52 protein-coding genes and 1 pseudogene (2 of these 53 only partly in view) are annotated in these 56,105 nt (G+C 62.7%); 20 read left to right on the top strand and 33 right to left on the bottom strand.

Annotated features, from left to right (window positions below):
• The 9 genes from bamA to rpsB form a co-directional block, all read right to left on the bottom strand.
• On the bottom strand, positions 1–2,107 hold the 5' portion of the coding sequence (gene bamA / locus LOY54_RS05945; RefSeq protein ID WP_045193621.1) for an outer membrane protein assembly factor BamA. Its footprint begins 254 nt before the window's first position; 2,107 of the gene's 2,361 nt are visible here — the first part of the coding sequence; its start codon is at positions 2,105–2,107; its stop codon lies beyond the left edge, outside the window.
• A gap of 74 nt (positions 2,108–2,181) precedes the next feature.
• On the bottom strand, positions 2,182–3,534 hold the full coding sequence (gene rseP / locus LOY54_RS05940; protein WP_258609808.1) for an RIP metalloprotease RseP: 1,353 nt from the start codon (positions 3,532–3,534) through the stop codon (positions 2,182–2,184).
• Positions 3,535–3,591: 57 nt separating this feature from the next.
• Complete coding sequence (ispC, locus tag LOY54_RS05935) at positions 3,592–4,782, bottom strand: 1-deoxy-D-xylulose-5-phosphate reductoisomerase (protein ID WP_258609806.1); 1,191 nt, start codon at positions 4,780–4,782, stop codon at positions 3,592–3,594.
• Complete coding sequence (locus tag LOY54_RS05930) at positions 4,779–5,594, bottom strand: phosphatidate cytidylyltransferase (RefSeq protein WP_045193625.1); 816 nt, start codon at positions 5,592–5,594, stop codon at positions 4,779–4,781. The genes ispC and LOY54_RS05930 overlap by 4 nt, the downstream gene beginning before the upstream one ends.
• Positions 5,594–6,349: a polyprenyl diphosphate synthase gene (gene uppS / locus LOY54_RS05925; RefSeq protein ID WP_010224846.1), complete on the bottom strand. Its 756-nt coding sequence runs from the start codon at positions 6,347–6,349 to the stop codon at positions 5,594–5,596. Before uppS ends, LOY54_RS05930 begins: the two co-directional genes overlap by 1 nt.
• Before the next feature lie 18 nt (positions 6,350–6,367).
• Entirely contained in the window at positions 6,368–6,925 is a 558-nt protein-coding gene (gene frr, locus LOY54_RS05920) for a ribosome recycling factor (protein ID WP_045193626.1), read from the bottom strand.
• On the bottom strand, positions 6,922–7,665 hold the full coding sequence (gene pyrH / locus LOY54_RS05915; RefSeq protein WP_010224848.1) for a UMP kinase: 744 nt from the start codon (positions 7,663–7,665) through the stop codon (positions 6,922–6,924). Before pyrH ends, frr begins: the two co-directional genes overlap by 4 nt.
• 182 nt (positions 7,666–7,847) lie before the next feature.
• Entirely contained in the window at positions 7,848–8,711 is an 864-nt protein-coding gene (tsf, locus tag LOY54_RS05910) for a translation elongation factor Ts (RefSeq protein ID WP_045193627.1), read from the bottom strand.
• Positions 8,712–8,903: 192 nt separating this feature from the next.
• Entirely contained in the window at positions 8,904–9,644 is a 741-nt protein-coding gene (rpsB, locus tag LOY54_RS05905) for a 30S ribosomal protein S2 (protein ID WP_045193628.1), read from the bottom strand.
• Positions 9,645–9,989: 345 nt separating this feature from the next.
• On the opposite strand from rpsB, the gene map reads away from it, so the two are divergent.
• Genes map through dapC form a run of 3 tightly spaced genes read left to right on the top strand, consistent with a single transcriptional unit; the run spans position 9,990 to position 14,710 of the window.
• Positions 9,990–10,772 carry a type I methionyl aminopeptidase gene (gene map, locus LOY54_RS05900; protein WP_093386675.1) on the top strand — a complete coding sequence of 261 codons (783 nt, stop codon included), beginning with the start codon at positions 9,990–9,992 and terminating at the stop codon, positions 10,770–10,772.
• A 21-nt stretch (positions 10,773–10,793) separates the two neighbouring features.
• Entirely contained in the window at positions 10,794–13,493 is a 2,700-nt protein-coding gene (locus LOY54_RS05895) for a [protein-PII] uridylyltransferase (RefSeq protein WP_258609804.1), read from the top strand.
• A 23-nt stretch (positions 13,494–13,516) separates the two neighbouring features.
• Positions 13,517–14,710, top strand: a complete 1,194-nt coding sequence (dapC, locus tag LOY54_RS05890; protein WP_258609802.1) for a succinyldiaminopimelate transaminase — start codon at positions 13,517–13,519, stop codon at positions 14,708–14,710.
• 66 nt (positions 14,711–14,776) lie between these two features.
• Here dapC and LOY54_RS05885 read toward each other — a convergent pair whose 3' ends face one another.
• A complete protein-coding gene (locus LOY54_RS05885; protein WP_258609800.1) occupies positions 14,777–16,423 on the bottom strand; it encodes a Na+/H+ antiporter in 1,647 nt (548 codons plus the stop codon).
• Positions 16,424–16,653: 230 nt separating this feature from the next.
• Between LOY54_RS05885 and LOY54_RS05880 the strand changes: the two genes are divergently transcribed.
• From LOY54_RS05880 to LOY54_RS05865, 4 genes are read left to right on the top strand one after another with little or no spacing between them, the layout of a single operon-like run.
• Positions 16,654–17,016, top strand: a complete 363-nt coding sequence (locus LOY54_RS05880; RefSeq protein ID WP_258609798.1) for an ArsC family reductase — start codon at positions 16,654–16,656, stop codon at positions 17,014–17,016.
• Between the two features lie 42 nt (positions 17,017–17,058).
• Complete coding sequence (gene dapD, locus LOY54_RS05875) at positions 17,059–18,093, top strand: 2,3,4,5-tetrahydropyridine-2,6-dicarboxylate N-succinyltransferase (protein ID WP_045193637.1); 1,035 nt, start codon at positions 17,059–17,061, stop codon at positions 18,091–18,093.
• A gap of 54 nt (positions 18,094–18,147) precedes the next feature.
• Positions 18,148–19,353 carry an aminotransferase class V-fold PLP-dependent enzyme gene (locus LOY54_RS05870; protein WP_258609795.1) on the top strand — a complete coding sequence of 402 codons (1,206 nt, stop codon included), beginning with the start codon at positions 18,148–18,150 and terminating at the stop codon, positions 19,351–19,353.
• A complete protein-coding gene (locus tag LOY54_RS05865) occupies positions 19,350–19,760 on the top strand; it encodes a SufE family protein (protein ID WP_258609793.1) in 411 nt (136 codons plus the stop codon). The genes LOY54_RS05870 and LOY54_RS05865 overlap by 4 nt, the downstream gene beginning before the upstream one ends.
• On the opposite strand, the gene tcdA is transcribed toward LOY54_RS05865, so the two are convergent.
• Positions 19,739–20,560, bottom strand: coding sequence for a tRNA cyclic N6-threonylcarbamoyladenosine(37) synthase TcdA (gene tcdA / locus LOY54_RS05860; protein WP_045193641.1), 822 nt, complete (start codon positions 20,558–20,560; stop codon positions 19,739–19,741). The genes LOY54_RS05865 and tcdA overlap by 22 nt on opposite strands.
• Positions 20,561–20,849: 289 nt before the next feature.
• Between tcdA and LOY54_RS05855 the strand changes: the two genes are divergently transcribed.
• Positions 20,850–23,441, top strand: coding sequence for a glycosyltransferase (locus LOY54_RS05855; RefSeq protein ID WP_258609791.1), 2,592 nt, complete (start codon positions 20,850–20,852; stop codon positions 23,439–23,441).
• Positions 23,442–23,515: 74 nt separating this feature from the next.
• Here the strand turns inward: LOY54_RS05855 and LOY54_RS05850 are convergent, their stop codons facing one another.
• The 7 genes from LOY54_RS05850 to LOY54_RS05820 all read right to left on the bottom strand — a co-directional run bounded on the left by LOY54_RS05850 (position 23,516) and on the right by LOY54_RS05820 (position 30,829).
• A complete protein-coding gene (locus LOY54_RS05850; protein WP_258610694.1) occupies positions 23,516–24,667 on the bottom strand; it encodes a DUF1120 domain-containing protein in 1,152 nt (383 codons plus the stop codon).
• Positions 24,668–24,678: 11 nt separating this feature from the next.
• On the bottom strand, positions 24,679–27,117 hold the full coding sequence (locus LOY54_RS05845; protein WP_258609789.1) for a fimbria/pilus outer membrane usher protein: 2,439 nt from the start codon (positions 27,115–27,117) through the stop codon (positions 24,679–24,681).
• Positions 27,118–27,125: 8 nt separating this feature from the next.
• The gene (locus LOY54_RS05840; protein WP_258609782.1) at positions 27,126–27,866 is read right to left on the bottom strand and encodes a fimbria/pilus chaperone family protein; all 741 of its coding nucleotides are present in this window, start codon (positions 27,864–27,866) and stop codon (positions 27,126–27,128) included.
• Positions 27,867–27,997: 131 nt separating this feature from the next.
• Entirely contained in the window at positions 27,998–28,645 is a 648-nt protein-coding gene (locus LOY54_RS05835) for a DUF1120 domain-containing protein (RefSeq protein ID WP_258609780.1), read from the bottom strand.
• Positions 28,646–28,695: 50 nt separating this feature from the next.
• Positions 28,696–29,355, bottom strand: a complete 660-nt coding sequence (locus LOY54_RS05830) for a DUF1120 domain-containing protein (protein WP_258609778.1) — start codon at positions 29,353–29,355, stop codon at positions 28,696–28,698.
• Positions 29,356–29,403: 48 nt separating this feature from the next.
• Positions 29,404–30,042: a DUF1120 domain-containing protein gene (locus LOY54_RS05825; protein ID WP_258609776.1), complete on the bottom strand. Its 639-nt coding sequence runs from the start codon at positions 30,040–30,042 to the stop codon at positions 29,404–29,406.
• 121 nt (positions 30,043–30,163) lie between these two features.
• Positions 30,164–30,829: a DUF1120 domain-containing protein gene (locus tag LOY54_RS05820; protein WP_258609774.1), complete on the bottom strand. Its 666-nt coding sequence runs from the start codon at positions 30,827–30,829 to the stop codon at positions 30,164–30,166.
• A gap of 246 nt (positions 30,830–31,075) precedes the next feature.
• Here LOY54_RS05820 and dapE point away from each other — a divergent pair, with 246 nt between their 5' ends.
• Genes dapE through LOY54_RS05805 form a run of 3 tightly spaced genes read left to right on the top strand, consistent with a single transcriptional unit; the run spans position 31,076 to position 33,434 of the window.
• Complete coding sequence (dapE, locus tag LOY54_RS05815; protein ID WP_010224867.1) at positions 31,076–32,227, top strand: succinyl-diaminopimelate desuccinylase; 1,152 nt, start codon at positions 31,076–31,078, stop codon at positions 32,225–32,227.
• Positions 32,227–33,039 carry a putative RNA methyltransferase gene (locus LOY54_RS05810; RefSeq protein ID WP_258609772.1) on the top strand — a complete coding sequence of 271 codons (813 nt, stop codon included), beginning with the start codon at positions 32,227–32,229 and terminating at the stop codon, positions 33,037–33,039. Before dapE ends, LOY54_RS05810 begins: the two co-directional genes overlap by 1 nt.
• Before the next feature lie 17 nt (positions 33,040–33,056).
• A complete protein-coding gene (locus LOY54_RS05805; RefSeq protein WP_258609770.1) occupies positions 33,057–33,434 on the top strand; it encodes a hypothetical protein in 378 nt (125 codons plus the stop codon).
• An 87-nt stretch (positions 33,435–33,521) separates the two neighbouring features.
• Here the strand turns inward: LOY54_RS05805 and LOY54_RS05800 are convergent, their stop codons facing one another.
• Positions 33,522–33,731, bottom strand: a complete 210-nt coding sequence (locus tag LOY54_RS05800; RefSeq protein WP_038996759.1) for a cold-shock protein — start codon at positions 33,729–33,731, stop codon at positions 33,522–33,524.
• A 222-nt stretch (positions 33,732–33,953) separates the two neighbouring features.
• Here LOY54_RS05800 and plsB point away from each other — a divergent pair, with 222 nt between their 5' ends.
• From plsB to LOY54_RS05780, 4 genes and pseudogenes are all read left to right on the top strand, one after another.
• Complete coding sequence (gene plsB, locus LOY54_RS05795) at positions 33,954–36,440, top strand: glycerol-3-phosphate 1-O-acyltransferase PlsB (RefSeq protein WP_258609768.1); 2,487 nt, start codon at positions 33,954–33,956, stop codon at positions 36,438–36,440.
• A gap of 63 nt (positions 36,441–36,503) precedes the next feature.
• Complete coding sequence (locus LOY54_RS05790) at positions 36,504–36,854, top strand: YbaY family lipoprotein (protein ID WP_258609766.1); 351 nt, start codon at positions 36,504–36,506, stop codon at positions 36,852–36,854.
• 106 nt (positions 36,855–36,960) lie between these two features.
• A pseudogene (locus LOY54_RS05785) lies at positions 36,961–37,358 on the top strand (YbaY family lipoprotein).
• A 33-nt stretch (positions 37,359–37,391) separates the two neighbouring features.
• The gene (locus LOY54_RS05780) at positions 37,392–38,081 is read left to right on the top strand and encodes a DUF4197 domain-containing protein (RefSeq protein WP_195885816.1); all 690 of its coding nucleotides are present in this window, start codon (positions 37,392–37,394) and stop codon (positions 38,079–38,081) included.
• 76 nt (positions 38,082–38,157) lie between these two features.
• On the opposite strand, the gene LOY54_RS05775 is transcribed toward LOY54_RS05780, so the two are convergent.
• Both LOY54_RS05775 and LOY54_RS05770 read right to left on the bottom strand, forming a co-directional pair.
• A complete protein-coding gene (locus LOY54_RS05775) occupies positions 38,158–41,226 on the bottom strand; it encodes an efflux RND transporter permease subunit (RefSeq protein WP_045193649.1) in 3,069 nt (1,022 codons plus the stop codon).
• A 6-nt stretch (positions 41,227–41,232) separates the two neighbouring features.
• Positions 41,233–42,333 carry an efflux RND transporter periplasmic adaptor subunit gene (locus LOY54_RS05770; protein ID WP_045193650.1) on the bottom strand — a complete coding sequence of 367 codons (1,101 nt, stop codon included), beginning with the start codon at positions 42,331–42,333 and terminating at the stop codon, positions 41,233–41,235.
• Positions 42,334–42,528: 195 nt separating this feature from the next.
• On the opposite strand from LOY54_RS05770, the gene LOY54_RS05765 reads away from it, so the two are divergent.
• A complete protein-coding gene (locus LOY54_RS05765) occupies positions 42,529–43,161 on the top strand; it encodes a TetR/AcrR family transcriptional regulator (protein ID WP_045193651.1) in 633 nt (210 codons plus the stop codon).
• Here LOY54_RS05765 and LOY54_RS05760 read toward each other — a convergent pair.
• On the bottom strand, positions 43,158–43,940 hold the full coding sequence (locus tag LOY54_RS05760) for a class I SAM-dependent methyltransferase (RefSeq protein WP_258609763.1): 783 nt from the start codon (positions 43,938–43,940) through the stop codon (positions 43,158–43,160). The genes LOY54_RS05765 and LOY54_RS05760 overlap by 4 nt on opposite strands.
• A 95-nt stretch (positions 43,941–44,035) precedes the next feature.
• Here LOY54_RS05760 and LOY54_RS05755 point away from each other — a divergent pair, with 95 nt between their 5' ends.
• Positions 44,036–44,656: an energy transducer TonB gene (locus tag LOY54_RS05755; RefSeq protein WP_195885814.1), complete on the top strand. Its 621-nt coding sequence runs from the start codon at positions 44,036–44,038 to the stop codon at positions 44,654–44,656.
• A gap of 4 nt (positions 44,657–44,660) precedes the next feature.
• On the opposite strand, the gene LOY54_RS05750 is transcribed toward LOY54_RS05755, so the two are convergent.
• From LOY54_RS05750 to ppc, 8 genes are all read right to left on the bottom strand, one after another.
• Complete coding sequence (locus LOY54_RS05750; RefSeq protein WP_093386713.1) at positions 44,661–45,356, bottom strand: extensin family protein; 696 nt, start codon at positions 45,354–45,356, stop codon at positions 44,661–44,663.
• Between the two features lie 6 nt (positions 45,357–45,362).
• Positions 45,363–46,193 carry an oxaloacetate decarboxylase gene (locus tag LOY54_RS05745; RefSeq protein ID WP_258609761.1) on the bottom strand — a complete coding sequence of 277 codons (831 nt, stop codon included), beginning with the start codon at positions 46,191–46,193 and terminating at the stop codon, positions 45,363–45,365.
• A gap of 33 nt (positions 46,194–46,226) precedes the next feature.
• Positions 46,227–47,096, bottom strand: a complete 870-nt coding sequence (locus LOY54_RS05740) for a DUF72 domain-containing protein (RefSeq protein ID WP_123565747.1) — start codon at positions 47,094–47,096, stop codon at positions 46,227–46,229.
• Between the two features lie 3 nt (positions 47,097–47,099).
• The gene (locus LOY54_RS05735) at positions 47,100–47,396 is read right to left on the bottom strand and encodes a hypothetical protein (RefSeq protein ID WP_258609759.1); all 297 of its coding nucleotides are present in this window, start codon (positions 47,394–47,396) and stop codon (positions 47,100–47,102) included.
• Positions 47,397–47,525: 129 nt separating this feature from the next.
• On the bottom strand, positions 47,526–48,200 hold the full coding sequence (tsaB, locus tag LOY54_RS05730) for a tRNA (adenosine(37)-N6)-threonylcarbamoyltransferase complex dimerization subunit type 1 TsaB (RefSeq protein WP_045193657.1): 675 nt from the start codon (positions 48,198–48,200) through the stop codon (positions 47,526–47,528).
• A gap of 87 nt (positions 48,201–48,287) precedes the next feature.
• Positions 48,288–48,938 carry an adenylate kinase gene (gene adk, locus LOY54_RS05725; RefSeq protein WP_045193658.1) on the bottom strand — a complete coding sequence of 217 codons (651 nt, stop codon included), beginning with the start codon at positions 48,936–48,938 and terminating at the stop codon, positions 48,288–48,290.
• Between the two features lie 10 nt (positions 48,939–48,948).
• On the bottom strand, positions 48,949–49,152 hold the full coding sequence (locus tag LOY54_RS05720; RefSeq protein WP_093386719.1) for a hypothetical protein: 204 nt from the start codon (positions 49,150–49,152) through the stop codon (positions 48,949–48,951).
• Between the two features lie 43 nt (positions 49,153–49,195).
• Complete coding sequence (gene ppc, locus LOY54_RS05715) at positions 49,196–51,823, bottom strand: phosphoenolpyruvate carboxylase (protein WP_258609757.1); 2,628 nt, start codon at positions 51,821–51,823, stop codon at positions 49,196–49,198.
• A 157-nt stretch (positions 51,824–51,980) separates the two neighbouring features.
• Here ppc and LOY54_RS05710 point away from each other — a divergent pair, with 157 nt between their 5' ends.
• From LOY54_RS05710 to LOY54_RS05700, 3 genes are all read left to right on the top strand, one after another.
• Complete coding sequence (locus tag LOY54_RS05710) at positions 51,981–52,325, top strand: pilin assembly protein (RefSeq protein WP_258609748.1); 345 nt, start codon at positions 51,981–51,983, stop codon at positions 52,323–52,325.
• 271 nt (positions 52,326–52,596) lie between these two features.
• Positions 52,597–53,010, top strand: coding sequence for a DUF4398 domain-containing protein (locus LOY54_RS05705; RefSeq protein WP_045193662.1), 414 nt, complete (start codon positions 52,597–52,599; stop codon positions 53,008–53,010).
• 50 nt (positions 53,011–53,060) lie between these two features.
• Positions 53,061–53,849, top strand: a complete 789-nt coding sequence (locus tag LOY54_RS05700; RefSeq protein ID WP_045193663.1) for an OmpA family protein — start codon at positions 53,061–53,063, stop codon at positions 53,847–53,849.
• A gap of 108 nt (positions 53,850–53,957) precedes the next feature.
• On the opposite strand, the gene LOY54_RS05695 is transcribed toward LOY54_RS05700, so the two are convergent.
• The 3 genes in view from LOY54_RS05695 to LOY54_RS05685 are tightly spaced (each overlapping or abutting the next) and all read right to left on the bottom strand, a layout consistent with a single transcriptional unit that may run on beyond the window.
• Complete coding sequence (locus tag LOY54_RS05695; protein WP_093386728.1) at positions 53,958–54,287, bottom strand: hypothetical protein; 330 nt, start codon at positions 54,285–54,287, stop codon at positions 53,958–53,960.
• Complete coding sequence (locus tag LOY54_RS05690) at positions 54,284–55,207, bottom strand: alpha/beta hydrolase (RefSeq protein WP_258609746.1); 924 nt, start codon at positions 55,205–55,207, stop codon at positions 54,284–54,286. Before LOY54_RS05690 ends, LOY54_RS05695 begins: the two co-directional genes overlap by 4 nt.
• Positions 55,179–56,105: the 3' portion of a flavohemoglobin expression-modulating QEGLA motif protein gene (locus LOY54_RS05685; RefSeq protein ID WP_045193667.1), read on the bottom strand. 351 nt of this gene lie beyond the right edge of the window; the window shows 927 of its 1,278 coding nt (coding positions 352–1,278); its start codon lies off the right edge, out of view — the gene reads right to left on this strand; its stop codon occupies positions 55,179–55,181. Before LOY54_RS05685 ends, LOY54_RS05690 begins: the two co-directional genes overlap by 29 nt.

Here is a 56,105-nt window from a genome sequence, read left to right as displayed (position 1 = left end):
GCGGGAACAGCAGCTCTACACCACCCTGGACGAGAACGTTACCACCAAATGGCAGCGGGTCCTGATCCGGGTCGGCGATGGTGCCCTGGTTACCGGTGACATCCGCGCCACGGCTCGGGGTACTGCGTGGACCGAGACTGCTGTCCTTGAAGCCACGAACCGAGTTGAAACCACCGGCGTAGTAGTTCTCGTAGAACGGCAGGCCTGAAGTGCCGCCAAAACCGTCACCATAGCCCAGTTCGGTGTGCAGGCGCAGGGTGTAGTCGTTATTGATTGGCTTGAACAGCTGGCCACGATAATCCAGTTTGAAGAACGACAGGTCGCTACCCGGGGTAGTGGCTTCCAGCACCAGGCTTTGCGAGTGACCGCGAGTAGCCAGTACGCCCTTGTTCAGGGTCGACTCGGACCAACCGGCCGAGGCCTTGAAGTTCAGGTACTTGTCGCCTTCTTCGTTAACGAACTTGAAGATCTCGTCAACAGTGTACTTACCGGTCTTGATCTCGTCCTGCTGTACGGTCAGGCCGAAGGTCAGGCGCGAGGTTTCGCTGATCGGGTAACCGACGCTGACACCGGCACCCAGGCTGTCGACCGCATAGCTTGCCACGTCGACGTCGAGGTCATCGTAGTCGGTGGTGCGATAGAAGGCGTTGTAGCCCAGGCTGACGCCGTCGGCAGTCCAGTAGGGGTCGACATAGCCGAAGTTGTAACGGCTCTGGTATTCACTGCGGGTCAGGCCCAGGGAAACCTTGTTACCGGTACCGAGGAAGTTGTTCTGGCTGATCGAACCACCGAGGATCAGACCTGCGCTCTGGGCGAAACCGACGCTGGCGGTGATCGAACCGGAGGCTTGCTCTTCAACGCTGTAGTTGACGTCGACCTGGTCGTCGGTGCCCGGAACGGCCGGGGTCTCGACGTTGACTTCCTTGAAGAAGCCCAGGCGCTCCAGACGGGTCTTGGACTGGTCGATCAGGTAGGTCGACGCCCAGCCGCCTTCCATCTGGCGCATTTCACGACGCAGCACTTCGTCCTCGGACTTGGTGTTGCCACGGAAGTTGATGCGGTTGACGTAGGCACGCTTGCCCGGGTCGACCACGAACATGATGTCGACGGTGTGGTCTTCGTCGTGCGGCTGCGGCACGCCGTTGACGTTGGCGAAGGTGTAGCCCTCGTTACCCAGGCGACGGGTGATCAGCTCGGAGGTGGTGGTCATCACCTTGCGCGAGAATACCTGGCCAGGCTGTACCAGCAGCAGCGACTTGACCTGGTCTTCAGGCACCTTGAGGTCGCCGGAAAGCTTGACGTCACGAACGGTGTACTTCTCGCCTTCGTTGACGTTGACGGTGATGTAGACGTGCTTCTTGTCCGGGGTGATCGACACCTGGGTGGAAGCGATGTCCATGTTGATGTAGCCGCGGTCCAGGTAGTAGGAACGCAGGCGTTCCAGGTCACCGGAGAGTTTTTCGCGGGCGTACTTGTCATCGTTCTTGAAGAACGACAGCCAGTTGGTGGTCTTGAGCTCGAACAGGCCGATCAGGTCTTCATCGGCGAAGACGGTGTTGCCGACCACGTTGATGTGCTGGATGGCAGCAACGGTGCCTTCGTTGATCTTGATCTTCAGGCCCACGCGGTTGCGCGGCTGCGGCACCACTTCGGTGTCGACCTCGGCCGAGTAGCGGCCCTGGGCAACGTACTGGCGCTGCAGTTCGTTGCGCACGCCTTCAAGGGTGGCACGCTGGAAGATCTCGCCTTCGGACAGACCGGACTGCTTCAGACCCTTCATCAGGTCTTCGGTGCTGATCGCCTTGTTGCCTTCGATCTCGATGCTCGACACCGAAGGACGCTCGACCACGGTAATGATCAGGACGTTGCCGTCCCGGCTCAGTTGGATGTCCTGGAAGAATCCGGTCTTGAACAGGGACCGGGTGGATTCCACCAGGCGCCGGTCATCGGCCTCATCGCCGACGTTCAATGGCAAGGCACCAAAAACGCTGCCCGCGGAAACCCGCTGCAGACCATTGACACGAATATCGGAGATGGTGAAGGACTCGGCGTGAACTTCAGCGATCATCAGTACGGCGAGAACCGCAGTTAGCAGCAGACGTTTCATGAAGTCCTTTCTTATTCCAACTGGCAATAAACGACCCGCCGCGGGACGCGGCAGGTTCGCAATTGAGCGAAGCTTTACAGTCGACCCAAATCGTTGATCAGGGCAAGCAACATCACCCCGACTACCAAACTGATACCGATCTGGATCCCCCAACCTTGCACCCGATCCGAGAGCGGACGACCACGCGCCCACTCGATCAGGTAGAACAGCAAATGCCCCCCATCCAGTACAGGAATGGGCAGCAAATTAAGAACCCCCAGGCTAATGCTCAGGTAGGCGAGGAAATTCAGGAAATCTCCAACGCCGGACTGGGCCGAAGCGCCCGCCACTTTAGCAATGGTTATCGGTCCGCTCAAGTTTTTTACCGAGAGCTCGCCGAACAGCATTTTCTTCAGCGATTCGAGGGTCAGCACGCTCATGTTCCAGGTGCGTGAAAGCCCCTCCGCCACAGCCTCGAGCGGCCCATAGCTGACCTCGCGAAGCATGGCATCCGGCCATTTCACCGCCTTGACCCCGGCCCCGAGGTAACCCGTGGCCGATTGGCCTTCGCCGCGGCTGGCCAGGGTTACCGGCAGTTCCAGCGGCGCGCCGTCACGCTCGATGCGCAGGACAATCTTGCTGCCAGCGCGGCCACGCACGGTATCAACCACTTGTTGCCAGTCGTTCAGCACCTGGCCATCGAGGGCCAGCAGACGGTCGCCGGTTTTCAGCCCCGCGGCCTGCGCCGGGCCCTTGGGGTCGAGTTCAGCCAGCACCGGCGGCAACGCCGGGCGCCACAGGCGCAGGCCCAGGGAGCGGATCGGGTCGGGCTCGTCGGCGCCCTTGAGCCAGTTGTTCAGGGTCAGCACGTGGGGGCTGTCGACGCTCGCACCCTCTTCCCGCACGCTGATGTGCAACTGGCCACTCTCGCCCAGTCGACGGATCAGTTGCAGGTTGACCGCAGCCCAGCCACTGGTCGGTTTGCCATCAATGGAAACAATTTCCTGGCCTGCCTTGAGCCCGGCCACCTCGGCAATACTCCCGGCCTCGACCGCACCAATGACCGGGCGCTCCTGCTGGGTGCCGACCATGGCCAGAATCCAGAAGAAAAAAATCGCCAACAGAAAGTTGGCCACCGGGCCCGCCGCCACAATTGCGATTCGCTGACGCACCGACTTGCGGTTGAACGACTGCTCGACCTGGTCGCGTGGCACTTCGCCTTCGCGCTCATCGAGCATTTTCACGTAGCCGCCCAGCGGGATCGCCGCAACCACGAACTCGGTGCCATGGCGGTCGTGCCAGCGCAACAGCGGCATGCCAAAACCCACGGAGAAACGCAAAACCTTGACGCCGCAACGCCGGGCCACCCAGAAGTGACCAAATTCGTGAAAGGTGACCAGCACACCCAATGCCACCAGGGTGCCGATAATCATGTAGAGCGCACTCATGTCTCTCTCCGAATGACGTTCAGCGGCACCGGGCCTGACGCATTACTGCGCCAGACCTCAGCGGCCGTGATGAGCCAACCATTGTCCGGCCAGTTGCCGCGCGCGCTGATCGGCGGCAAACACCGCATCAAGCGACTCGACCGCAACCACCGGCTCCTGATCGAGCACTTGTTCGATCATACTCGCGATCTCGGGGAAGCGGATGCGCCGCTGGAGAAATGCCTCCACCGCCACTTCATTGGCCGCGTTGAGCATCGCCGGCGCACTGTTGCCTGCCTCCGCCGCCTCGCGGGCCAGGCGCAAGCACGGGAAACGCTGCTCGTCCGGGGCCTTGAAGTCCAGGCGGGCAACCGCGAACAGGTCCAGTGGTGCCACCCCCGAATCGATCCGCTCCGGCCAGGCCAGGGCATTGGCGATCGGCGTGCGCATGTCCGGGTTGCCCAACTGGGCCAGCACCGACCCATCGACATAATCGACCAGCGAGTGGATCACACTTTGCGGGTGCACCACCACCTCGACCTGGCTGGGCCGGGCATCGAACAGCCAGCAGGCCTCGATCAACTCCAGGCCCTTGTTCATCATGCTTGCCGAGTCGACGGAAATCTTGCGGCCCATCGACCAGTTCGGGTGGGCACAGGCCTGCTCGGGGCTGACATCCATGAGCTCGGCCATCGGCGTTTCACGAAACGGCCCGCCGGAGGCGGTCAACAGGATGCGGCGCACGCCTACCTGGGCCAGGCCGCGGGAATAATCACCCGGCAGGCACTGGAAGATCGCATTGTGCTCACTGTCGATCGGCAGCAGTACAGCGCCACTGCGCCGCACTGCCTGCATGAACAAGGCGCCAGACATCACCAGCGCTTCCTTGTTGGCCAGCAGCACCTTCTTGCCCGCCTCGACCGCCGCCAGGGTCGGACGCAGGCCGGCGGCGCCGACAATCGCCGCCATCACGGCATCGACCTCGGCAGCCGCAGCCACCTGGCACAAGCCCTGCTCACCGACCAGCACCTCGGTGCTCGAACCTGCAGTTGCCAGACCTTCACGCAGTTGCTGTGCAGCCTCGGCCGAAGGCACCACGGCAAATACCGGGGTGTGACGCAGACACAGTGCCAGCAACTCCTGCAAGCGCGAATAGCCGCTCAGGGCAAACACCTGGTAACGATCCGGGTGACGGGCAATTACATCGAGGGTGCTAAGACCAATGGAACCGGTCGCACCCAGTACGGTAATACGCTGCACGCCGCTCACATCACGCCCCAATTGGCTGCCCAGAGCAGCACCGCAAACACCGGGATCGCCGCAGTGAGGCTGTCGATACGGTCCAGCACGCCGCCGTGACCGGGCAGCAGGTTGCTGCTGTCCTTGATCCCGGAGCGGCGCTTGAACATGCTTTCGGTCAGGTCACCCACCACCGATACCAGCACCACCACGCCTGCGCCCAACAAGCCCAGCAACAGCTCGCCGATGCTCCAGTCACGGTAGATACCCACCGCCGCGGTAATCACCAGGCTCAGGGCCAGGCCGCCATAGACGCCTTCCCAGCTCTTGCCCGGGCTGACCTGCGGGGCCAGCTTGCGCTTGCCGAAGGCACGGCCGGAGAAATACGCACCGATATCCGCCCCCCAGACCAGCACCATGACCGCCATGATCAGCCAGTTGCCCAGCGGCCATTGCTTGAGCAACACCAGGCCTTGCCAGGCCGGCAGCAGGATAAGCAAACCGATCAGCAAGCGGCAGGCCACGCTGGCCCACAGCTCGCTGCTGCGCGGGTAGGTCAATACCAGCCAGGTCGCCAGCCCCCACCACAACACCGACGCGCCCAATACCCACGGCGCCAGTTCCGGCATCAGGTAGAGCAGCATCAGCAGCCCTGCAACTACAGCCGCGTACGCCACCCGCAGGGCCTGGCCGACCAGGCCGGCCAGGCGTGCCCATTCCCAGGCGCCAAGGGTCACCACCACGCCGATGAACAGGGCAAAGTCGCCGCCGTTCAGCAGGAAGAAGCCACACAGGGCGATCGGCAACAGGATCAGCGCAGTAATGATGCGTTGTTTAAGCATTAAGCACGGGCTCCAGCTTCGACCTGCTCGCTGGTTTTACCGAAGCGGCGCTGGCGCGAAGCGAAATCGGCCAGCGCAGTACGCATGGCCTCGTGTTTGAAGTCCGGCCAGAACAGGTCGGAAAAGTACAACTCGGCGTAGGCCAGCTGCCACAGCAAGAAATTGCTGATGCGGTGCTCACCACCGGTACGGATGCACAGATCGGGCAGCGGCAGGTCGCCTGTCGCCAGGCAGGTCTGCAGCAGCTCGGGGGTGATGTCGTCCGGGCGCAGGTGACCGGCCTGGACTTCCCGCGCCAGGCGCTGGGCGGCCTGGGCGATATCCCACTGACCACCGTAGTTGGCGGCGATCTGCAGGATGAATCGATTGGCGCCGGCGGTCGCCGCTTCGGCCTCACGCATGGCAGCCTGCAGCTCAGGGTGAAAGCGCGAGCGGTCACCGATGATGCGCAGGCTGATATTGTTGTCGTTGAGGCGCTTGGCTTCCCGGCGCAAGGCCGAGAAGAACAACTCCATCAACGCTCCGACCTCTTCGGCCGGGCGCTGCCAGTTCTCGCTGGAAAAGGCGAACAGGGTCAGCACCTCGACCTTGGCCTCGGCGCACACTTCGATGACCGCGCGCACCGCATCGACACCGGCCTTGTGCCCGGCGACACCGGGCAACAGGCGCTTCTTCGCCCAGCGATTATTCCCATCCATGATGATCGCGACATGGCGCGGCACCGATGGGGACACACCTTGCTTGGTCTTTTCCATTAAAAAAAGTCCCGACCCTTAAACGGCCATCAGGTCCTTTTCTTTCTCTTCGGTGGCCTTGGTGATCTGGGCCTCGGTATCTTTCGTCAGCTTGTCGATATCAGCGATGGCGCGACGTTCTTCGTCTTCGCTGATTTCCTTGTCTTTGACCAGCTTCTTCAGTTCACCCAGAGCATCGCGGCGAATGTTGCGCACAGCCACGCGAGCGTCTTCGGCCGCACTGCGCGCCTGCTTGGTGAAGCCCTTGCGGGTTTCTTCAGTCAGGGCTGGCATGGTGATCAGCAGCAACTCACCCAGGTTGGTCGGGTTGAGGTTCAAACCGGCGCTCTGGATGGCCTTGTCAACGGCAGCGAGCATGTTGCGCTCGAAAGCCACGACCTGCAGGGTGCGCGAATCTTTAACGGTGACGTTGGCGACGCCGCTGATCGGGGTGTCGGTACCGTAGTAAGGCACCATCACGCTTGCCAGGATGCTTGGGTGTGCCTTGCCGGTGCGAATCTGGCCGAACGCATAAGCCAGAGACTCCAGGGATTTCTGCATACGCGCTTGAGCGTCTTTCTTGATTTCGTTGATCATTTTTGAACTTCCTCGATCAGAGTTCCTTCAGCGCCGCCATGCACGATGTTCAGCAGGGCGCCGGGCTTGTTCATGTTGAAGACGCGCAGCGGCATCTTGTGATCGCGGCAAAGGCAGATTGCCGTCAGGTCCATCACGCCCAGCTTGCGATCCAGCACTTCATCGTAGGTCAGATGATCGAACTTCTCGGCATGCGGGTCTTTGAATGGATCTGCAGTGTATACACCATCGACCTTGGTTGCCTTCAATACCACGTCGGCATCGATTTCGATGGCGCGCAGGCAAGCGGCGGAGTCGGTGGTGAAGAACGGGTTGCCGGTACCGGCAGCGAAGATGACCACTTCTTTGGAGTTCAAGTGGCGCATGGCTTTGCGACGATCATAGTGATCGGTAACGCCAACCATGGAGATGGCCGACATGACGATCGCGGTAATGTTGGCGCGCTCAAGCGCATCGCGCATGGCCAAGCCATTCATCACGGTCGCCAGCATGCCCATGTGGTCGCCAGTGACGCGGTCCATGCCGGCTGCACTGAGCGCCGCACCACGGAACAGGTTGCCACCACCGATCACCAAACCTACCTGAACACCGATGCCGACCAGCTGGCCGACTTCCAGCGCCATGCGATCCAGGACCTTGGGGTCGATCCCGAACTCTTCCGAGCCCATCAGGGCCTCGCCGCTAAGCTTGAGTAGAATGCGTTTATAGCGAGCTTGATAACCACTGCCCTGCTGAGCCATTGCGAATCTCTCCTGCGGCGTTTGTAAAAAAATCTGGCGGGCTGTTTTCAGCCTGCGCGTAACTCTAGCGTGGCGCAGCTACTGCGCCAGCGAAAGGCGGTCTCGTAAACCGCTCTCGCTTTGACAAAGAGGCTGCGCGCGTGAGCGGGCAGCCTCTTCGGGGCGACAGAGGTGAATCTGTCTTATTGCTTGGCAGCAGCCAGCTGGGCAGCAACTTCTTCAGCGAAGTTGTCGACCGGCTTCTCGATGCCTTCGCCTACTTTGAAGTAGGTGAACGAAACGATTTCAGCACCGGCTTTCTTGGCCAGCTCGCCAACCTTGACTTCCGGGTTCATGACGAAGGCTTGCTCGACCAGCGAAGCTTCGGCCAGGAACTTCTTGATGCGACCGTCGATCATGTTGGCGACGATGTTCTCAGGCTTGCCCTTCATCTTCTCTTCGTTCAGCTGCATGAATACAGCCTTCTCGCGCTCGATTGCTTCAGCGGAGACTTCCGAAGGGTTGAGGAACTCTGGGTTGCTGGCAGCCACGTGCATGGCGATTTCTTTGGCCAGCTGGACGTCGCCGCCCTTCAGGACAACAGCAACACCGATCTTGTTACCGTGCAGGTAGGTACCGACAACGTCACCTTCAACGCGCACCAGGCGACGGATGTTGACGTTCTCACCAACCTTGGCAACCAGCGCTTCACGAGCAGCTTCACGCGAAGCGATCAGCGGAGCGGCGTCGGTCAGTTTTTCAGCGAAAGCCTGTTCAACGCTTTCAGCGACGAAGTTTTTGAAGTCGTCTTGCAGGGCCAGGAAGTCGGTCTGCGAGTTCACTTCCAGCAGGACGGCGGACTTGTCGTCGGCCTTGATGGCGATAGCGCCTTCAGCAGCAACGTTGCCAGCCTTTTTGGCGGCCTTGATGGCGCCCGAAGCACGCATGTCGTCGATGGCTTTTTCGATGTCGCCGCCGGCCTTGGTCAGGGCCTTCTTGCAGTCCATCATGCCTTCGCCGGTACGCTCGCGCAGTTCTTTGACCAGCGCTGCAGTAATCTCTGCCATTTCAAAATCCTCTTGGATAGGTTTTCAACCATTCCACCCGATACTGACGGGCGTTCAATTCTGTAAATCCACTTGCCAGCACTCATGCAGTAACAAGGTTGCAACGGCGATGCTGACAGGAGGATTTCAAGGTGGCAAAAAGGGGGCAAAGCCCCCTTTTCGCGTGCCGAGTAGACGCTAAGCGTCAGTTACTCAGGCTTCGGCAGCCGGTGCTGCTGCTTCTTCGGCGTACACTTCGGTACCGCCAGCAACGTTGTTGCGGCCACGGATCACGGCGTCAGCCATCGAACCCATGTACAGCTGGATAGCGCGGATGGCGTCATCGTTACCTGGGATGATGTAGTCAACGCCTTCTGGGCTGGAGTTGGTATCGACAACGCCGATGACCGGGATGCCCAGCTTGTTGGCTTCGGTGATAGCGATGCGCTCGTGGTCAACGTCGATCACGAACAGGGCATCAGGCAGGCCGCCCATGTCCTTGATACCGCCCAGGCTGCGATCCAGTTTTTCCAGATCACGGGAGCGCATCAGGGCTTCTTTCTTGGTCAGCTTGGCGAAAGTGCCGTCTTCGGCCTGGGTTTCCAGGTCGCGCAGACGCTTGATCGAAGCGCGGATGGTCTTGTAGTTGGTCAGCATGCCGCCCAACCAGCGGTGATCGACGTACGGCGAACCGCAACGTGCTGCTTCTTCAGCAACGATCTTGCCAGCGGAACGCTTGGTGCCGACGAACAGAATCTTGTTTTTGCCCTGGGCCAGACGCTCGACGAAAGTCAGTGCGTCGTTGAACATTGGCAGGGTTTTTTCAAGGTTGATGATGTGGATCTTGTTGCGCGCGCCGAAAATGTACTTGCCCATTTTCGGGTTCCAGTAACGGGTTTGGTGACCGAAGTGCACACCGGCCTTCAGCATATCGCGCATGTTGACTTGGGACATGATAGTTCCTTGATAAGTCGGGTTGGGCCTCCACGTATCCCAATGACCAACCCGTGATCCGCAGATCAAAGGCACCCAGGTCATCGTGTCGACACGTGTGTGGGTTTAGTGCTTGCGGAGCTATCCCCGGAAAGCGGCGCATTTTATACCACACAAGCTCGCCGAGCGAAACCCGAATTACCATAGAACGTCACCGGCTTTTGCACACACCGCCCATTAGCGCCAGAATGGCCCCTATTATAAAGGCTGTATCAGCGCCATAGCCGCCTGAATCGGGCTTCGCTCTGTTAGAATCCGGCCTTTCCCCAGATTATTCGCGCCTTGCTGCGCCGTAGAGAGCCTGTAATGACCGTTACCATCAAAACCGCCGAAGACATCGAAAAGATGCGCATCGCCGGCCGCCTGGCCGCCGAAGTCCTGGAGATGATCGAAGAGCACGTCAAGCCCGGTGTCACCACCGAGGAGCTCGACCGCCTGTGCCACGACTACATCGTCAACGTCCAGCAGGCTATCCCGGCGCCGCTCAACTACAAAGGCTTCCCCAAGTCGATCTGCACCTCGGTCAACCACGTGGTCTGCCACGGCATCCCCGGTGACAAGCCGCTCAAGGATGGCGACACCCTGAACATCGACGTCACGGTGATCAAGGACGGCTACCACGGCGACACCAGCCGCATGTTCCACGTCGGCAACGTGCCCGTCTGGGCCGAACGCCTGTCGCAGATCACCCAGGAATGCATGTACAAGGCCATCGAGCTGGTCAAGCCGGGCTGCCGCCTGGGCGACATCGGCGAAGTAATCCAGAAGCACGCTGAAAAGAACGGTTTCTCGGTGGTCCGCGAATTCTGCGGCCACGGCATCGGCAAGGTGTTCCACGAAGAGCCGCAGATCCTGCACTACGGCCGCGCCGGCACCGGCATGGAACTGAAAGAAGGCATGACTTTCACCATCGAGCCGATGATCAACCAGGGCAAGGCCGACACCAAGGTGCTGGGCGACGGCTGGACCGCCATCACCAAGGACCGCAAGCTCTCGGCCCAATGGGAACACACCCTGGTGGTGACCGCGACCGGTTACGAGATCTTCACCCTGCGCAAAGACGACACCATTCCTCGCACATCGGCCTGATTCTTACAGGAAAGCCTCTCGATGCCCCAGGTGGATCCCGAGCTGTTCGATCGCGGCCAGTTCCAGGCGGAACTGGCCCTCAAGGCAAGCCCCATCGCTGCCTTCAAGAAAGCCATCCGCCAGGCCGGCGAGGTGCTCGACAACCGTTTTCGCAGCGGTCGCGAGATCCGCCGGCTGATCGAGGACCGCGCCTGGTTCGTCGACAACATCCTGCAACAGGCGTGGAACCAGTTTACCTGGAGCGAAGATGCCGATATCGCCCTGATCGCCACCGGCGGTTATGGGCGCGGCGAGCTGCACCCCTATTCCGACATCGACCTGTTGATTCTGCTCGACAGCGCCGATCATGAAGTCTTTCGCGACTCGATCGAACGCTTTCTGACCCTGCTGTGGGACATCGGCCTGGAAGTGGGCCAGAGCGTGCGCTCGGTCGATGAATGCGCAGAACAGGCCCGTGCCGACCTGACGGTTGTCACCAACCTCATGGAAAGCCGCACCATTGCTGGCCCGGAGCACCTGCGCCAGCGCATGCTCGAAGTGACCAGCACCGCGCACATGTGGCCAAGCAAGGAATTCTTCCTGGCCAAGCGGGCCGAGCAAAAGGCCCGGCACCACAAGTACAACGACACCGAGTACAACCTCGAGCCCAACGTCAAGGGCTCGCCGGGTGGGCTGCGCGACATCCAGACGGTGCTGTGGATCGCCCGCCGCCAGTACGGCACCCTCAACCTGCACGCCCTGGCCGGCGAAGGTTTCCTGCTGGAAAGCGAGAACAACCTGCTGGCCTCGTCCCAGGAGTTTCTCTGGAAAGTGCGTTACGCCCTGCACATGCTGGCCGGGCGCGCTGAAGACCGCCTGCTGTTCGACCACCAGCGCAGCATCGCCGCGCTGCTGGGGTTTGACGACGAGAACCCCAAGCGTGCCATCGAGCAGTTCATGCAGCAGTATTACCGGGTGGTGATGAGCATCGCCGAGCTCAGCGACCTGATCATCCAGCACTTCGAAGAGGTCATCCTCGACGACGACAGTGGCAACGCCCAGCCACTCAATGCCCGCTTCCAGCTGCATGACGGCTATATCGAGGCCGTGCGCACCAACGTGTTCAAACGCACGCCGTTCGCCATGCTGGAAATCTTCGTGCTGATGGCCCAGCACCCGGAAATCAAGGGCGTGCGCGCCGACACCATCCGCCTGCTGCGCGAACACCGACACCTGATCGACGACGAGTTTCGTAACGATATCCGCAATACCAGCCTGTTCATCGAGCTGTTCAAGTGCGAGATCGGCATCCACCGCAACCTGCGGCGGATGAACCGCTACGGCATTCTCGGGCGTTACTTGCCGGAGTTCGGTCTGATCGTCGGGCAGATGCAGCACGACCTGTTCCACATCTACACGGTCGATGCGCACACCCTGAACCTGATCAAGCACCTGCGCAAACTGCAGTACACCCCGGTTTCGGAGAAATTCCCGCTGGCCAGCAAGCTCATGGGCCGCCTGCCCAAGCCGGAGCTGATTTACCTCGCCGGGCTCTATCACGACATCGGCAAGGGCCGCCAGGGCGATCATTCCGAGCTCGGCGCGGTAGACGCCCAGGCCTTCTGCGCGCGTCATCAGTTGCCAAGCTGGGACAGCCGCCTGATCGTCTGGCTGGTACAGCATCACCTGGTGATGTCCACCACCGCCCAGCGCAAGGACCTCTCCGACCCGCAGGTGATCTACGATTTTGCCCTGCTGGTGGGCGATGAAACCCGCCTGGACTACCTCTACGTGCTGACCGTGGCCGACATCAACGCCACCAACCCCAGCCTGTGGAACTCCTGGCGCGCCAGCCTGCTGCGCCAGCTCTACACCGAGACCAAGCGCGCCCTGCGCCGCGGCCTGGAGAACCCGCTGGACCGCGAAGAGCAGATCCGCCAGACCCAGAGCGCGGCGCTGGACATCCTCATTCGCGAAGGCACCGACCCGGACGACGTCGAGCAACTGTGGTCGCAACTGGGCGATGACTACTTCCTGCGCCATACCGCCGCCGACGTCGCCTGGCACAGCGATGCCATCCTCCAGCAGCCGGCCGACGGCGGGCCGCTGGTGCTGATCAAGGAAACCACCCAGCGCGAGTTCGAGGGCGGTACCCAGATCTTCATCTATGCCCCCGACCAGCACGACTTTTTCGCCGTGACCGTGGCGGCCATGGACCAACTCAACCTGAACATCCATGACGCCCGCATCATTACCTCGAGCAGCCAGTTCACCCTCGACACCTATATCGTGCTCGACAACGATGGCGGCTCGATCGGCGACAATCCCGTACGGGTCAAACAGATTCGCGACGGTCTGACCGACGCCCTGCGTAACCCCGACGACTACCCGACCATCATCCAGCGCCGGGTACCGCGCCAGCTCAAGCACTTCACCTTTGCCCCACAGGTGACCATCCACAACGATGCCCAGCGCCCGGTGACCATCCTCGAACTCAGCGCCCCCGACCGCCCCGGCCTGCTGGCGCGGATCGGCAAGATCTTCCTGGAGTTCGACCTGTCGCTGCAAAATGCCAAGATTGCCACCCTCGGCGAACGGGTCGAAGACGTGTTCTTCATTACCGACGCCGACAACCAGCCCCTGTCCGACCCGCAACTGTGCAGCCGCCTGCAGGATGCGATCGTCGAGCAACTGCGCGTCGACCAGGCGACCGGGGTGCCTTTGACCCGCCTGACCATTTGACCGTTTGACGAGACCTTGCGCCGATGAACAACGCTTTGAACCAGCTTCAGCCCTACCCGTTCGAGAAACTCCGCGCGCTGCTCGGCAGCGTGACGCCGGCGGCGGACAAACGCGCCATTGCCCTGTCGATCGGTGAACCGAAGCATGAGTCGCCGGCGTTCGTCGCCCAGGCCCTGGCCGACAGCCTCAAGCAAATGGCCGTGTACCCCACCACCGCCGGCCTGCCCGCCCTGCGTCAGGCCATCGTGCGCTGGTGCGAACAGCGCTTTGGCGTACCGGCCGGCTGGCTGGATGCCGACAAACACGTATTGCCGGTCAATGGCACCCGGGAAGCGCTGTTCGCCTTCACCCAGGCGGTGGTCAATCGCGCCGATGACGGCCTGGTGATCAGCCCCAACCCGTTCTACCAGATCTACGAAGGCGCAGCCTTGCTGGCCGGCGCCACCCCGCACTACCTGCCATGCCTGGACAGCAACGGCTTCAACCCGGACTTCGATGCGGTGTCGGCCGAGACCTGGCAGCGCTGCCAGATCCTCTTCCTCTGCTCCCCGGGCAACCCCACCGGCGCCCTGGTGCCGATGGACACCCTGAAAAAACTGATCGCCCTGGCCGACCAGTACGATTTCGTGATTGCCGCCGACGAGTGCTACAGCGAGCTGTACTTCGACGAACAAAGCCCGCCGCCAGGCCTGCTCAGCGCCTGCGTCGAGCTTGGCCGCAGCGACTTCAAGCGTTGCGTGGTGTTCCACAGCCTGTCCAAGCGCTCCAACCTGCCGGGCCTGCGTTCGGGCTTCGTCGCAGGTGATGCCGAGATCATCAAGCCGTTCCTGCTCTATCGCACCTACCACGGCTGCGCCATGCCGGTGCAAACCCAACTGGCGAGCATCGCCGCCTGGAACGACGAACAACACGTACTGGCCAACCGCGACCTGTACCGCGAGAAGTTCGACGCAGTACTCGAAATCCTCGCCCCGGTGCTGGACGTGCAGCGCCCGGACGGCGGTTTCTACCTGTGGGCCAAGGTGCCAGGTGATGACGCTGCGTTCACCCGCGACCTGTTCGAAGCCCAGCACGTGACCGTGGTACCGGGTTCGTACCTGTCGCGCGAAGTGGATGGCGTCAATCCGGGCGCCGGTCGGGTGCGCATGGCATTGGTAGCGCCATTGGCCGAATGCGTGGAAGCCGCCGAACGGATTCGCGCGTTCTTGCAGAAGTAAACAATCCATCAGAGGTAAGCCCGTCCCCACTGGTGAGTGGCAGGAGCGGGCTTGCCGCATGGTGCCCTACTTCACCGGCCCCAGGTTCGCCTCACTCATATCCAGCTCCCCCAGCACCTGGCGCACCACATCATCACCTATCTGGTGCTGGCGGTGCAGGTTGTACAGCTCCAGGCGCTGGGCCCGCAGCGCCCGCAATCGCAAGCGCCGCTCCAGCTGGTCCATCTGTTCGGCCAAGGCCTGGGCTTCGGCGCTGTCGTTGAAGGTATCAAGCTGATGCCGGTATTCAGCCATCAAGCGCGCCTTGAGCTCGGCCGCCAGCGCGGCCTGCGAAGCGTCCAGCGGGCTGCCGGCCTCACTCAGGTCCTCTGCCTCAAGGGCATGAATCGCCGCTTCGGCCGTGCGGCGCCAGGCCTCCTGGGCTTCCTGACGCAGGGCGTCATCCGGGCTCTTGGTCACCCCGCGCAACAACAGCGGCAGGGCAATACAGGCTGACACCAGCGACAGCAGAATCACCCCGGCGGCGATGAAAATCAGCAAGTCGCGCTCCGGGAAGTCCTTGCCGGCGCTGATCAGCAGCGGCACCGACATGACACCGGCCAGGGTCACCGCCCCGCGCACACCGCCGACCGTCAACAGCCAGCAGGAACGCGCGTTGGGCATCAGCACCAGGTCCTCTTTACCACGCCAGCGGCGGATCACCCCGATCAGGCGCCAGATGCTCTGCACCCAGATAAAGCGCAAGGCCAGCAGTACCGCGAAGATCGCCACCACATCCAGGCAGCGCCACAGCAAGGTCGGCCACAGCGAGGCTTCGTGGCTGGTCACCGCCTTGATGATGTCGGGCAACTGCAGGCCCAACAACAGGAAGATCAAACCATTGAAGGCGAACTCCAGCAGCGACCAGACGCTGCGATTGAGCAGGCGCGTGCTGGTCTGCCGGGGCAGCAGGTCAAGCCAGCTTTGCATCATCCCAGCCGCTACCGCCGAGAGAATGCCGGAGGCGCCCAGGCGCTCGGCCAGCACGTAGGCGGCAAACGGCAGCAGCAACATGAACACCACGTGGGTGGCCGGGTCATCCCAGCCACGGGCGATCATCCAGGCACGCAGGCGCCCGACCAGCCAGCTCAGGGCGACACCGATGGCCAGGCCGCCGACAGCCACCAGCACGAAGGTCAGGCTGGCCTCGGCCAGCGAGAACACGCCGGTGATTGCCGCGGCCAGGGCAAATTTGAAGGTCACCAGGCCCGAGGCGTCGTTCATCAGCGCCTCGCCCTGGAGCATGTGCATCAACGGCGTCGGCAGCCGGTCCTGGGAAATGGCCGACACCGCCACGGCGTCGGTGGGCGACAGTACCGCAGCCAGGGCGAAGGCCACCGGCAAGGGAATGCTCGGCAAAATCCAGTGAATGAAATAACCGGCACCCACCACGGTAAACAGCACCAGGCCAACGGCCAGGGTCAGGATCGGCCCGCGCAACTTCCACAGATCGCGCTTGGGCATCCGCCAGCCATCGGAAAACAGCAGCGGCGGCAAAAACAAGAACAGAAACAATTCTGGGTCCAGGGCCACGTGCAGGCCCAGGGTAGGCCACGCCAGCAAGGCGCCAGCGCCGATCTGCACCAGTGGCAACGGCAGCGGGATAACCCGCCCGACCAGTTTGGAAACACTCACCAGCATCAGCAGGATGAGAACGGTGTAGGCTGATTGCATTCGGCGAGTCCTGTTCAATTCAAACGCATTCAATAACTTATGCGGGCCTGGGCACGGTTCTGCCATTGAAACGACATATTAGCCGCTTAGGCTGCCGGCGCACCGCTGCACAAAAGTCGCAGAACTGCCCAGAACCTGTAACACAATGCTACAAAGAGCCATGGCAACGCCAACCCAACGCCGCCGACCATGGCATAATCCTTCACCATTTTTTCCCAGGGGGGCAAGACATGACCAAACGCGACACGCCATTGCACCTTTATGGAATCAAGGCCTGTGACACCATGAAGAAAGCCCGCACCTGGCTCGAAGAGCAGGGCCTGGGCTACGATTTCCACGATTACAAGGCCCAGGGCATCGACCGTGCAAGCCTTGTGCGCTGGTGCGATGAACATGGCTGGCAAACGGTACTCAACCGCGCCGGCACCACCTTCCGCAAGCTCGACGACGCCCAGAAGGCCGATCTCGACCAGGCCAAGGCCATCGAACTGATGCTGGCCCAGCCGTCGATGATCAAGCGCCCTGTGCTCGACCTCGGCAAGCGGACCCTGGTCGGCTTCAAGCCTGATTTGTACGCGGCCGCCCTTCAGTAACCCGGCGCCGAGCTTTCATTCAATTTCGCAAGAGGTAACTGCATGTCCACTACCCTGTTCAGCCTGGCCTTCGGTGTCGGCACCCAGAACCGTCAAGGCGCCTGGCTGGAAGTCTTCTACGCCCAACCGCTGATCAACCCGGCTGCCGAGCTGGTCGCGGCCATCGCCCCGGTCCTGGGCTATGAAGGCGGCAACCAGGCGATCGCCTTCAGCACCAGCCAGGCCGCGCAGCTGGCCGAAGCCCTCAAGGGTGTCGATGCTGCCCAGGCCGCACTGCTGACCCGCCTGGCCGAAAGCAACAAGCCGCTGGTGGTCACCCTGCTGGCCGAAGACGCCGCATTGACTTCCACCCCGGAAGCCTACCTGAAGCTGCACCTGCTCTCGCACCGCCTGGTCAAGCCACATGGCCTGAACCTGGCCGGGATCTTCCCGCTGCTGCCAAACGTTGCCTGGACCAGCCAGGGCGCCGTCGACCTGGCCGAGCTTGCCGAGCAGCAATTGGAAGCGCGCCTGAAGGGCGAGCTGCTGGAAGTATTCTCGGTAGACAAGTTCCCGAAAATGACCGACTACGTCGTCCCTGCCGGCGTGCGTATCGCCGACAGCGCCCGCGTGCGCCTGGGTGCCTACATCGGCGAAGGCACCACCATCATGCACGAAGGCTTCGTCAACTTTAACGCCGGCACCGAAGGCCCGGGCATGATCGAAGGCCGCGTTTCCGCGGGCGTCTTCGTCGGCAAGGGCTCGGACCTGGGCGGCGGCTGCTCGACCATGGGCACCCTGTCCGGTGGCGGCAACATCGTCATCAAGGTTGGCGAAGGCTGCCTGATCGGCGCCAACGCCGGTATCGGCATTCCGCTGGGCGATCGCAACACCGTCGAAGCCGGCCTGTACATCACCGCTGGCACCAAGGTGAACCTGCTGGACGAGAACAACCAGCTGGTCAAGGTGGTCAAAGCCCGCGACCTGGCAGGGCAGACCGACCTACTGTTCCGCCGCAACTCGCTCAACGGCGCGGTGGAGTGCAAGACCCACAAGTCGGCCATCGAGCTGAACGAAGCGCTGCACGCCCACAACTAAGTGGTACCATCGGGTCTGGCCTAACGCCAGGCCCGATTTTCAGGTCCGATCATCATGTTCCAGCCCTCCCCCTGGCGCGCTGACTTTCCAGCCATCGACGCCCTGCAACGCCAGCACCAGACCTACCTGGACAGCGCCGCTACCACGCAAAAACCGCAACTCCTGCTCGATGCCCTGAGCCACTATTACGGCCATGGTGCTGCCAATGTGCACCGTGCCCAACACCTGCCCGGCGCCCTGGCTACCCAGGCCTTCGAACGCAGCCGCGACAAGGTCGCCGGCTGGCTGAACGCCGCCGACAGCCAGCAGATTGTCTTCACCCACGGCGCCACCTCAGCCCTGAACCTGCTCGCCTACGGGCTTGAGCCGCTGTTCGAGGCCGGTGACGAAATTGCCATCAGCGCCCTCGAACACCATGCCAACCTGCTGCCCTGGCAACAGCTGGCCCAGCGTCGTGGGCTCAAGCTGGTGGTATTGCCACTGGACAGCCGCGGCCTGATCGATCTGAACATTGCCCTGCAACTGATTGGCCCGCGTACCCGGGTGCTGGCAGTCAGCCAGCTGTCCAACGTACTGGGCGCCTGGCAGCCGCTGGAGCCGCTGCTGGCCCATGCCCAGGCCCAAGGTGCGCTAACCGTGGTCGACGCTGCCCAGGGCGTGGTCCACGGCCGTCACGACGTTCGCCAGCTGGGCTGCGATTTCTACGTGTTCTCCAGCCACAAGCTCTATGGCCCGGACGGTGTCGGTGTGCTCTACGGCCGCAGTGAAGCCCTGGCGCGCCTGCGACACTGGCAGTTCGGCGGCGAGATGGTCCAGGTCGCCGACTACCACAGCGCCAGCTTTCGCCCGGCGCCCCTGGGTTTTGAAGCCGGTACGCCGCCGATTGCCAGCGTCATCGGCCTCGGGGCCAGCCTCGATTACCTGGCCGGCCTGGATGCCAATGCTGTTGCCGAGCATGAAGCCGGCCTGCACCGCCACCTGCTGCGTGGCCTCAACGACCGCGAAGGCATCCGCCTGCTCGGTCAGCCGCAAGTGGCCCTGGCCAGTTTCGTGGTCGAGGGCGTGCACAACGCTGACCTGGCCCACATGCTCACCGAACAGGGCATCGCCGTACGCGCCGGCCATCACTGCGCCATGCCGTTGCTGAAAAGTCTCGGCCTGGACGGTGCCATCCGCGTATCGCTGGGCTTGTACAACGACTCCGACGACCTGCAGCGCTTCTTCGACGCCCTGGATCAGGCCCTGGAGCTGCTGCGATGAGCCTGCCTGTCGCTGCGCAGCAAGCCCTCGATTCGTTCGAACAAGCAGCCGGCTGGGAACAACGCGCGCGCCTGCTGATGCAATGGGGCGAGCACCTGGTACCCTTGAGCGAAGAAGAAAAGTCCGAAGCCAACCGAGTCCATGGCTGCGAAAGCCAGGTCTGGCTGGTGGCGGCACAGCAAGATGGTCAGTGGCGCTTCAAAGGCGCCAGCGATGCACGGATCATCCGCGGTTTGCTGGCGCTGCTGCTGGTGCGGGTCGAGGGCCTGTCCAGCACTGAGCTTGCGCAACTGGACCTGCCCGCCTGGTTCAACCAGCTAGGCCTGGGCCGCCAGCTCTCACCCTCGCGCAGCAACGGCCTGAACGCCGTGCTGCAACGCATGGCTCAGCTTGCCGCAGGTGTCTGAGCCTGGCGCTCGGACGGGCGCCGAGCGCCGGCCACAAGCTTTTCCACCGCTTTGCTGGCGGCGACCATGCCGAAGGTCGCGGTGACCATCATCACCGCGCCGAAGCCGCCGGAGCAGTCCAGTTTCACCCCTTCGCCAACAAAACTCTTCTGCAGACAGACGCTGCCGTCACCCTTGGGGTAGCGCAGCTGTTCGGTGGAAAACACACAGGGCACGCTGTAGTTGCGGGTTACCGTGCGGGAAAAGCCGTAGTCGCGGCGCAAGGTCGAACGCACCCGCGAGGCCAGCGGATCGTTGAAGGTCTTGTTCAGGTCGGCGACGCGGATCTGGGTCGGGTCGATTTGCCCGCCGGCGCCTCCGGTGCTGATGATGGTGACTTTGTGGCGCTTGCACCAGCCGATCAGCGCGGCCTTGGCCATGACGCTGTCGATGCAGTCAATCACACAGTCGATGTGTTCGCCGATGTACTCGGGCAGGGTTTCCTTGGTGACGAAGTCCACCACCGCATGCACCTTGCACGCCGGGTTGATGGCCCGCAGGCGCTCGGCCATGACCTCGGCCTTGGCCCGGCCGATATTGCCTTCCTGGGCATGCAGCTGGCGGTTGGTATTACTGACGCAGACATCATCGAGGTCGAACAGCGAAATTTCGCCCACGCCGCTGCGGGCCATGGCTTCGGCCGCCCAGGAGCCGACCCCGCCGATACCGACGATAGCCACATGGGCCTCGCGCAGGCGCTGCAGGCCGTTGTCACCGTATAACCGGGCGACACCGGCAAAGCGTGGATCTTCTGTACTCATGGCCCAACCCCGAAAAAACCGGCGCGTATTATAGGCCTCTTGGGGTGCGATGACACCCTGCCGTGGCCGCCACCCGAGTCATGCATTGGTCAAGGCAGTTGTAATCCTGCTTTAATGTCCTATGCAATCCAAAGACTTGGACGACAAAAGTACGGGCTAAGAACTTCAGCTCCTGAAGCCAATCCAATCTTCTGCCACCGACCTGTTCTTACACAATCTGAGCAGGAAGCACGCAGGATTCGCGCCTCATGGCGCCCGCCCGTTCCACCTTTCGGAACCCGAACTATCTATGTCATCGCGTAAATTTGGTATCAACCTGGTAATAGTCATGGCTATCGCCGCGCTATTCACCGGGTTCTGGGCGTTGATCAACCGCCCGGTTTCCGCCCCCAACTGGCCGGAGCAGATTTCCGGTTTCTCCTATTCGCCGTTCCGCCAGGGCGAAAGCCCGCAAAAGGGCCAGTACCCCAGCGAGGACGAACTGCGCCAGGACCTCGAGCAACTCAGCAAGCTGACCGACAGCATCCGCATCTATACGGTGGAAGGTACCCAGGCCGAGATTCCGCGCCTGGCCGAAGAGTTCGGCCTGCGCGTGACCCTGGGGGTGTGGATCAGCCCGGACCTTGAGCGCAACGAACGGGAAATCGACAAAGCCATCGAACTGGCCAACAGCTCGCGCAGCGTGGTGCGGGTGATGGTCGGCAACGAAGCACTGTTTCGCAAGGAAATCACCCCCGAAGCACTGATCCAGTACATGGACCGCGTGCGCGCGGCAGTAAAAGTCCCGGTGACCACCAGTGAACAGTGGCACATCTGGAAAGAACACCCGGAGCTTGCCAAGCATGCCGACCTGGTAGCTGCGCACATCCTGCCGTACTGGGAGTTCATCCCGATGAAGGATGCCGGCCAGTTCGTACTGGATCGTGCCCGCGATCTGAAGCAGCAATTCCCACGCAAACCGCTGCTGTTGTCTGAAGTCGGCTGGCCGAGCAACGGCCGCATGCGCGGCGGTGCCGATGCCACCCCGGCTGACCAGGCCATCTACCTGCGCACCCTGGTCAACAAACTCAACCGCCAGGGCTACAACTACTTTGTCATCGAAGCCTACGACCAGCCGTGGAAAGCCAGCGACGAAGGCTCGGTGGGTGCCTACTGGGGCGTGTTCAACGCTGCCCGCCAGCAGAAATTCAACTTCGAAGGCCCGGTGGTGGCCATTCCGCAATGGCGTGTGCTGGCGGTCGGCTCGGTGGTATTGGCGATGCTTTCGCTAACCCTGCTGCTGATCGACGGCTCGGCCCTGCGCCAGCGCGGGCGCACCTTCCTGACCTTCATCGCCTTCCTCTGCGGTTCGGTGCTGGTGTGGATCGGCTACGACTACAGCCAGCAATACAGCACCTGGTTCAGCCTCACCGTGGGCTTTTTGCTCGCCCTCGGCGCCCTTGGCGTGTTTATCGTGCTGCTCACCGAGGCCCATGAACTGGCCGAAGCGGTGTGGATTCACAAGCGCCGCCGGGAGTTCCTGCCGGTGCAGGCCGACGCCGCGTACCGACCGAAAGTCTCGGTGCATGTGCCGTGCTACAACGAGCCGCCAGAGATGGTCAAACAGACCCTCAACGCCCTGGCCGCGCTGGACTACCCGGACTACGAAGTCCTGATCATCGACAACAACACCAAGGACCCGGCGGTCTGGGAGCCGATCAAGGCGCACTGCGAGATGCTCGGCGAGCGCTTCAAGTTCTTCCACGTCGCGCCCCTGGCGGGCTTCAAGGGCGGCGCGCTGAACTACCTGATTCCGCATACCGCCAAGGACGCCGAAGTGATCGCGGTGATCGACTCGGACTACTGTGTCGACCGCAACTGGCTCAAGCACATGGTGCCGCACTTCGCCGATCCGAAGATCGCCGTGGTGCAATCGCCCCAGGACTACCGCGACCAGAACGAAAGCACCTTCAAGAAGCTCTGCTACAGCGAATACAAAGGCTTCTTTCATATCGGTATGGTCACCCGCAACGACCGTGACGCGATCATCCAGCACGGCACCATGACCATGACCCGCCGTTCGGTACTCGAAGAGCTGGGCTGGGCCGACTGGTGCATTTGCGAAGACGCCGAACTGGGCCTGCGGGTGTTCGAGAAAGGCTACTCGGCGGCGTATTCCCACGAGAGCTATGGCAAAGGCCTGATGCCCGACACCTTCATCGACTTCAAGAAGCAGCGCTTTCGCTGGGCCTATGGCGCCATCCAGATCATCAAGCGCCATGCCGCAAGCCTGTTGCGCGGCAAGGACTCGGAACTGACCCGTGGCCAGCGCTACCACTTCCTCGCCGGCTGGCTGCCGTGGATCGCCGATGGCATGAACATCTTCTTCACCGTCGGCGCCCTGCTGTGGTCGGCGGCGATGATCATCGTGCCGCAGCGGGTCGACCCGCCGCTGCTGATCTTCGCGATTCCGCCACTGGCGTTGTTCGTGTTCAAGGTCGGCAAGATCGTGTTCCTCTACCGCCGCGCGGTGGGCGTGAACCTCAAGGACGCCTTCGCCGCGGCCCTGGCCGGCCTGGCGCTGTCGCACACCATCGCCAAGGCGGTGCTGTACGGCTTCTTCACCAGCAGCATCCCGTTCTTTCGCACGCCGAAGAACGCCGACAGCCATGGCTTGCTGGTGGCGCTGTCAGAGGCCCGTGAAGAGCTGTTCATCATGTTGCTGCTGTGGGGCGCAGCGGCCGGGATCTACCTGGTCCAGGGCCTGCCGAGCAACGACATGCGCTTCTGGGTGACCATGCTGCTGGTGCAGTCGCTGCCGTACCTGGCGGCGCTGATCATGGCCCTGCTGTCGTCGCTGCCAAAGCCTGTGGATGCCGCGCAGCCGGCCCAGGCTTCCTGAGCCCTGGCAAGGCCGGTACAGCCTCCCGACTGCACCGGCCTTGCTACCAGCGCTGCCCCTGTTTTATTCCACCTTTAGAGATAGATAATCTCGAGGGTCGCCGCACCGTCGATCAACGCCTCGTCGGTCAAAGTCAATGTATCGGCCGGCGCCAGGTACAAATCCACACCCAGGGTGCCCTGCAAGTGAGTGATAGCCTTGGGGCCCGCCACCAGCTCGTCGGTCGTGCCGAACCCCAGTAGACGGCCATCGGTAAGTAACAGTGCAGCCCCCTTCACTGGCTGCCAACCCAGGCCTGCTGGCTGGCCATGCATGGCCGCCAACGCCGTTGCGTCCCCCAGGATGTCTGCCAGCCACGTGGTGTAACTGCCCAACGACTGTCCGGCAGCGGTCGTACCGATGCCAAACAGCGCGCCAGGATCAAAGCCGGTCAAAGGCGAGCGTAACGCCTCGGCACGGTTGTCCCGGGCGGTAAAGGCGAAACGCGTAGGCGCATCACACTGCACGCTCAGTGCCAACGTGCGCTGAAACCTGGTGTTGCTGTTACGGGCAAGTTGCTGCGCAGGGATACGCCCGAAGTCGACGATCCCACCGTTGCCCAGGCGCGGCGTACAGGCTGCCGGGGCGAACCCTGCCTGCAAGCCGAGTTCGCGCACCACACCCGCGATGTCGAGCAAGCCGTTGGCCTGCCAGGTGACCGCGTCACCACGATTGAACACCGACTCATCTCCCCAGGCACGAATTTCCAGCCTGGCACTGAATGAACGTACCGGGACAAGGTTGCCCGCCCTGATCGGCGCCAGCCCCTTGTCCGGCAGCCAGTCACTGACCGCATCGGCCTGTTCCGTTACCCCTCCCGTCTTGGTCAAGGACGCCAGATCGACCGATTCACCATCGACCAACGCCCCACTCACGCGCAAGGCGTAACTGCCCTGATCGCCAAAGCGAAAGCGTTCGGCACTGGCCGGCGCGGCGCGGTAAAACAGGGTAATGGGCTGGGGACGCGGACAGTGCACATTCAAAACAAGATTGCGTACTCCAAGGGGGAGTTCCCCAGCCAGCGGCTTCAGCGTTGTGCGATTGAGCACGCCGTAGTCGATCAGGGGCTGGCTGATCGATACCGCGCAATCATCGCTCGCAGCCCAGGCCGCAGGTGCCCAGGCGAGTGCCAGGATTGTCGCAACCCCGGCGGTAACAGCGGTTATTGCTGGCGATAGGCAGGTCATCAAGACAGATCTCATGGGGTACGGCACACGGCCGAAGTGGTTTCGTAATAGGTCTGAAGGTCCGGCTCATCCGCCAAGCTGAAATGCAGTTCACAACCTGGTTGATCCGGCACCTTCACCCACAGGCGTGGGCTGTTTTCCAGATTGGTCGCAAATACCAATCCGCCCGCCTGCACCAGCGTGACAAACTCACCTTCGCCGTCAGTAACCACGGCGCCTACCGGCAATGCGCTACCGTCAACATGGGTAGCCTGCAACAGTGCCCTTCGGGTGCTGGCTGCCGCGAAGTCGACCCGCGCCACCGCACCCCGTCCTGCCTGTATGACGGCCGCGCCATTGCTGATGTCGATATTGCGCGGCAGCGACCTGGTTTTTACTTCCACGGAGCTGGGTGCATAGGGCGCCAAACGCGCAAGCACGGCGCGGCCGCTGCCATCCGTCCACACCGGACCAGACGGGGTTGAGACCTCCACCCCGGAAACATCACCGACAGACAACACGCCGAAGGTATCCTGTAGCGGATACGGCGACAGGGTAGCCCCGCCACCATCGAGCAGCAGGCCTCCGCGCAGGCCAGCGCTGTAGCTGCGGTTACCATTGCCGTAACCCGTATAGTTGAGATCGAGTTGGGCATGGCGAGGCAGCAGCGACACCCCGGCATTAAGGTCCAGCTCGCCATCGCCGCCTGCGCGCTCGGCGCCCAGGCGATAACTGGTGGTTTCGTCGAGCTGCTCCTGCAGCGTGACCCCTACCCGGCTTTGCCCGCCGCTATTGCGCATCGAGGTGCGCAGGCGACGGCGCTCGCCCAGCGGCATGCTCAGGCTCAAGTACACGGCATTGCCAAGGCCATCGCCACCACTGAGGTTCCACTCGGCGCTGGCCGAAACCGACACCTGGCCAAAGCGCTGCCCCCACGAGGCGGAGGAACGGCTGGTGGAGCTGCCGTCGAAGCGAGTCGAACGCCCGTAGGTGGCACTCAAGCTGCCCAACCAGGGCTGCGACCACGACAATCCTGCACTGTACTGATCGCGGGCCCCACCGGGATGACCGGCTGCCTCGCTGATGAACTGCGACTCGTGCAGGCTGCGATAACCGCTGGTCTGCCGGGTGGCGGCGGCACTGAGCGACCAGTTCTCCCCCAGGCGCTGAGACAGCGCCAGTTGCGCCTGTAGCCCTCGCACACCCTCGACGGACGCCTGCGACGATTGCACCAACCATTGAGTATGCGCGCCCGACCACGTCTGCAGGCCGATGGCGCCACCAACGGCATGGTAGTCCTCGGCCACAATGAGCCCGCTGCTCAAGGTCGCGTTGCTGTTGATGGCCTGGGTCCAACCGCCACTGACCACCCAGGGCTCATGCCCTGAATCACGACTATCGCGCACTTGCCCTGCCCCGACTACAAAGCCTGGCGCTGGCACTTCTACCGCCACCAGGGCCGACGGCACGGTAAAGCTGCGTTGCTCGCCAGAGGCCTCGATCACGGTCACCTCCAGGTCCGTGCGCCGGTCAAGCTGCGGTAGGGCCGACAGGGCAAAAGGTCCGGGCGGTACCACGGTCGAGTAAATCAGCACGCCGGCCTGCCTGACCTCTACCCTTGCCTGGCTTTGGGCAATACCGTCGATCACCGTGCGACGGGTAGGTACCTGCAACGCTTGCTCGGACGCCAATTGCAGACCGTTGACCCGCGCCCCCGCCAATACCGGATTGCTCAGGGATATCTGTCCGGCCTGCAAAACCGTGCCCAACTCAGCAAAGGAACGCTGGGCGTAGGCCCCCAAGTGCTGCGTGGTAGAGCGGCCATCAACAGCGCTATGGATCTGCTGACTGCGCACAATCCAGTCGGCGGCGTTGAAACCCATTTCGGTGTTGAGCGACCAGGAACCGCTGCCCTGTCCGGCAAACTCGTTGCGACTGGCGAACCCTTCGTAATTGACCAGTGCCGCTGTGCCACCGGACTCGAATGCGGACAAGTCCTGGCGTTGTTCCGTGGCCTTCAGCGCCTGGGTTGGCACCACCAGCGTGACCTCGGCAGCGGCAGGATCCAGCTGCACCAGGGTTTGCTCGTAGACGCCGGTAAAATCCTCACAGCCGGCCTTGGCCTCAGTGGCTTTTTCCGGCATTTTCAGACCGCCAGCTTCGAGCAACGACGAGTCGAAACATAACCTGCCATCGGCCAGAAACCGTGCATTGATGCGCCCACGGGGCTGGTCATTGACCCGCAGCATGACCGCCTGCACGCCCGGGGTGAAGCGTGCTTCGGCGCGCAAGTACTCGATCAGGCCAGGGTCGATGCCACGCTGGCGCAGGATGTCAGCGTCGAAGTTCAACGCCGTGCTGCCAGCGCCCTTTGCCTGCTCGTCTTGCGCCAGCACCTCGGTTGTCTGCAGGCAGCCCCAGAGCAACAAACCCTGGGGCAGCCATGCGCTTCGCGCAGGTGTCGTCGCCACGACGCGCATCATCTGCTGGCAGCACCCAGGGGCGCTTCATGGGCATCCACGGCAAAGCCGTAGACGGTTGCCGGGAACAGTCTCACCGCGCTTGGCTGCCCTTTGGGCAGGCCGTCAATCTCTGCGCTGATGATGTCGCCAGGCAAAATGTAACTGCGCGGCAAACGCGCGGCCTGGTTACCGGGCAGTAGTTTCAACTCCTGGGCCAGACGCACCACATAGGGGGTCTGGTTGCGCACGCTGAGTTTTCCAGCCTCCAACGACCACTGCAGGCCCGTCCAGGGATCACGCTTGGTCGCCAGCTCCTTGGGGTGCAGGATCACCGGCAGGTTCTGCCGTACACTCACCCCGATCCTTGCCTGGCCTGCCACTGCAGCGTCGGCTGATTGCGGGATTCCTTCGAAAATCACCCGTTTCAGCCGTTGTGTCTGCAACGGCTGCTCGCTGCGCAAGATCAACCGCACCAGTTGCTCTTTACCGGCTTCCACCCGCCACACCGGCTGAGTGAGAAACAGCAAGGGTTCAGGGTCCTCCGGTACATTCTCCAGGGTCACATGCAACAGGCCAGTACTGCTATCGCTGTTGCGAACCTTGATCGAAGCTTCCCCGTCGGCCTCGTTGACAATCACCACCGACGTTTCGGGGACCATACCGTCAGCCCAACTGCAAGCTGCCCCGCCCAGGGTCAACAAACCGGTAAAGAACGATGCGCACAATGCAGTACGTGTGCGTTCGGGTTCACACTTCATGGCAATACTCCAGGCACAACACCACCCACCTGTGACAAGTGTCAAGGCATCGATAGCCTTTTAGAAAAGGAAAGGGTTTAACGTCACTACGGGCTCAGCAGAGCACTGCAGCGTACCGATGACTTTCAGGTCTACAAGTAAACAAGTTCAATCATCGCTGCGCCGTCTATCTGGACATCTTCGCCAACGTCCAGAAGTTCAGCTCCACGAAGTCTTAAAACTGCATCCAGGTCGGCGGAGAATGATCGCATCGGCAAGGGGTCCGTACTTCCCTGACGAGCAAATCTGGTCTCCTCGTTGCGATTCCAGATAAAAGCTCCATACGGTCCTATATAGTCCCAGTTAGCGGGACGCCATGATGTCTGACGCGGAGTTTTACCCACGGCGTAGATATCTTTACTGCCGTCGGCAGCAACGCTGCTTGCAGGTAGTTTTAAAACAAAATGACCGATGGACTGATCGGCGATCGTGCCGGCCCGATAACCAGCCCCCGTGGCCAAGGACTCTCGAAGATCGAAACCACGCAAAGCGAAACGCGTTGGTTGTGGGCAGGTAATAGAGAGCTGCTGCGGTGAGGAGGTAAAAAAATTCGCCCATTTTTGGGGGAGCTGTTGCGGCGTAATCGTGCCAAAGTCAAATTGGCCGCCACCGTTAAGTGTAAAGGTACAGCCTGCCGGCTTGATCGTGCCTTTGACCATAAGCTCTGCGTTGGGACCTGCGAATGCAGCGGGTGCAGCGACGCAAAGCGCGCCGACGAAAAGCAATGGGGTAAGTTTCATATCGCATTCTGCCCTTGCAAGTCCATTCCAGGGGTGCGGTGCACCTGCATTCATAGATAATTAAGTTCAACCACCGCCGAACCATCAACCCTGAAGTTTTCAGAAACGTCCAGTTGCCGGAGCGGGGCAATATTCACCTCAATATCCATGCTTACACCCATGTAAGTAAGTGCACTCGGGCCCGTGCTGTGCCCTGCGCGGGTACTGACACCCACGTACTCACCCGGTTTGAAGTGCACATCTGCTCCGGCCGTATTCCAGTTTATGCCCTGGTCGGAAGAGTGGGTGAGATAGCCAAGTTCCTTGTACCGGGTCCAGATTCTCTCCGGTTTGAAGTTCACCAGGTAATAACCGATTTTTGTACCATTGCCCCAACCCAGGCCGTAAGCGCGTTCACGATCCTCTGCACTTGCGTCGTCTGGTAAAACCGCCGAGTCTGCGCGGTTATCCGCTGCTTTCAAGGCAAAGCGTGTTGGTGCTTTACAATGCACGTACAGGCCAAACCATTTGTTCGCCAGTCGGCTGTAACTATCCCTGTTCAGGTCCTGAGTAGAAACCGTACCAACCCTCATGTTTCTACCGCTGGTAGTGATTTCACAAGCCTCTGGCTTGATCGTGCCCGCCAAGGTCAGATCGGCGCCAGAGGACGCGAATGCTGCGGGCGCTGCGACTGCAAACGCACCGAGGAGAAAAACCGCTGGAAGTCTCATTTCAAGGTCATCCTTTTCCGGGTAAATAATGCACTTCAACCTGCGTGATCACAGGTAACGCACTTCAAATGACACAGCACCATCCAGTGCAATATCCTCCGTGGCGGGCAAATCCCGCGACGGCGCCACTTGTGCAGACAGGCGTATATCAGTGCGAACCTCGGTTAGCGCGTCCGGACCATTGGTGTGCCCTGGGCTGGCGCTAAAGCCAATGTAGTGAGCCCCCGTGCCCAGGTCGTAAGACCCGGCACTAGAACGCTCCCACAAAACTCCGCCGCTGAGGCCCCGAGTGACATACCCGGGTTCACCATCAACTTGCGCATCGTGCGGATCAACAGTGAGCTGGTAATGCCCGATCTTCTTGTTGTCTGATCGCCCCAAGCCGAAAAAATTGACAGCTGTCGACGAGCCGCGACGGTTATCGTGAGCCAGCAGGCCAAACCGCGTTGCCGAGTCGCACTCGACCGTCAACGTCATGGTTTGCTCCTCCAGCGTGGTGTGCGAGTCCTCGTTCAGTTCGCGAAAGGCGATGGTGCCGAAATCAATTTTTCCCTGGTTGCTGAATGCCGGCCGGCAAGCAGCAGGGGTAATGGTGCCGCTTACCGTGATCTCAATGGCGGGTGTAGCCAGGACAACAGGTGCCGGCACCAGCAAAACGCTGAGCAGCACAAGTGGCGGGAGTCTCATGAGAATGTCTTCCTTTACATGGCCAGAGCGCGGCTTCAGTTCTCGCGCAGGCGTTGTCTCAACCCAGGGCCAAGCCGTGGTGAAGCAACGCCTGTCAATTGCTAGCGCTCAAGTTTGCGTGTCAGAGGTACTGCAGTTCGATTACCGCCGAGCCATTGAGCGTGAGGTCTGCTGACAGGTCCAGCTCGTTGCTCGGAGCCAAGTGAGCCTTGATGTTCAGCACACTGATGAGGTCCTTGACCGGAGCCGGCCCTTCGTTGTGCCCGCTTTCGGGGCTGAAGCCGAGCAGCTCGCTTGGGGAGATGTAACTCGCTGATCCGGCGCTCCCCCAGGTCTCACCACCATCGGTGGAAGCACTGGCATATCCTGTCGAGCCGTCAACCGTGGTCTGCGCCGGATCGATTTCCACCAGGTAATGGCCGATTTTTTTCGGCTCCTCGCCGGTCGACCAGCCCAGACCATGAGCCCGCCCCTCGGAGCGCAGGCTGCCGTCGGAAGGCGAGGTTGCAGAACCCTCTTGATTGTCTTTGGAGAACAGGGCAAAGCGCGTGTTGGCGTCGCAGGCAACCGACAGGTTCAGGTTTTTTACCGGTAATGCGGTATGCGCGTCGGGGTTCAGCGTGTTGGCGGCTATGGTGCCGAAATCGACATTGCCGGTGCCGAGGGAGGGGGTGCATGCGCCTGGCTTGATGGTGCCCTTGACCGTGAGCTCGGCGCTGGATGACGCAAATGCAGCAGGGGCAGCGGCAACAAGCACGCCCAGAAGAGCCAGTGGGCTAAGTTTCATATCACGTCCTACCTTTAGGGAAAATCAATCGATACCAGCGGCGATAGCCACGGAGTCGCCACTTTAGATCTAGTGCTGATATCGGATCTGCCGGACGCTGCCAAACGGATCGGTAGGAAGGAGCACTGGCAGCGACGGTTTTTTCGTTGTACGTCTCCTGTCGAAGCGGATTGGCCATGCCTCCCCCCGGGCGTTTTGCTTTAAACTGTTGCCCTTTGCCCGCCCTGCCTTGCCCCGGAGCTTCCCATGACGGCCCCAGCCGACCTCTCGCCTACCCTTGAACTGGCCTGCGACCTGATTCGCCGTCCGTCGGTTACCCCGCTGGACTTCGACTGCCAGAAACAGATGATGCAACGCCTGGGCGATGCTGGTTTCATGCTTGAGCCGATGCGCATTGAAGACGTCGACAATTTCTGGGCCACCCATGGCACCCAGGAAGGCCCGGTGCTGTGCTTCGCCGGCCACACCGACGTGGTCCCGACCGGCCCGGTGCAGGCCTGGCAGAACGATCCGTTCGATGCCCTGATCGATGCCGACGGCATGCTCTGCGGGCGCGGCGCGGCTGACATGAAAGGCAGCCTGGCCGCCATGGTAGTGGCCACCGAGCGCTTCGTCGCCGACTACCCCAACCATCGCGGCAAGGTCGCCTTCCTGATCACCAGTGATGAAGAAGGCCCGGCCCACCACGGCACCAAGGCCGTGGTCGAGCGCCTGGCCGCGCGCAACGAGCGCCTGGACTGGTGCATCGTCGGCGAGCCGTCGAGCACCAGCCTGGTCGGTGACGTAGTCAAGAACGGCCGGCGCGGCTCGCTCGGCGCCAAGCTCACGGTGCGCGGCGTACAGGGCCACGTAGCCTACCCGCACCTGGCCAAGAACCCGATCCACCTGGCCGCTCCGGCACTTGCAGAGCTGGCTGCCGAACACTGGGACGAAGGCAATGCGTTCTTCCCGCCGACCAGCTTCCAGATCTCCAACCTCAATTCCGGCACCGGCGCCACCAACGTGGTACCGGGCGAGCTGACCGCGCTGTTCAACTTCCGCTTCTCTACCGAGTCGACGGTCGAAGGCCTGCAGCAGCGGGTTGCCGCCATCCTCGACAAGCACCAGCTCGACTGGCACGTGGACTGGGCGCTGTCGGGCCTGCCGTTCCTGACCGAGCCGGGCGATTTGCTCGACGCAGTGTCGGCCAGCATCAAGGCGGTCACCGGCCGTGAGACCAAGGCATCGACCAGCGGCGGCACCTCCGACGGGCGCTTCATTGCTACCCTCGGCACCCAGGTGGTCGAGCTGGGCCCGGTCAACGCCACCATTCACCAGGTCAACGAGCGGATCCTGGCCAGCGACCTCGATGTGCTGACCGAAATCTACTACCAGACCCTGACCCGGTTGCTTGCCTGATGCTCACCTGCCCGATCTGCAGCGCCGCGCTGAGCACCCTCGACAATGGCGTGGCCTGCCCGGCCGGCCACCGTTTCGACCGTGCCCGCCAGGGTTACCTGAACCTGTTGCCGGTGCAGCACAAGAACAGCCGTGACCCGGGCGACAACCAGGCCATGGTCGAGGCCCGCCGCGACTTTCTCAACGCCGGCCATTACGCCCCGGTGGCCCGCCGCCTGGCTGAGCTTGCCGCCGAACGCGCACCCGCGCGCTGGCTGGACATCGGCTGTGGCGAGGGTTACTACACCGCGCAAATCGCCCAGGCGTTGCCCGAGGCGGACGGTTATGCCCTGGACATCTCCCGCGAGGCGGTCAAGCGCGCCTGCAAGCGCAACCCGGCGCTGACCTGGCTGGTGGCAAGCATGGCGCGGGTACCGTTGGCCGATGGCAGTTGCCAGTTCCTCGCCAGTGTCTTCAGCCCGCTGGACTGGCAAGAGGCCCTGCGCCTGCTGAGCCCCGGCGGCGGCCTGATGCGCGTCGGCCCGACCAACGAGCACCTGATCGAACTGCGCCACAAGCTTTACGATGAAGTGCGCGACTACAGCGACGACAAGCACCTGGCGCTGGTCCCCGAGGGCATGCACCACGCCCATAGCGAAACCCTGAAATTGCGCCTCAGCCTTGCCGATAGCAAGGCCCGCGCCGACCTGCTGGCCATGACCCCTCATGGCTGGCGTGCCAGCGCCGAAAAACGCGCGCGCGTCATCGACCAGGCCGAGCCTTTCGAGGTCACGGTATCGATGCGTTACGATTATTTTGTGCGCCAAGACTGAGCGCACCTGGAGCCCCTATGCGCCAACCCGATATCGAGATTTACCTGAAAGACGCCGAGGTCGACCACAAGCAGATCGCTGCCTGGCTCAGCGCAGCGCTTGGCCCGTGCAGCGACTGGCAGCAGAAAGGCCAGACCTACAAGTGCCAGGCCGGTAACATTCCAGTTACCTGGTTACCGAAGGCTGTGGGCAAATGGAACAGTCTTTACCTGGAGAGCGACCAGACCCCGTGGGATGATGACATTGCCTGCGCACGCGCAGCCTTTGCCGCGCTGAACGTCGAAGTGCGCTGCGCACCGGGCAGCTGGGTCGAGGAAGAAGGTGAAGAAGATGCCGATCGCTGGATCCGCATCAGTGCCGACGGTGAAGAGGAAATCACCTGGCGTACCAGCTGAAAACTGTCTTCGAAAAGGCCCGCCCCGGTCGTCCGGCGGCGGGCCTTTTCGCTGGTGGGCCCAGGCTCGAGGCTTGTGGCCCGGCGCTTACAGACCGACTACGTCTTCTGCCTGCAGGCCTTTCTGGCCCTGAGTCAGATTGTATTCGACCTGCTGCCCCTCGAGCAGGGTGCGATGCCCCTCCCCGCGGATGGCACGGTAGTGAACGAACACGTCCGCGCCACCTTCACGCTGAATGAAACCGTAACCTTTTGCGTCATTGAACCACTTTACACTTCCAGTCTCACGAGACGACATCTGCACTACTCCGGATTTTTATTTTGGAATCGCCTTGCATGCAGAGGGGTCACGGCCCCCTGCCGACGCAGCTTGCACAAATCTCTTGCAAGCGGCGGACCGAGTATATGACACACTTAAATTAATTTTCATGACCGGGGCGCTTTTTGCTGAACTTGCGCAGATACGGCACACTAGTCGACTGAGCAAATACTCAAAAATCTCATCCAGAGCACACACCGTATGACCCGTTCCCCCTTGCGCCGCCTGATCTTCGGCGCCCTGCGTCGCCTGTTGTACCTGTGGGTTCGCTCCGAGACCATCAACCAGTCATCCTTTACCCTGAACCTGGATCGCAGCCGGCCGGTGTTCTACGCCCTGCAGTCGCCGTCGCTCACCGACCTTGCGGTGCTTGACCGCGAATGCACCAAAGCCGGGCTGCCACGCCCGGTGCTGCCGGTTGCCGTCGGCACCCTGCACGAGCCGGCAGCATTCTTCTACCTGACCCCGGAGCCCGACTGGCTCGGCCGCCAGGACAAGCGCGGCGCCCCGCCGACCCTGGCGCGGCTGGTCAACGCCATCAGCCAGCATGCCGAAGAAGACGCGCAGATCATCCCGGTCAGCGTGTTCTGGGGCCAGTCGCCGGCCAGCGAATCCAGCCCGTGGAAGCTGCTGTTTGCCGACAGCTGGGCGGTTACCGGGCGCCTGCGGCGCTTGCTCACTGTGCTGATCCTGGGGCGCAAGACCCGCGTGCAGTTCTCGGCGCCGATCCATCTGCGCGAGCTGGTGCAGCACAACAAGGGCCACGAGCGCACCGTGCGCATGGCCCAACGCCTGCTGCGGGTACACTTTCGCAACCTCAAGACTGCGGTCATCGGCCCGGACATCTCCCACCGCCGCAACCTGGTCAAGGGCCTGGTCCACGACCCGCTGGTGCGCCAGGCCATCGCCGATGAAGCCGAACGCGAAAAGATCCCGCTGGCCAAAGCCGAAGCCCAGGCCCTGCGTTACGGCAACGAGATCGCTTCGGACTACACCTACACCGCCATCCGCTTCCTCGAAGTGGTACTGAGCTGGTTCTGGAACAAGATCTACGACGGCATCAAGGTCAACCACATCGAGCAGGTGCAAGGCATCGCCCCGGGCCACGAAGTCATCTATGTGCCGTGTCACCGCAGCCATATCGACTACCTGCTGCTGTCCTACCTGCTGTTTCGCAACGGCCTGACCCCGCCGCACATCGCCGCCGGCATCAACCTCAACATGCCGGTGATCGGCGGCCTGCTGCGCCGTGGCGGGGCGTTCTTCATGCGTCGCACGTTCAAGGGCAACCCGCTGTACACCGCGGTGTTCAACGAATACCTGCACACCCTGTTCACCAAGGGCTTCCCGGTCGAGTACTTCGTCGAAGGCGGCCGCTCGCGCACCGGGCGCATGCTCCAGCCGAAAACCGGCATGCTCGCCATCACCCTGCGCAGCTACTTGCGCTCCTCGCGCACGCCGATCGTCTTCGTGCCGGTGTACATCGGTTATGAACGGGTACTCGAAGGCCGCACCTACCTGGGCGAGCTACGTGGGGCGAGCAAGAAGAAAGAATCGATCTTCGACATCTTCAAGGTCATCGGCGCGCTCAAGCAGCGCTTCGGCCAGGTGGCGGTCAACTTCGGCGAGCCGATCCGCCTCGGCGCCTTCCTCGACCAGCAGCAACCCGGCTGGCGCGAGCAGGAGCACGGCCCGCAGTTCCGCCCGGCCTGGCTCAACGAAACCACCTCGCGCCTGGGCGAGAAAGTCGCCCAGCACCTGAACGAGGCGGCGGCGATCAACCCGGTCAACCTGGTGGCCCTGGCGCTGCTCTCCACCAGCCGTCTGGCCCTGGACGAGCGCGCCCTGGCGCGGGTGCTGGACCTGTATCTGGCGCTGCTGCGCAAGGTGCCCTACTCGCCGCACACCACCCTGCCCGAAGGCGATGGCCTGGCCCTGATCAGCCACGTCAAAGGCATGGACCTGCTGGCCGAACAGAGCGATGCGCTGGGCAAGATCCTCTATCTGGACGAGCAGAACGCCGTCCTGATGACCTACTACCGCAACAACGTGCTGCACATCTTCGCCCTGCCGGCCTTGCTGGCGAGCTTCTTCCAGAGCAGCTCGCGGATGAGCCGCGAACTGATCCTGCAGTACACCCGGGCCTTGTACCCGTACCTGCAATCGGAGCTGTTCATTCGCTGGGAGCTCGATGAGCTGGACGCGGTGGTCGACCAATGGCTGGAGGCCTTTGTCGAACAGGGCCTGCTGCGCTTCGAGAACGGCGTGTACCTGCGCCCGGCACCGAGCTCGCGGCAGTTCGTACTGCTGACCTTGCTGGCCCGGGCCATCACCCAGACCCTGCAGCGCTTCTACATGGCTACCGCGTTGCTGCTCAACAGCGGCCAGCACACCCTGAGCGCCGAAGAGCTGGAAGACCTGTGCGTGATCATGGCCCAGCGCCTGTCGATTCTGCATGGCCTGAACGCCCCCGAGTTCTTCGACAAGACCCTGTTCCGCCACTTCATCCAGACCCAGATCGAACAAGGCGTATTGCGCCCGGACAGCAACGGCAAACTTGGCTACCACGAAAAACTCAGCGAACTGGCCGAGGGCGCGGCCAAGCGCGTGCTGTCGGCGGAGGTGCGCCTGTCGATTCGCCAGGTCGCCCTGCAGCGCGACGAGCCAGCGGTGACGGCTTCCCTCTGATCGCACGAAACGCTGCAACGTAGGGTGATAGAGCAACTCATCACCCTACGTTGGAGACTTACCATGAACACAGAGAAATTTGCCTACCTAGATGTCGATGTACTCTACCGCGAGCGTATCGCCCTGAACGGGGAACACCTTGTCAGCGTCCATCTCGATGATGTCTCACGCCTGGATGTATTACCCCGGCCCATCGCCAGCCAGAGCCTGCTGACCGACCAGAGCGTACCGTTCTCGTTCAGGTTGCGCTTCGATCCCTGCATGATCGACCCTAGGTTTACGTACAGAGTCAGCGCGCGCATCGAACATGAAGGACGCCTGCTCTACGGCACCACCGTTGCGCACGATGTCGATCTGTCACAGCGCCAGACCCAGCCAATGACGGTGATCATGCAACGTATCAACAGCAACTAAGGGCAGTCCCGGCAAGCAGTGGCAGTTATGACTGGCCTCCTGCGGGAAATCCGTTACAGTTCAAGGACGTCGATGATGCTTTCGACCTCTATTGAATGGAGTCCCCATGAAAAAACTGCTGACCCTGTGCTGCAGCGCGCTGCTCGCTGCTTGCTCGACCAACGCCCCCGCCCCAAGGTCTCGCTCGACGGCGAGGTCTTCTACCTGCAACGCATCGCCCTGCCGCCCGCCGCCACCCTGAGCGTGGCCCTGCAGGACGTGTCGCTGATGGACGCCCCCGCCGTTACCCTGGCCAGCCAGAGCGGCCCGGTCAAAGGCAATGTGCCGCTGCCCTTCCACCTGAGCTACGACCCGGCCCAGGTCAAGCCCGGCCACCGCTATGCGGTAAGCGCGCGGATCGAACTGGACGGCAAGCTGCTGTTCATCAACACCGAGCACCATGGCGTTCAGCTTGATGGCAACGACCCGCAGCCGGTACGCATCAAGGTCGATGCCGTTCGTTGATTGATTGTTTTTCCTTCGTATAAGGATGCTGCCATGTTCCGCCCCGCTCTAACCTTCACCGGCCTGTGCGCCGGCCTGTTGCTGTCGGCCAGCGCCCTGGCGCTGTCGCTCGGCGACCTCTCGCAAAAAGATGCCTCCACTGGCCTCAAAGACGCCCTGACCCAGGGTGCCCAGGTAGCGGTGAAACAACTGGGTACCCCGGGTGGCTTCAGCAATAACCCGGATGTGCGCATCGAACTGCCCGGCAACCTGGGCAAAGTGGCCAAGAAGATGAAAGCCTTCGGCATGGGCGCCCAGGTCGACCAGTTGGAAACCAGCATGAACAAGGCCGCCGAAGCCGCCGTGCCGCAGGCCCAGGCGCTGCTGGTGGATGCCGTGAAGAAGATGACCGTGGACGATGCCAAGGGCATCCTCAGCGGCGGCAACGACTCGGCTACCCAGTACCTGAGCAAGACCAGCCGCGAGCAGATCCGCGCCAAGTTCCTGCCGATCGTCAAGAAAGCCACCGACCAGGTCGGCCTGGCCCAGCAGTACAACAACTTCGCCGGGCAAGCAGCGACCCTGGGCGTGCTCGATGCCAAGAACGCCAACGTCGAAGGCTACGTGACCGAACAGGCGCTCAACGGCCTGTTCGAGATGATTGCCAAGCAGGAAGAAACCATCCGCCAGAACCCGGCGGCGGCAGCTACCAGCATTGCCAAGAAGGTGTTTGGCGCGCTGTAAGCGCCAGCTACAAGCTTCGAGCGGCAAGCCACAAGCAGTGTGAACAGCACCTCTTGCAGCTTGCCGCTTGTAGCTCTCAACTGCTCTTTCTGACCCTGAACCACGCCGCATACAGCGCCGGCAGGAACAACAGCGTCAACGCTGTCGCCACGATCAAACCACCCATGATCGCCACCGCCATCGGCCCGAAGAACACGCTGCGTGACAGCGGGATCATCGCCAGCACCGCCGCCAGGGCGGTCAGTACGATTGGCCGGAAGCGCCTTACTGTCGCCTCGATAATCGCCTGCCAGCGGTCCAGCCCGGCAGCGATGTCCTGCTCGATCTGATCGACCAGGATCACCGAGTTGCGCATGATCATCCCCGACAGGGCAATGGTCCCGAGCATCGCGACAAAACCGAACGGCTGGCGGAACACCAGCAGGAACAGGGTCACGCCGATCAACCCCAGGGGCGCGGTGAGGAACACCATCACCGTGCGCGAGAAGCTGCGCAGTTGCAGCATCAGCAGGGTCAGGACCACGACGATGAACAACGGCACCCCGGCGTTCACCGATTTCTGCCCGCGAGTGGAGTCCTCCACTGTGCCACCCACGTCCAGCAGGTAGCCATCGGGCAGCTCGGCACGTATCGGGTCCAGGGTCGGCAGGATCTGCTTGACCAGGGTGACCGGCTGTTCCTTGCCATAGATGTCGGCGCGCACGGTGACGTTGGGCAGGCGGTTGCGGTGCCAGATCACGCCTTCTTCAAAGCCGTATTCCAGGGTTGCCACCTGCGACAGCGCCACACTGCGGCCATTGTCGGTAGGCACCGCCAGGCTCGGCAGGTTGGCAAGCTCGCTGCGCTCCTGCTGGGTGCCGCGCAGGAGGATCTCGATCAGCTCGTTGTCCTCGCGGAACTGGCTGACAGCCGAACCAGTCAGCGAGCTTTGCAGGAACTTCGCCAGGTTCGCCGTGCTCACCCCCAGGGCGCGGGCGCGGTCCTGGTCGATGTTCAGGTAGACCACCTTGCTCGGCTCTTCCCAGTCCAGGTGAACGTTGACCACGTGGGGGTTCTCGCGCACCTTGGCAGCCACTTTGCGGGCCAGGGCACGCACCTGCTCGATGTGCTCACCAGTGACCCGGAACTGTACCGGGTAACCCACGGGCGGGCCGTTTTCCAGGCGCGTGACCCGCGAACGCAGGTCGGGGAACTGCTCATCGAGGGTTGCGATCAGCCAGCTACGCAGCTGTTCGCGCTCCTCGATGGTTTTCGCCAGCACCACGAACTGGGCGAAGCTCGGCGCCGGCAGTTGCTGGTCGAGTGGCAAGTAGAACCGCGGCGAACCGGTGCCGACATAGGCCACATAGTTGTCGATGCCGGCGCGTTCCTTGAGCAGCGCTTCCAGGCGCTTGACCTGATCGGCGGTGTTGCTCAGCGAGGCGCCTTCGGCCAGCTTCAGATCGACCATCAGTTCCAGGCGCCCGGAAGCCGGGAAGAACTGCTGGGGCACGAAACGGAACAGCAAGATGCTGCCAACAAACAGCGCGATAGTCGCCACGATCACCGTCTTGCGCCGCTCCACGCACCAGCCCACCAGGCGCCGCACGCGCTGGTAGAACGGCGTGCCGTAAGGGTCAGGGCCGCCTTCGGCGGTGCCGTGCTTGGCCGCATGCAGCTTGGCCAGGTCAGGCAACAGGCGCTCACCCAGGTACGGCACGAACACCACCGCGGCAACCCAGGAGGCGAGCAAGGCGATGGTCACCACCTGGAAGATCGAACGGGTGTATTCACCAGTGCCGGATTGCGCGGTGGCAATCGGCAAGAAGCCTGCGGCGGTGATCAGGGTGCCGGTGAGCATCGGGAAGGCGGTGCTGGTCCAGGCGTAGCTGGCGGCCTTGAACCGGTCGAAACCCTGCTCCATCTTGATCGCCATCATCTCCACGGCAATGATCGCATCATCCACCAGCAAGCCCAGGGCCAGCACCAACGCGCCGAGGGAGATCTTGTGCAAACCGATGCCGAAGTAGTACATGGCGGCAAAGGTCATCGCCAGCACCAGCGGAATGGCCAGGGCCACCACCAGGCCGGTGCGCATGCCCAGCGAGAAAAAGCTCACCAGCAAGACAATGGCCAGCGCTTCAACCAGCACCTGAACGAACTCGCCGACGCCGGTCTTCACCGCCGCTGGCTGGTCGGAGACCTTGCGCAGCTCCATGCCGGCCGGCAGATTGTGGGCAATGCGGGCGAACTCGGTTTCCAGCGCCTTGCCCAGCACCAGAATGTCACCGCCAGCCTTCATCGACACCGCCAGGCCGATGGCGTCCTCGCCCATGAAGCGCATGCGCGGCGCGGGCGGATCGTTGAAGCCCCGGCGCACCTCGGCAACATCGCCGATACGGAAAGTGCGGTCACCGACCCGGATCGGGAACTGCTGGATCTGCTCGACCGTGGTAAAGCGCCCGCTGACACGCAGTTGCAGGCGCTCGCTCGGCGTCTCGAAGAAGCCTGCGGTGCTCACCGCGTTCTGTTCTTCCAGCGCCTGTTGCACCGCTGCCAGGGGCAGGCCGAGGGTGGCCAGCTTGAGGTTGGACAGCTCGATCCAGATCTTCTCGTCCTGCAGGCCAAGCAGCTCGACCTTGCCGACGTCCTTGACCCGCTGCAACTGGATCTGCACGCGGTCGGCGTAGTCCTTGAGCACGGCGTAATCGAAGCCGTCACCGGTCAGTGCGTAGATATTGCCGAAGGTGGTGCCGAACTCATCGTTGAAGAACGGCCCCTGGATACCCTGCGGCAAGGTGTGGCGGATATCGGCGACCTTCTTGCGGATCTGGTACCAGAGCTCGGGGATATCGGCCGAATGCATCGAGTCGCGGGCCATAAAGGTGACCTGCGATTCACCGGGCCGCGAGAACGAGACGATCTTCTCGTACTCGCCGGTTTCCATCAGCTTCTTTTCGATGCGCTCGGTGACCTGACGCGAGACTTCCTCGGCGCTGGCCCCTGGCCAGTTGGTGCGAATGACCATGGCCTTGAAGGTAAAGGGCGGGTCTTCGCTCTGCCCCAGCTTGGTGTAGGACAGCGCGCCGACCACAGCCAGCAAAATCATCAGGAACAGCACGATCTGCCGATTGCGCAGGGCCCAGGCGGAAAGGTTGAAACCCATCGGGACTTACTCCTTGGCCGCCAGATTCACCACACGATTGGACCGGTCCACCGGACGAACCTGCTGCCCTTCCTGGAGCACATGCACGCCGGCCGCCACCACCCAGTCCGAGGCATTCAGGCCTTCGAGCACCGGCACGCTGTTTTCACCGTAGGCACCCACCCGCACCGGTACGCGCTTGAGGGTGTTGTTGGCATCGACACGCCAGACGTAGGTCTGGCCGTTTTCTGCGGTCAGCGCCGAGAGCGGCACCGCCAGGGGAATGTTCTCGGCGTGCTGGATGTACACCCGGGCGCTTTGCCCAAGCTCGGCCGGCACCTTGCCGGCGGTAAAGGCGATGCGCGCAGCGAAGGTTCGCGAGCGCGGGTCAGCCGAAGGCGACAGTTCGCGAATCCGGCCATTGAAGCGTTGATCCGGTTGCGACCAGAGCTCCACCGCCACCGTCTGGCCGACCTTGAAGCGGCCAAAATTCTGCTCAGGCAGGCCGATCAGCACTTCGCGCTCGCCATCGGCGGCCAGGGTGAACACCGTCTGCCCCGCAGCCACCACCTGGCCCACCTCAACCTGGCGCTTGGCGATCACGCCGTCCTGGGACGCGCGCAGTACGGCATATTCTGCCTGATTGCCGGCGACGTCGAACTCGGCGCGCACTTGCTTGAGCCGGGCCAGGCCAGCACGGTAGAGGTTTTCGGCGTTGTCGTATTGCGAATGGCTGACCATCTGCCGGTCGAGCAGGGTCTTGTAGCGGTCGCGCTCGGCCTTGACCAGGTTCAGGTTGGCTTCGGCAGCGGCCAATTGGGCACGGCTGGCTTCCAGTTGCAGGCGCACATCCTGGGGGTCGAGTTCGGCCAGTGGCTGTTCGGCCTTGACCCGCTGCCCCTCCTCGACCAGGCGCTTGCTGACCTTGCCACCGATGCGGAACGCCAGCTCCGGCTCGAAGCGCGCACGCACCTCGCCGGGGTAGCTGTCGGCGGCGGCGCTGGCCGGCTGCGGCTGCACCACCATGGCCGGACGAAGGGAAGTCTGTGGTGCGCTTTCCTGCCCGCAGGCAGCAAGCAACAGCACGAGACCAACGGGCAAAGCGAGGGGCAAGGCATGGCGCAACATGATGGATGACCTTTCGCGAATGGCGCTTTGAATATTTATACTGGCGGGTATATTAAATCAGGGAACCGGAGCGGGGAAGCAGGCCTGCGCGAGAAATCCCATATTTACGCCGGGAGCAGCGCGTCGATTTTTGCCCGCCGAAATGCCGGTCGCGATGTACCATGTGCACTTACTGGAATATGTAACTTTTCACTCATGCCCAAAGTCACCGCTGCTACCGGCCCCGGCCGGCCCAAGGACCTGGCAAAACGCCAGGCCATTCTCGAGGCAGCCAAGGCGCTGTTTCTAACCCTTGGCTATGCCAACACCAGCATGGATGCGGTCGCGACAGCGGCAGGTGTGTCAAAACTCACGGTCTACAGCCACTTTACCGACAAGGAGACGCTGTTCTCTTCGGCAGTGGTCGCCACCTGCACGGCGCAGTTGCCCGAGCTGATTTTCGAGCTTCCTGAAGGGGTTCCGCTGGAACAGGTGCTGCTGAAGATCGGCCGCGGCTTTCAGGCGCTGATCAGCAGCGACCTGTCGGTCAAGCTGCACCGGCTGATCATGGCCCTGGGCAATCAGGACCCGAAACTCAGCCAGATCTTCTTCGAGGCCGGCCCGTTGCGGGTGCTGCACGAGATGGAGGCGCTGCTGCGCCAGGTGGATGCCCGCGGGCTGCTGCGCATTGAATTGCCGGCCAACGCCGCCGAGCACTTCTTCTGCCTGCTCAAGGGCGCGGCCAACTTCCGCCTGTTGCTCGGCTATGCCCCGGCGCTGGATGCCGAGGCCTCCGAGGCCCATGTGCAAGAAGTGGTGGCGCTGTTCATGCGCGCTTACCGACCTTAAGCCTTGAGGGCTTTTTTCGGATAGATGTCGTAGCGGCTGGATTTGCCTTCCAGGCAGTGGCTGGGCTTGGGCCCGTCGATGATCGGCGCCTTGCGCGGGCGCTTGACCACCACCCGGTGGCTGGCCAGGGCCAGGGCGGCTTCGAGCAGCGCCGGGGCGTCGAGGTCGTCACCAACCAGCGGGCGGAACACGCGCATTTCCTTTTTTACCAGGGCGCTCTTGTCGCGATGAGGGAACATCGGGTCGAGGTAGATCACCTGCGGCGGCTCGCCCTGCCAGGTGCGCATACGCTCGATGGCATTGCCGGTGAGCAGTTGCATGCGCGCAACGATCGGGCCCACCTCGGCATCGCTGCGGGCGCGGGCCAGGCCGTCTTCGAGCAAGGCCGCGACCAGCGGCTGGCGCTCGATCAGGGTCATCTGGCAACCGAGGCTCGCCAGCACGAAAGCGTCCTTGCCCAGCCCCGCCGTGGCATCGAGCACCTGCGGGCGCACGCCCTGGGCGACGCCCACGGCCTTGGCGATCATCTGCCCGCTGCCGCCGCCGAACACCCGCCGGTGCGCCGCCGCGCCTTCGACAAAATCCACCCGCACCGGCCCCGGCGCCTGCGCACCGAGCTGCTGGATCTGCAGGCCATCGGCGCCGATCTGCACGGCAAAGCCTGCATTGTCATCGCTCAGCGGCAGTCCCAGGCGCTGCGCCCACTCGCCAGCCTGGGCCTGATAATCGGCCGTCAATGCCTCGACCCGGATGCCGCCGTCAGCCAGTTGCTCCACCATCAAATCCTGTACTCAAAAAAATTAAATGATCGTCGGCCGCGGCCGATATACGAAGTATTCGCTATTTTGCCAGACCAGCACCCTCTGCGACTGCCATGACCGACATTCTTCAGCTCAACTCAGGTTATATCTCGCCCGTCGGCGACTATGGCCGGCACAATACCCAGGCACTGGGCGGCGTCAGCCACCTGTGGCAGGATTTTTTTGCCCGCGCCCTGGCTGAGCAGCAAGGTCAGGAGGACGCGGCCAAGGCCGTGGCCACCGAGCAGTTCGACAAGGTCACCGGCGAGCCGCTGGGCGGCAGCCAGGTGCTGGCGCAGATCCACAACCAGCGCCTGTGCGATGTGCACGACACCGAACTGGCCCCGCCAGAGCCGCTGTTCCTGCCGATCGCCGAGCTTGAGCCGCAGCTGCTGGAAAAACTCGCGCCGCCGTTCAGCGCCGCCGAACTCATCGAGCAACAGCGACAGCTGGATATCAGCAACACCTGGGTACGCCCGGTGGTCATGAGCCAGGGCCACCCGCTGCCCGAGCCGGGCCCGGCACCACAGGCCAAACCGTTGTACCTGCCGATCGCCGAATTCGAGATGGACCTGCTGGACAAGGCGCCGGAGCCCTTCGACGACGCCACCATGGCCGTGCAGCAATCGCAGCTGGACTTCGACAACCGCTGGGCTCGCCCGGTGGTGCTGAACAACGTGCGCATCGCCGCCTGATGCCTTAGCGGCAGATCTGCCAGAAGCCCATGTCCAGGTGAAAGTGATTGCGGTGTGCGGCGTTGTACTCAGGCCCCAGCACCGTGTTGAAACTGTCGCAGGCACTGGCGTGCACATCCCTTAAAAACTTCGCTTTGACGCCCTCCCCCGGCCAGTCCTTGAGCAACTGGATACGCTGCCCGTCCGCCAGGCGAAAGCCGGCGATATCCAGGGCATTGGCCGTGGCGTGCTGGCTCAGGCGGCCATTCTTGCGGTTGTACATGTTGCGACAGGCAAAGCTGCCCAGGTGATCGACCTGCACCACCGGCTGGGCAAAGGCGCGCTGCGCCGCCGGCTGCAGGGCATGGCGCTCGAACAGCGCATAGGCCACCGCCAAGGGGCAACTGGCGAGAAAGCTGCTGCTCAGGCGCACCGACGAGCCTTCGACGCGCACCACGTTTTCCAGGGGGCACGGCGCATTGGCGGGGCTGTCGGCCTGCTTGCGGTAGCGCAGGCTGGAGGTGGCCAAGGCCTGCTCGCACAGCTGCGGATCATCCTCAAGGCGGCCCAATTTATACGGCGTAAGCAGGTTCGGCGGCTGGCGCACATCCAGCACCGCCCAGGGGTTCCAGGCATCCGGCAGATGCCAGCCCAGGCGCCAGGCAGCACCCAGTGCAACGAGCAGAATCAGACACAGTACCGCGAGCAATCCTTTGCGCATGGTCGATCAGCGCCTGAACAATGCATTGAGCTGGTCGAACGACAGCGCCTGGTCGGCGTAGTCAAAACAGCCTTGATCATGAATCTGCTGCGCAGCGTTGAAAAACGCCCCATAGGCGGCCCGCGCCAGCGATGAGCCGACGCTGATGCGCTTGACCCCCAGCGCTTGAACGTCGGCAAAACTCAAGCACACACCGCTCAGGCCCATCAGCACATTGACCGGCTTCGGCGCCACCGCCTGGACCACCCGGCGGATCTCCTCGGCCGTACGCAAGCCCGGCGCATACAGCACATCGGCACCGGCTTCGGCGAAGGCCTGCAGGCGGGCGATGGTGTCGTCCAGGTCCATGCGCCCGTGCAGCAGGTTTTCCGCGCGGGCACAGAGCATGAACGGAAAGTCCAGGCTGCGCGCGGCGGCGACGGCCGCCTCGACCCGCTCCACGGCGTGATAGAAGCTGTAGATTGGCTCGTCGGCATTGCCGCTGGCATCCTCGATCGAGCCGCCCACCAGGCCAATGGCGGCGCCCTGCAGGATCGCCTCGGCACAGCCCTTGGGGTCGTCGCTGAAACCGTTCTCAAGGTCCGCGGCCACCGGCAACGCCGTGGCATCGACAATGGCGCGGGCATTGACCAGGGTTTCATCCAGGCTCATCGCCCCTTCGGCATCTGGCCGCCCCAGGGAGAACGCCAGGCCGGCGCTGGTGGTGGCCAACGCCTCGAAGCCGAGGCTGGCCAGCAGCTTGGCCGAGCCGGCATCCCAAGGGTTGGGAATGACAAAGGCGCCATCGCGCTCATGCAGGGCTTTGAAGGCTTCGGCACGCAGGGTTTGCACATCCATGATCTCGGCTCCCGGGCAGGCGGCAGGACGCGCTCAGAGCAGGCCGAGTTGTTCGGCTTCTGGCGTGCGGTCCAGTTCAGGCAAGGCCGCAAGACCCGGCAGGCGCTCCATCAGGCCTTGATGAAAACGCCGGGCCAGGGCGGCGGCCAGGCGGTTGTCGGCAGTATGCAGGAAAACATAGGGGCTGCGCCCCTCCTCGATCCAGGCCGCGACCTTGTCCAGCCACGGCAGCAGAAACGGCTCGTTGGCGGCCAGTTCCGGGTGGCCGATGAAGCGGATCTGCGGGTGCTGGGTAAAGGCGGTCGGGCGAGGCGGCACGCGCGGTTTTTTCGACTGGGCGTGGAGCACCTCGGGCGTCTGTGAAGTACAACTGAACAACGCACGAGGGTCGAGACAGATGCGCTCCACACCACGCTCAAGCAGCAGGCGGTTGAGCAGGCGCTCTTCCTCGCCCTTGCTGAAGAACGCCGCATTGCGCACCTCGACGGCGATGGGCACGCCAGCCTCGTCGATAAAGTTCACCAGCTCGCTCAGGCGCGCCGGGCCGAAGGTTGCCGGCAACTGCAGCCAGTACGGCGCAACCCGTGCGCCAAGGGGCTTGAGCAATTCGATGAAGGACTGGGCGGCGGCCAGTTGAGCGTGCAGGTCACCGCTGTGGCTGATGTCGCCGGGGAACTTGGCGGTGAAGCGAAAGTGCGCCGGCATCAGCTGCGCCCAGCGTTCGATGGTCGCCGGTGCCGGGCGGGCATAAAAGGTGGTGTTGCCTTCTACGGCATTGAAGACCTGGCTATACAGGCCGAGGAAGTCGCTGGTTTTAGCCTCGGCCGGGTACAGGTACTCGCGCCAGGCGTTTTCACTCCAGGACGGACAACCGACAAAATAGGGCAGCGTGGACAGACTCATCCATCAAATGTACAGGTCCAGCCCCAGTACTTCCATCTCCCAGTCAACGAAACCGGCAGTGGTCAGGTAGCTGGCCAGGGCATGGGCGGTGCGCTTGTTGCGCGCCCGCGGGAAGATCATGTCCTGAGGCCGCGCAGGCAGGCCGCCAGTGCGCGCCTGGCCGTGGCTGGCGCTGGCTTGCGCCTGTACTTCGAACTCGCCCGGCAGATCTTCGTCGTCCACGTCATCGGTACGTACCGGCGCTTTGCGCGGGGCTCGCTTGATGGGGTAGGGCTGAGAAGAAAAACCGTCTATGCGCATGGCGATTACTCAGGAGCAGTGATGGCAATTTAGCAGCATCGCTGATCCTTCGCTAATGCCCGATTGATAACTGGACCACAGATCGGGCAAAAGGTTTTATTTTGCCTGGGAATAACCGACGAACTGCACTCAGCGCGCTTTCGGCGTGGCCACCTTGTCGCGCAGGTACACAGGTTGCGCGAGGTCGGCGGCAATCGCCTCGCCGCGCTGCCAGGCGAAGGTCGCTAGGCTCAGCAGGTCCTGGGCATGGGGCAGCAGGCTGGCGTCCTGGCCGCAGGCCTTGACCGCCAGGCGCTCGGCATAGCCCCAGCCAGTGCCCGCGCCAAACCAGTCGCCGCTGGCACCCTCGGGCAAAGCTACTTGCTCCGGTGGCAGCACCGCCTCCTTGCCCTGCAGGCGCATTTCGCCGTCAACGTTGCGATAGCAGCCCCAGTAGACCTCGTCCATGCGCGCATCGATTGCCGCCGCCACTTGCTGCACGCCCTGCTCACGCATCGCGCGCTGGGCCAGCACGGCCAGGTTGGACACCGGCAGTACCGGCCGCTCGAGGGCGAAGGCCAGGCCCTGGACCACGCCAATGGCAATGCGCACGCCAGTGAAGGCGCCCGGGCCACGACCGAAGGCGATGGCATCGAGCTGTTGCAGGGTGACGCCGGCATCGGCCAGCAGTTGCTGGATCATCGGCAGCAGCTTCTGCGCGTGCAGGCGCGGGATCACCTCATAGTGGCTGGAAACCTTGCCATCATGCAGCAAGGCAACGGAGCAGGCTTCGGTGGCGGTGTCGAGGGCCAGCAAGGTGGTCATCGGGGGTTCCAGGGGCAAGAAAAAAGAGCAGCATTATAAACAACAACGGCCCGCAAGCGGGCCGTTGTCTGCACTACCGAGCGTCGATCAGCTCAGTGCCGCCAGGACCTTGGCGGTGATCGCGTCAACCGAGCCCACGCCTTCGATATGCGCGTACTTCGGCTTGCCAGCGTTGGCAGCCGAGAGCTTCTGGTAGAAGTCTACCAGCGGCTTGGTCTGGTCGTGGTAGACCGACAGGCGATGACGCACGGTTTCTTCGGTGTCGTCTTTGCGCTGCACCAGCGCTTCGCCGGTTTCGTCGTCCTTGCCTTCAACCTTTGGCGGGTTGTAGACAACGTGGTAAACGCGGCCCGAACCTTCGTGCACACGGCGGCCAGCGATACGCTGAACGATTTCTTCGTCTTCGACAGCGATTTCGACCACGGCATCCAGCTCGACGCCAGCAGTCACCAGGGCTTCAGCCTGAGGAATGGTGCGCGGGAAGCCGTCGAACAGGAAGCCGTTGGCGCAGTCAGGCTGGGCAATACGGTCCTTGACCAGGTTGATGATCAGCTCGTCGGAGACCAGCTTGCCAGCGTCCATGATCGCCTTGGCTTCCAGGCCCAGCGGGGTGCCGGCTTTGACCGCGGCGCGCAGCATGTCGCCAGTGGAAATCTGTGGAATACCGAACTTTTCGGTGATGAACTTTGCCTGAGTACCTTTACCGGCCCCGGGAGCTCCCAGCAGAATTACGCGCATCTTGTGCTCCTCATTTTTTTGTAAGCAAATCAGTGGGTTTGCCACGCAGGGCCAATCCCGGAATTTGGGTGATGATCGTAATTTCGATCAAAAGGCTGCTCAAGATACACAGCGCCCGCAAGCCACACAAGCGCTCGAAAGTCGGAAAAACCCACGCACTGTGGCCACTTGCAGCACAGGTTGCGCCGAGCGCAACCTGTTGCTTTACAAGCATTCTGCCCTTCCTGGGCAAACCCTCGGCAAAGCGTTTTGCCAACTCAGCCGGTATTGCGCAAACCTGCCGCGATGCCGGCCACGGTGACCAGCAAGGCCTGCTCCAACGGGCTGTCCAGAGCGGCTTCACGCCCACGCGAGCGCGCCAGCAGCTCAGCCTGCAATAGATGCAGCGGGTCCAGATAGGTGTTGCGCAAGCGGATGAATTCCAGGGTTTCGGGGCTGTGCGCCAGTAGCACCGGCTGCCCGGTCAGCCCCAACACCACCTGGCACGCCTGCGACAATAGGTCGCGCAAATGTGCACCCAAAGGTCGCAGTTCTGGTTGCACCAGACGTTCGTCGTAGGAGCGGGCGATATCGGCATCGGCCTTGGCCAGAACCATCTCCAGCATGTCGATGCGTGTGCGGAAAAACGGCCACTGCTCGCGCATCTCGGCCAGCAACGGCCCCTGGCCGCGAGACAGGGCGTTGTTCAATGCCGCTTCCCAGCCGAGCCAGGCCGGCAGCATCAGGCGGGTCTGAGTCCAGCCGAAAATCCACGGGATCGCCCGCAGGCTTTCGATGCCACCGGCGCGGCGCTTGGCCGGGCGGCTGCCCAGCGGCAGGCGGCCGAGTTCCTGTTCGGGGGTGGACTGGCGGAAGTACTCGACGAACTCGGGGTTGTCGCGCACCACGCCGCGATAGGCCTTGACGCCATCGGCGGCCAGCTGGTCCATCAGCGCGCGCCAGGCTGGTTGTGGCGGCGGCGGTGGCAGCTGGGTCGCTTCGAGCACCGCCGCCAGGTAGAGGTTCAGGTTCTGCTCGGCGATGTCCGGCAAACCGAATTTGAAGCGGATCATCTCGCCCTGCTCGGTAGTGCGGAAGCGCCCGGCCACCGAACCCGGCGGCTGCGACAGGATTGCCGCATGGGCCGGGCCGCCGCCACGCCCGACGGTACCGCCACGGCCGTGGAACAACAGCAGTTCGACCTGCTGCTCGCGGCAGATGCGCACCAGGGTTTCCTGGGCGCGGTACTGGGCCCAGGCCGCGGCCGTGGTGCCGGCATCCTTGGCCGAATCGGAATAGCCGATCATCACCTCCTGCGGGCCGTGCAGGCCGGCGCGATACCCCGGCAAGCCCAGCAGGCGCTCCATCACCGGCCCGGCGTTGTCCAGGTCGGCGAGGGTTTCGAACAACGGCACCACGCGCATCGGCCGCAGCACGCCGGCCTCTTTGAGCAGCAACTGCACCGCCAGCACATCGGAAGCGGCGCCGGCCATGGAGATCACATAGGAGCCCAGCGAAGCTGCCGGTGCAGCGGCAATCTCGCGGCAGGTGGCGAGCACTTCGGCGGTGTCGGCCTGGGGTTTGAAGTAGCTGGGCAACAGCGGCCGCCGGCTGTTGAGTTCCTGCTGCAGGAAGGCCACACGCGCGTCTTCATCCCACTCGGCGTAGCGGCCAAGGCCCAGGTATTCGGTGATTTCACTCAGCGCCGAGGTGTGCCGGGCGGCGTCCTGGCGCACGTCCAGACGCACCAGAAACAGGCCGAAAGTCACCGCCCGACGCAGGCAATCGAGCAGCGGGCCGTCGGCGATAACACCCATGCCACAGGCGTGCAGCGACTCAAAGCACAGCTGCAGCGGCTCGAACAGTTCACGGTTGTCCTGCAGCACTTCAGCGGCCGGCGCTTGCGCCGTGGTCAGCGCGGCATGGGCCCAGGCGCGGGTGACCCGCAGGCGCTCACGCAATTGCTTGAGCACGGCGCGATAAGGCTCGGCCGACTCGCCCACCTTGGCCCTCAGCGCTTCGCTGGCCTGCTGCATCGACAGTTCGGCGGCCAGGGCATCGATATCGCGTAAAAACAGGTCAGCGGCCATCCAGCGCGCCAGCAACAGCACTTCACGGGTCACCGGCGCAGTGACATTGGGGTTGCCGTCACGGTCGCCGCCCATCCACGAGGCAAAGCGGATCGGCGCCGCCTCCAGCGGCAGGCGCAGGCCGGTGGCCTGGTGCAGGGCCTTGTCGACCTTGCGCAAGTGGTGTGGCACCGCTTGCCATAGCGAATGCTCGATCACCGCAAAGCCCCATTTGGCTTCGTCTACCGGGGTGGGCCGGGTGCGGCGGATTTCTTCGGTGTGCCAGGCTTCGGCGATCAGCCGTTGCAGGCGTTCGCGGATCTGCTCGCGTTCGGCGGGGGTCAGGTCGCGGTGATCCTGGGCAGCCAGTTGCGCGGCAATCGCGTCGTACTTCTGGATCAAGGTGCGCCGCGCCACCTCGGTCGGGTGGGCGGTAAGCACCAGCTCGATGCTGAGCTTGCCCAGTTGCCGGGCCAGGGCATCGTCGCTGTGGCCGGCGGCCTTGAGCCGCGCCAGCAGTTCGGGCAGCACCCGCGCTTCGAAAGGTTCGGCCTGGCCGGCGTCGCGGCGGCGGATCAGCTGATACTGCTCGGCGATGTTGGCCAGGTTGAGAAACTGGTTGAAGGCCCGCGCCACGGGCAGCAATTGGTCTTCGGCGAGGTCATTGAGGGTCGAGCTCAGTTGCTCGGCGCTACCGCTGCGGTCGGCCTTGGCACTGCGGCGTATGTCCTCGATGGTCTGCAAAAACGCTTCGCCGTGCTGCTCGCGCACGGTATCGCCCAACAACTCGCCCAACAAATGAACATCTTCACGCAAGCGCACATCGATATCAGTCATCAGCCATGTCTCCGGCATTCGGGAAAACCGCTCTGGGTCCAGAGTGCCCCAGTAGCGCCCGGGCTTCAAGGCAGGGCCATGGCTGGGCTACAGGGCTGAGCTACAGGGTTGAGCTACTGGGTGAACTACGCTCAACACAGGCACACAGGAGACCATCATGAAAATCCGTGATCTTGCCCAGCATTGGGAACAGCACGCCAAAGGCTCGCTGAGCCCCACCGGCCATGTCCTGCACCTGGACATGGAAGCGGCGGCGCGCCTGGCGGCCCTGGCCGAGATGTACCCCAAGCGCCAACCCGAAGAACTGCTCGGCGAACTGCTCGGGGCTGCGCTTGAAGAGCTGGAAGCGAGCTTTCCGTATGTTCAGGGCGCGGTGGTGATTGCCACTGATGAAGAAGGCGACCCGCTCTATGAAGACATCGGCCCGACCCCGCGCTTTCTCGCCCTTTCCCGTCGTTACCTGCACGAAATGAGCAGCGGCAAAGACGCCGGCAAGCCTTGATCGACCCGCCTTCACCCGCGCTGCGAGCGCCCGCGCAGGCGCTCGCGTACCGCGCACAAACCTCAAAGTTCAACGAAAAACCCACTGACCGATCAGTCAGAAAAAACCGCGAACAAGCGGCACTTTTTTCTGAACTATTCAAAAAACGCTTCGGTCACAGCCAATAGCCATCACGGCAAAACCCTTTCAGAACCGGGTCAGAGCAGTCCCGTAGCTGACAGGTCGCGCCGATGGACTGTTACGGAATTCGTTGTTCATCAGGAGTGATCCAATGGAGTTGACCACCATGAAGACCCGCACCGCAAACACCCCGTCCACTCACCTGCGCGGGCTCAAGCTGGCCGCGCTGGCACTGGGCAGCAGCCTGGTCCTGGCCGGCTGTGCCGGCAACCCACCTACCGAGCAGTACGCTGTCACGCAATCGGCGGTCAATTCCGCTGTCAGCGCCGGCGGTACCGAGTTTGCCGCCGTCGAGATGAAGGCTGCGCAGGACAAGCTCAAACAGGCGGAAATCGCCATGCACGACAAGAAGTACGACGACGCCAAGCGCCTGGCCGAGCAGGCCGAGTGGGACGCCCGCGTCGCCGAGCGCAAGGCCCAGGCCGCCAAGGCCGAGAAAGCCGTACAGGATGCCCGCCAGGGCGTTCAGGACCTGCGTGAGGAAGGCATGCGCAGCGTCGAATGACGCCCGCTCACCGACCCGTGCATTCGTAATCGATCAAAGGATGAACCATTATGCGTAAACACGTGATGATCCCCGCCCTTCTGGCCCTGAGCGTTGGCCTGGCCGCCTGCTCGACGCAGCCGAACGCCAACCTGGAATCGGCCCGGACCAACTTCTCGGCCCTGCAGAGCAACCCGCAGGCCGCCAAGGTCGCGGCCCTTGAAACCAAGGACGCCCAGGACTGGCTGAACAAGGCCGACAAAGCCTACATGGACAAGGAAGACTCGAAAAAAGTCGACCAGCTTGCCTACCTGACCAACCAGCGGGTTGAAGTGGCCAAGCAGACCATTGCCCTGCGCACTGCCGAAGGCAACCTGAAAAACGCTGCCGCCCAGCGTGCCCAGGCGCGCCTGGATGCCCGTGATGCGCAGATCAAGAAGCTGCAGGACAGCCTCAACGCCAAGCAGACCGACCGCGGCACCCTGGTGACCTTCGGCGACGTGCTGTTCGACTTCGACAAGGCCACGCTCAAGAGCAGCGCCTACCCGAACATCACCAAGCTGGCGCAGTTCCTCCAGGAGAACCCTGACCGCAAGGTGATCGTCGAGGGCTACACCGACAGCAAGGGCAGCGCCAACTACAACCAATCGCTGTCCGAGCGCCGCGCCGCGGCCGTGCGCATGGCGCTGGTACGTGCCGGTGTAGATCCGGCGCGCATCGTCGCCCAGGGCTACGGCAAGGAGTATCCGGTGGCCGACAACACCAGCAACTCGGGTCGCGCGCAGAACCGTCGGGTGGAAGTGACCATTTCCAACGACAACCAGCCGGTGGCGCCGCGTTCGGTGAGCCAGCTGAACTGAAGCTAGCTGTGCAGTAAAAAAAATCCCGCCGAGTATGGCGGGATTTTTGTTTGGCTTGCGGGCCTTCATCACGGGTCAAGTCGGATCGCCGCACCGCCGCTCCCGCAATTACTCTTTCACTTCTTGTGGGGTTTCCTGACCCAGGCAACGCACTGCCTGCTTCTTGTTGTTGACCAGCACACCAGTCAGGCCTTTTTGCGCGGTATCGAACAACACCAGCACGCCATCGACGCACTGCGCCACCTGGCTGGCCGGCTGCAGGGAGATCTTGTAGTCCTCGCCAGGGATGGTCTTGAGCATGGTGAAGTCGGACAGCAGCAAGGCATCCTCGGGCTTGGCGAAATGCAGGTAACCGTAGTACCACAGGGCCGCGACGGTACCGATGATGCTGCAGACTCCGGTAATGATCAGCGGGATGGCGTTGCGTTCTTCACTCATTGCGACTTCTCGTCAGGGTAGTTGGGGACTTCGGCCAGGCGCCGCAGCCCGTTGAAATGCATCGGGTCGTCCAGAAAGCGCAACATGACCTGGCGCCAGGTCTTGTCGGCAAAGGTCTGCACATGCCCGCCACGGGTCAGCTGCAACACCCTCGGGGGCGGCGCAGCCTGATACAACTGCAGGCCGTTGACCAGCGGCACGATGGGGTCGTCGATGCTGTGGAAGAACAGCTTGGGCGGGGCCTTGATCTGCGCGATCGAATGGATCGCACTGTCGCCATCGGGCACCAGCCACGACAAAGGCACCTGCAGCGGCCAGGTCAACCACGAATTGCTCAGGGCAAAGCGCCCGACCTGACGGTAGCTGGCCGGTACGCCATCGAAGACCATGGCCTTGAAGCGCTCGGCCTGGCGCGGATGCTCGGCCAGGTAATGGATGGCCATTGAGCCGCCCAGGCTCTGGCCCAGCAGGATCTGCGGCTTGCCCTGTACCTCGGGGGCCTGGTCCAGCCAGGCCAGGGCCGCGGCGATGTCCTGGTAGACCTCCGGCAACCCGGGCTTGCCCTGCGACAGGCCGTAGCCGCGGTAGTCGAGTAACAGCACCTGATAACCCTGCTCCGGCAACCACCAACTGCCGCCCAGATGCCAGGCCAGGTTGCCGCCATTGCCATGCAGGTGCAGCACCGTGCCCTTGACCTCGACACCGGCCTTGGCCGGCAGCCACCAGCCATGCAGGCGGGTGCCGTCAGCGGCGGTCAGGGTCACGTCGCGGTACGCGAGTTTGGCTTTCTCGGGGGTGAACGGCTGGCCAGGCTCGGGATAGAACAACAGCGAACTGCAGCCGCCCAGACTCAGCAGCACCAGCAGCAGGCCTAGGGGCCTGCGCCATGCTTCAGAGAATGTTCGAGTAATCGGCTTCAATCCGGTCCAGGCTCAGGTGGTTGAGGAAGTTGGAGAAACACATCCAGGCCGACAGCGCGTTGAGGTCGCGAAACTGCTCAGGCAGGTACTTGGGCGGTTCCACCAGGCCTTCATCGACCAGTTGGCGCAAGGTGCGCATGTCTTCAAGGGTGGTCTTGCCGCAGAACAACAAGGGGATCTGTTCGAGCTTGCCCTTGCGCACGGCCAACTGAATATAGTTGTAAACCATGATAAAGCCCTTGAGATAGGACAAGTCCTTGGTAAACGGCAAGCCGTTGGGCACCGAGCCACGGAACACCCGGCTGGCGTTGCCGTAGCTTTCGGCCATCTCGAAACCCTGGGCGCGGAAAAACTCGTACACCTGCATGAAGTCGGCGCCCTCCTCGACCATATGGATGGCGCGGGTGCGATTGGTCAGCTTGCGCAGGCGGCTGGGGTAGGAGGCGAAGGCGATCACTTCCATGAGGATCGCCAGGCCTTCCTGGGTCACGGTCGACGAGGGCGGGCCCTTGGCCAGGAAGGTGCAGATCGGCTGGTTGAGACCGTTGAGGGTGGTGCCAACGTGCACCAGGCCTTCGTGAACCTCCAGCGCGCGCACATCGCGGCTGTTGAACATGGCGTCGGCACGGATCTTGATGTAGTCGGCGCCAGCGGCGGCGTCGGCGACGATACCGTCGGACTCGAACACGCGGATGGTGTCTTCGGCCTCGTTGAACACCTTGTTCAGGCGGCCCTGAAGCATCTCCACGGCCTGCTTGGCGGTGAGGTTCTTCGGCTCGTCCTTGAGGTCGCCACGGCCGTCGATGTTGTTCAGGTAGTCCGAGAGCATCAGGCCGAGGTCGGCCAGGGTCGGGTCACCGGCATGGAAGGCATCGGACGCTGCGCCGTACAGCTCCTG

It is taken from the genome of Pseudomonas sp. B21-032 (assembly GCF_024748965.1).
Taxonomy (GTDB): domain Bacteria; phylum Pseudomonadota; class Gammaproteobacteria; order Pseudomonadales; family Pseudomonadaceae; genus Aquipseudomonas.
Note: the sequence above shows the minus strand (reverse complement) of the source record. Positions and strands in the feature narration are given on the sequence as shown.

Excerpts from the sequence above, each read along its gene's own strand:
- LOY54_RS05770 (WP_045193650.1), bottom strand. The coding sequence starts at position 42,333 with ATGTTGCGCCATGCCTTGCCCCTCGCTTTGCCCGTTGGTCTCGTGCTG.
- LOY54_RS05835 (WP_258609780.1), bottom strand. The coding sequence starts at position 28,645 with ATGAAACTTACCCCATTGCTTTTCGTCGGCGCGCTTTGCGTCGCTGCA.
- LOY54_RS05740 (WP_123565747.1), bottom strand. The coding sequence starts at position 47,096 with ATGAGTCTGTCCACGCTGCCCTATTTTGTCGGTTGTCCGTCCTGGAGT.
- LOY54_RS05705 (WP_045193662.1), top strand. The coding sequence starts at position 52,597 with ATGGAGTTGACCACCATGAAGACCCGCACCGCAAACACCCCGTCCACT.
- tsf (WP_045193627.1), bottom strand. The coding sequence starts at position 8,711 with ATGGCAGAGATTACTGCAGCGCTGGTCAAAGAACTGCGCGAGCGTACC.
- plsB (WP_258609768.1), top strand. The coding sequence starts at position 33,954 with ATGACCCGTTCCCCCTTGCGCCGCCTGATCTTCGGCGCCCTGCGTCGC.
- LOY54_RS05760 (WP_258609763.1), bottom strand. The coding sequence starts at position 43,940 with ATGGTGGAGCAACTGGCTGACGGCGGCATCCGGGTCGAGGCATTGACG.
- LOY54_RS05880 (WP_258609798.1), top strand. The coding sequence starts at position 16,654 with ATGACCAAACGCGACACGCCATTGCACCTTTATGGAATCAAGGCCTGT.
- LOY54_RS05805 (WP_258609770.1), top strand. The coding sequence starts at position 33,057 with ATGCGCCAACCCGATATCGAGATTTACCTGAAAGACGCCGAGGTCGAC.
- LOY54_RS05855 (WP_258609791.1), top strand. The coding sequence starts at position 20,850 with ATGTCATCGCGTAAATTTGGTATCAACCTGGTAATAGTCATGGCTATC.
- LOY54_RS05830 (WP_258609778.1), bottom strand. The coding sequence starts at position 29,355 with ATGAGACTTCCAGCGGTTTTTCTCCTCGGTGCGTTTGCAGTCGCAGCG.
- frr (WP_045193626.1), bottom strand. The coding sequence starts at position 6,925 with ATGATCAACGAAATCAAGAAAGACGCTCAAGCGCGTATGCAGAAATCC.
- LOY54_RS05800 (WP_038996759.1), bottom strand. The coding sequence starts at position 33,731 with ATGTCGTCTCGTGAGACTGGAAGTGTAAAGTGGTTCAATGACGCAAAA.
- uppS (WP_010224846.1), bottom strand. The coding sequence starts at position 6,349 with ATGGAAAAGACCAAGCAAGGTGTGTCCCCATCGGTGCCGCGCCATGTC.
- LOY54_RS05870 (WP_258609795.1), top strand. The coding sequence starts at position 18,148 with ATGTTCCAGCCCTCCCCCTGGCGCGCTGACTTTCCAGCCATCGACGCC.
- LOY54_RS05780 (WP_195885816.1), top strand. The coding sequence starts at position 37,392 with ATGTTCCGCCCCGCTCTAACCTTCACCGGCCTGTGCGCCGGCCTGTTG.
- LOY54_RS05825 (WP_258609776.1), bottom strand. The coding sequence starts at position 30,042 with ATGAGACTCCCGCCACTTGTGCTGCTCAGCGTTTTGCTGGTGCCGGCA.
- LOY54_RS05695 (WP_093386728.1), bottom strand. The coding sequence starts at position 54,287 with ATGAGTGAAGAACGCAACGCCATCCCGCTGATCATTACCGGAGTCTGC.
- LOY54_RS05710 (WP_258609748.1), top strand. The coding sequence starts at position 51,981 with ATGAAAATCCGTGATCTTGCCCAGCATTGGGAACAGCACGCCAAAGGC.
- tsaB (WP_045193657.1), bottom strand. The coding sequence starts at position 48,200 with ATGACCACCTTGCTGGCCCTCGACACCGCCACCGAAGCCTGCTCCGTT.
- pyrH (WP_010224848.1), bottom strand. The coding sequence starts at position 7,665 with ATGGCTCAGCAGGGCAGTGGTTATCAAGCTCGCTATAAACGCATTCTA.
- LOY54_RS05750 (WP_093386713.1), bottom strand. The coding sequence starts at position 45,356 with ATGCGCAAAGGATTGCTCGCGGTACTGTGTCTGATTCTGCTCGTTGCA.
- dapC (WP_258609802.1), top strand. The coding sequence starts at position 13,517 with ATGAACAACGCTTTGAACCAGCTTCAGCCCTACCCGTTCGAGAAACTC.
- LOY54_RS05745 (WP_258609761.1), bottom strand. The coding sequence starts at position 46,193 with ATGGATGTGCAAACCCTGCGTGCCGAAGCCTTCAAAGCCCTGCATGAG.
- map (WP_093386675.1), top strand. The coding sequence starts at position 9,990 with ATGACCGTTACCATCAAAACCGCCGAAGACATCGAAAAGATGCGCATC.
- LOY54_RS05820 (WP_258609774.1), bottom strand. The coding sequence starts at position 30,829 with ATGAAACTTAGCCCACTGGCTCTTCTGGGCGTGCTTGTTGCCGCTGCC.
- rpsB (WP_045193628.1), bottom strand. The coding sequence starts at position 9,644 with ATGTCCCAAGTCAACATGCGCGATATGCTGAAGGCCGGTGTGCACTTC.
- LOY54_RS05865 (WP_258609793.1), top strand. The coding sequence starts at position 19,350 with ATGAGCCTGCCTGTCGCTGCGCAGCAAGCCCTCGATTCGTTCGAACAA.
- LOY54_RS05755 (WP_195885814.1), top strand. The coding sequence starts at position 44,036 with ATGACCGACATTCTTCAGCTCAACTCAGGTTATATCTCGCCCGTCGGC.
- LOY54_RS05885 (WP_258609800.1), bottom strand. The coding sequence starts at position 16,423 with ATGCAATCAGCCTACACCGTTCTCATCCTGCTGATGCTGGTGAGTGTT.
- LOY54_RS05720 (WP_093386719.1), bottom strand. The coding sequence starts at position 49,152 with ATGCTTGTAAAGCAACAGGTTGCGCTCGGCGCAACCTGTGCTGCAAGT.
- rseP (WP_258609808.1), bottom strand. The coding sequence starts at position 3,534 with ATGAGTGCGCTCTACATGATTATCGGCACCCTGGTGGCATTGGGTGTG.
- LOY54_RS05765 (WP_045193651.1), top strand. The coding sequence starts at position 42,529 with ATGCCCAAAGTCACCGCTGCTACCGGCCCCGGCCGGCCCAAGGACCTG.
- LOY54_RS05895 (WP_258609804.1), top strand. The coding sequence starts at position 10,794 with ATGCCCCAGGTGGATCCCGAGCTGTTCGATCGCGGCCAGTTCCAGGCG.
- adk (WP_045193658.1), bottom strand. The coding sequence starts at position 48,938 with ATGCGCGTAATTCTGCTGGGAGCTCCCGGGGCCGGTAAAGGTACTCAG.
- LOY54_RS05735 (WP_258609759.1), bottom strand. The coding sequence starts at position 47,396 with ATGCGCATAGACGGTTTTTCTTCTCAGCCCTACCCCATCAAGCGAGCC.
- LOY54_RS05700 (WP_045193663.1), top strand. The coding sequence starts at position 53,061 with ATGCGTAAACACGTGATGATCCCCGCCCTTCTGGCCCTGAGCGTTGGC.
- LOY54_RS05775 (WP_045193649.1), bottom strand. The coding sequence starts at position 41,226 with ATGGGTTTCAACCTTTCCGCCTGGGCCCTGCGCAATCGGCAGATCGTG.
- dapD (WP_045193637.1), top strand. The coding sequence starts at position 17,059 with ATGTCCACTACCCTGTTCAGCCTGGCCTTCGGTGTCGGCACCCAGAAC.
- LOY54_RS05840 (WP_258609782.1), bottom strand. The coding sequence starts at position 27,866 with ATGAAGTGTGAACCCGAACGCACACGTACTGCATTGTGCGCATCGTTC.
- LOY54_RS05810 (WP_258609772.1), top strand. The coding sequence starts at position 32,227 with ATGCTCACCTGCCCGATCTGCAGCGCCGCGCTGAGCACCCTCGACAAT.
- LOY54_RS05930 (WP_045193625.1), bottom strand. The coding sequence starts at position 5,594 with ATGCTTAAACAACGCATCATTACTGCGCTGATCCTGTTGCCGATCGCC.
- LOY54_RS05850 (WP_258610694.1), bottom strand. The coding sequence starts at position 24,667 with ATGACCTGCCTATCGCCAGCAATAACCGCTGTTACCGCCGGGGTTGCG.
- LOY54_RS05790 (WP_258609766.1), top strand. The coding sequence starts at position 36,504 with ATGAACACAGAGAAATTTGCCTACCTAGATGTCGATGTACTCTACCGC.
- dapE (WP_010224867.1), top strand. The coding sequence starts at position 31,076 with ATGACGGCCCCAGCCGACCTCTCGCCTACCCTTGAACTGGCCTGCGAC.
- ppc (WP_258609757.1), bottom strand. The coding sequence starts at position 51,823 with ATGACTGATATCGATGTGCGCTTGCGTGAAGATGTTCATTTGTTGGGC.
- tcdA (WP_045193641.1), bottom strand. The coding sequence starts at position 20,560 with ATGAGTACAGAAGATCCACGCTTTGCCGGTGTCGCCCGGTTATACGGT.